Annotated in this window: 57 protein-coding genes, 2 tRNA genes and 1 pseudogene (2 of these 60 running past the window's edge); 44 read left to right on the forward strand and 16 right to left on the reverse strand. The window is 33.4% G+C overall.

What is annotated here, in order from left to right:
• The 5 genes from rpoC to NIL_RS00985 all read left to right on the forward strand — a co-directional run.
• Positions 1 to 961, forward strand: the end of a protein-coding gene (gene rpoC, locus NIL_RS00965; RefSeq protein ID WP_187647792.1) for a DNA-directed RNA polymerase subunit beta'. It extends 3566 nt beyond the left edge of the window; 961 of the gene's 4527 nt are visible here — the last part of the coding sequence; the start codon falls outside the window, past its left edge; it ends in the stop codon at positions 959 to 961.
• A gap of 197 nt (positions 962 to 1158) precedes the next feature.
• Positions 1159 to 1533, forward strand: a complete 375-nt coding sequence (gene rpsL, locus NIL_RS00970) for a 30S ribosomal protein S12 (protein WP_187647793.1) — start codon at positions 1159 to 1161, stop codon at positions 1531 to 1533.
• Between the two features lie 179 nt (positions 1534 to 1712).
• Complete coding sequence (gene rpsG / locus NIL_RS00975) at positions 1713 to 2180, forward strand: 30S ribosomal protein S7 (RefSeq protein ID WP_187647794.1); 468 nt, start codon at positions 1713 to 1715, stop codon at positions 2178 to 2180.
• Between the two features lie 119 nt (positions 2181 to 2299).
• On the forward strand, positions 2300 to 4378 hold the full coding sequence (gene fusA / locus NIL_RS00980; protein ID WP_187647795.1) for an elongation factor G: 2079 nt from the start codon (positions 2300 to 2302) through the stop codon (positions 4376 to 4378).
• Positions 4379 to 4506: 128 nt separating this feature from the next.
• Positions 4507 to 4583: transfer RNA gene (locus tag NIL_RS00985), tRNA-Arg, on the forward strand.
• A gap of 1 nt (position 4584) precedes the next feature.
• Here the strand turns inward: NIL_RS00985 and NIL_RS00990 are convergent.
• The 4 genes from NIL_RS00990 to gspG are packed head-to-tail and all read right to left on the reverse strand — an operon-like array spanning position 4585 to position 6442.
• Positions 4585 to 5091 carry a type II secretion system protein gene (locus tag NIL_RS00990; RefSeq protein WP_187647796.1) on the reverse strand — a complete coding sequence of 169 codons (507 nt, stop codon included), beginning with the start codon at positions 5089 to 5091 and terminating at the stop codon, positions 4585 to 4587.
• Entirely contained in the window at positions 5088 to 5492 is a 405-nt protein-coding gene (locus tag NIL_RS00995; protein WP_187647797.1) for a prepilin-type N-terminal cleavage/methylation domain-containing protein, read from the reverse strand. The genes NIL_RS00990 and NIL_RS00995 overlap by 4 nt, the downstream gene beginning before the upstream one ends.
• A complete protein-coding gene (locus NIL_RS01000) occupies positions 5479 to 6018 on the reverse strand; it encodes a type II secretion system protein (protein ID WP_187647798.1) in 540 nt (179 codons plus the stop codon). The genes NIL_RS00995 and NIL_RS01000 overlap by 14 nt, the downstream gene beginning before the upstream one ends.
• Positions 6019 to 6022: 4 nt before the next feature.
• Positions 6023 to 6442: a type II secretion system major pseudopilin GspG gene (gene gspG / locus NIL_RS01005; protein ID WP_187647799.1), complete on the reverse strand. Its 420-nt coding sequence runs from the start codon at positions 6440 to 6442 to the stop codon at positions 6023 to 6025.
• Between the two features lie 66 nt (positions 6443 to 6508).
• Here gspG and NIL_RS01010 point away from each other — a divergent pair, with 66 nt between their 5' ends.
• The 13 genes and pseudogenes from NIL_RS01010 to rbp all read left to right on the forward strand — a co-directional run bounded on the left by NIL_RS01010 (position 6509) and on the right by rbp (position 19163).
• Positions 6509 to 7384: a hypothetical protein gene (locus tag NIL_RS01010; protein WP_187647800.1), complete on the forward strand. Its 876-nt coding sequence runs from the start codon at positions 6509 to 6511 to the stop codon at positions 7382 to 7384.
• Positions 7320 to 8297, forward strand: a complete 978-nt coding sequence (locus tag NIL_RS01015) for a hypothetical protein (RefSeq protein ID WP_187647801.1) — start codon at positions 7320 to 7322, stop codon at positions 8295 to 8297. The genes NIL_RS01010 and NIL_RS01015 overlap by 65 nt, the downstream gene beginning before the upstream one ends.
• Positions 8290 to 8682 (forward strand): hypothetical protein, encoded by a 393-nt coding sequence (locus tag NIL_RS01020; RefSeq protein WP_187647802.1) that lies wholly within the window; start codon positions 8290 to 8292, stop codon positions 8680 to 8682. The genes NIL_RS01015 and NIL_RS01020 overlap by 8 nt, the downstream gene beginning before the upstream one ends.
• Positions 8679 to 9182, forward strand: coding sequence for a hypothetical protein (locus NIL_RS01025; protein WP_187647803.1), 504 nt, complete (start codon positions 8679 to 8681; stop codon positions 9180 to 9182). The genes NIL_RS01020 and NIL_RS01025 overlap by 4 nt, the downstream gene beginning before the upstream one ends.
• Positions 9166 to 9957, forward strand: coding sequence for a site-2 protease family protein (locus tag NIL_RS01030; protein WP_187647804.1), 792 nt, complete (start codon positions 9166 to 9168; stop codon positions 9955 to 9957). Before NIL_RS01025 ends, NIL_RS01030 begins: the two co-directional genes overlap by 17 nt.
• Positions 9944 to 11743 (forward strand): type II secretion system secretin GspD, encoded by a 1800-nt coding sequence (gspD, locus tag NIL_RS01035; protein ID WP_187647805.1) that lies wholly within the window; start codon positions 9944 to 9946, stop codon positions 11741 to 11743. The genes NIL_RS01030 and gspD overlap by 14 nt, the downstream gene beginning before the upstream one ends.
• Positions 11727 to 13265, forward strand: coding sequence for a GspE/PulE family protein (locus tag NIL_RS01040; protein ID WP_187647806.1), 1539 nt, complete (start codon positions 11727 to 11729; stop codon positions 13263 to 13265). The genes gspD and NIL_RS01040 overlap by 17 nt, the downstream gene beginning before the upstream one ends.
• The gene (locus NIL_RS01045; RefSeq protein WP_187647807.1) at positions 13255 to 14463 is read left to right on the forward strand and encodes a type II secretion system F family protein; all 1209 of its coding nucleotides are present in this window, start codon (positions 13255 to 13257) and stop codon (positions 14461 to 14463) included. The genes NIL_RS01040 and NIL_RS01045 overlap by 11 nt, the downstream gene beginning before the upstream one ends.
• Before the next feature lie 70 nt (positions 14464 to 14533).
• Positions 14534 to 16120, forward strand: coding sequence for a methyl-accepting chemotaxis protein (locus tag NIL_RS01050; RefSeq protein WP_187647808.1), 1587 nt, complete (start codon positions 14534 to 14536; stop codon positions 16118 to 16120).
• Positions 16121 to 16178: 58 nt separating this feature from the next.
• On the forward strand, positions 16179 to 16610 hold the full coding sequence (locus tag NIL_RS01055; protein ID WP_187647809.1) for a glycine zipper 2TM domain-containing protein: 432 nt from the start codon (positions 16179 to 16181) through the stop codon (positions 16608 to 16610).
• 152 nt (positions 16611 to 16762) lie between these two features.
• A pseudogene (locus tag NIL_RS01060) lies at positions 16763 to 17978 on the forward strand (IS256 family transposase).
• A 358-nt stretch (positions 17979 to 18336) separates the two neighbouring features.
• Positions 18337 to 18759 carry a helix-turn-helix domain-containing protein gene (locus NIL_RS01065; RefSeq protein ID WP_187647810.1) on the forward strand — a complete coding sequence of 141 codons (423 nt, stop codon included), beginning with the start codon at positions 18337 to 18339 and terminating at the stop codon, positions 18757 to 18759.
• A 134-nt stretch (positions 18760 to 18893) separates the two neighbouring features.
• On the forward strand, positions 18894 to 19163 hold the full coding sequence (gene rbp / locus NIL_RS01070; protein WP_187647811.1) for an RNA-binding regulator: 270 nt from the start codon (positions 18894 to 18896) through the stop codon (positions 19161 to 19163).
• A 98-nt stretch (positions 19164 to 19261) separates the two neighbouring features.
• Here the strand turns inward: rbp and NIL_RS01075 are convergent, their stop codons facing one another.
• Complete coding sequence (locus tag NIL_RS01075) at positions 19262 to 21526, reverse strand: multiheme c-type cytochrome (protein ID WP_197972097.1); 2265 nt, start codon at positions 21524 to 21526, stop codon at positions 19262 to 19264.
• Positions 21527 to 21605: 79 nt separating this feature from the next.
• Here NIL_RS01075 and NIL_RS01080 point away from each other — a divergent pair, with 79 nt between their 5' ends.
• Positions 21606 to 22268: a response regulator transcription factor gene (locus tag NIL_RS01080; RefSeq protein WP_187647812.1), complete on the forward strand. Its 663-nt coding sequence runs from the start codon at positions 21606 to 21608 to the stop codon at positions 22266 to 22268.
• Here the strand turns inward: NIL_RS01080 and NIL_RS01085 are convergent.
• The 5 genes from NIL_RS01085 to NIL_RS01105 all read right to left on the reverse strand — a co-directional run bounded on the left by NIL_RS01085 (position 22255) and on the right by NIL_RS01105 (position 26970).
• Complete coding sequence (locus NIL_RS01085) at positions 22255 to 23475, reverse strand: HAMP domain-containing sensor histidine kinase (protein ID WP_187647813.1); 1221 nt, start codon at positions 23473 to 23475, stop codon at positions 22255 to 22257. The genes NIL_RS01080 and NIL_RS01085 overlap by 14 nt on opposite strands.
• A 62-nt stretch (positions 23476 to 23537) precedes the next feature.
• Positions 23538 to 24218, reverse strand: coding sequence for a hypothetical protein (locus NIL_RS01090; protein ID WP_187647814.1), 681 nt, complete (start codon positions 24216 to 24218; stop codon positions 23538 to 23540).
• The gene (locus NIL_RS01095; RefSeq protein WP_187647815.1) at positions 24196 to 24633 is read right to left on the reverse strand and encodes a type 2 periplasmic-binding domain-containing protein; all 438 of its coding nucleotides are present in this window, start codon (positions 24631 to 24633) and stop codon (positions 24196 to 24198) included. Before NIL_RS01095 ends, NIL_RS01090 begins: the two co-directional genes overlap by 23 nt.
• A gap of 8 nt (positions 24634 to 24641) precedes the next feature.
• Complete coding sequence (locus tag NIL_RS01100; RefSeq protein ID WP_187647816.1) at positions 24642 to 25652, reverse strand: hypothetical protein; 1011 nt, start codon at positions 25650 to 25652, stop codon at positions 24642 to 24644.
• 55 nt (positions 25653 to 25707) lie between these two features.
• A complete protein-coding gene (locus NIL_RS01105; protein WP_187647817.1) occupies positions 25708 to 26970 on the reverse strand; it encodes a DNA polymerase Y family protein in 1263 nt (420 codons plus the stop codon).
• A 123-nt stretch (positions 26971 to 27093) separates the two neighbouring features.
• Here NIL_RS01105 and NIL_RS01110 point away from each other — a divergent pair, with 123 nt between their 5' ends.
• The 4 genes from NIL_RS01110 to NIL_RS01125 all read left to right on the forward strand — a co-directional run bounded on the left by NIL_RS01110 (position 27094) and on the right by NIL_RS01125 (position 29763).
• Positions 27094 to 27747: a LexA family transcriptional regulator gene (locus tag NIL_RS01110; protein ID WP_187647818.1), complete on the forward strand. Its 654-nt coding sequence runs from the start codon at positions 27094 to 27096 to the stop codon at positions 27745 to 27747.
• 86 nt (positions 27748 to 27833) lie between these two features.
• Entirely contained in the window at positions 27834 to 28580 is a 747-nt protein-coding gene (locus tag NIL_RS01115; RefSeq protein ID WP_187647819.1) for a GGDEF domain-containing protein, read from the forward strand.
• A gap of 8 nt (positions 28581 to 28588) precedes the next feature.
• Positions 28589 to 29317: a metallophosphoesterase gene (locus NIL_RS01120; RefSeq protein WP_281389211.1), complete on the forward strand. Its 729-nt coding sequence runs from the start codon at positions 28589 to 28591 to the stop codon at positions 29315 to 29317.
• Positions 29314 to 29763 (forward strand): DUF5615 family PIN-like protein, encoded by a 450-nt coding sequence (locus NIL_RS01125; protein ID WP_187647820.1) that lies wholly within the window; start codon positions 29314 to 29316, stop codon positions 29761 to 29763. Before NIL_RS01120 ends, NIL_RS01125 begins: the two co-directional genes overlap by 4 nt.
• Here NIL_RS01125 and NIL_RS01130 read toward each other — a convergent pair.
• Entirely contained in the window at positions 29756 to 30049 is a 294-nt protein-coding gene (locus tag NIL_RS01130) for a hypothetical protein (RefSeq protein WP_187647821.1), read from the reverse strand. The two genes, NIL_RS01125 and NIL_RS01130, sit on opposite strands and share 8 nt — an antisense overlap.
• A gap of 46 nt (positions 30050 to 30095) precedes the next feature.
• On the opposite strand from NIL_RS01130, the gene NIL_RS01135 reads away from it, so the two are divergent.
• The 18 genes from NIL_RS01135 to nuoN all read left to right on the forward strand — a co-directional run bounded on the left by NIL_RS01135 (position 30096) and on the right by nuoN (position 50959).
• Positions 30096 to 30569, forward strand: coding sequence for a hypothetical protein (locus tag NIL_RS01135; RefSeq protein WP_187647822.1), 474 nt, complete (start codon positions 30096 to 30098; stop codon positions 30567 to 30569).
• 45 nt (positions 30570 to 30614) lie between these two features.
• Positions 30615 to 31478, forward strand: a complete 864-nt coding sequence (gene nfo / locus NIL_RS01140; protein WP_187647823.1) for a deoxyribonuclease IV — start codon at positions 30615 to 30617, stop codon at positions 31476 to 31478.
• Positions 31475 to 33208 (forward strand): ATP-binding protein, encoded by a 1734-nt coding sequence (locus NIL_RS01145; protein ID WP_187647824.1) that lies wholly within the window; start codon positions 31475 to 31477, stop codon positions 33206 to 33208. Before nfo ends, NIL_RS01145 begins: the two co-directional genes overlap by 4 nt.
• Positions 33209 to 33490: 282 nt before the next feature.
• Positions 33491 to 33880 carry an NAD(P)H-quinone oxidoreductase subunit 3 gene (locus NIL_RS01150; protein ID WP_187648534.1) on the forward strand — a complete coding sequence of 130 codons (390 nt, stop codon included), beginning with the start codon at positions 33491 to 33493 and terminating at the stop codon, positions 33878 to 33880.
• Entirely contained in the window at positions 33862 to 34371 is a 510-nt protein-coding gene (locus NIL_RS01155; protein ID WP_187647825.1) for a NuoB/complex I 20 kDa subunit family protein, read from the forward strand. Before NIL_RS01150 ends, NIL_RS01155 begins: the two co-directional genes overlap by 19 nt.
• Positions 34371 to 35165 (forward strand): NADH-quinone oxidoreductase subunit C, encoded by a 795-nt coding sequence (locus tag NIL_RS01160; RefSeq protein WP_187647826.1) that lies wholly within the window; start codon positions 34371 to 34373, stop codon positions 35163 to 35165. The genes NIL_RS01155 and NIL_RS01160 overlap by 1 nt, the downstream gene beginning before the upstream one ends.
• Positions 35166 to 35175: 10 nt before the next feature.
• Positions 35176 to 36408 carry an NADH dehydrogenase (quinone) subunit D gene (gene nuoD / locus NIL_RS01165; protein WP_187647827.1) on the forward strand — a complete coding sequence of 411 codons (1233 nt, stop codon included), beginning with the start codon at positions 35176 to 35178 and terminating at the stop codon, positions 36406 to 36408.
• A gap of 95 nt (positions 36409 to 36503) precedes the next feature.
• Positions 36504 to 36734, forward strand: a complete 231-nt coding sequence (locus NIL_RS01170) for an NADH-ubiquinone oxidoreductase subunit E family protein (protein ID WP_187647828.1) — start codon at positions 36504 to 36506, stop codon at positions 36732 to 36734.
• 13 nt (positions 36735 to 36747) lie between these two features.
• Complete coding sequence (locus NIL_RS01175; protein ID WP_187647829.1) at positions 36748 to 38787, forward strand: FAD-dependent oxidoreductase; 2040 nt, start codon at positions 36748 to 36750, stop codon at positions 38785 to 38787.
• A gap of 10 nt (positions 38788 to 38797) precedes the next feature.
• Entirely contained in the window at positions 38798 to 41071 is a 2274-nt protein-coding gene (locus NIL_RS01180) for an NADH-quinone oxidoreductase subunit G (protein ID WP_187647830.1), read from the forward strand.
• Positions 41068 to 43554 carry an NADH-quinone oxidoreductase subunit G gene (locus NIL_RS01185; protein ID WP_187647831.1) on the forward strand — a complete coding sequence of 829 codons (2487 nt, stop codon included), beginning with the start codon at positions 41068 to 41070 and terminating at the stop codon, positions 43552 to 43554. The genes NIL_RS01180 and NIL_RS01185 overlap by 4 nt, the downstream gene beginning before the upstream one ends.
• 3 nt (positions 43555 to 43557) lie before the next feature.
• Positions 43558 to 44550: an NADH-quinone oxidoreductase subunit NuoH gene (gene nuoH, locus NIL_RS01190; RefSeq protein WP_187647832.1), complete on the forward strand. Its 993-nt coding sequence runs from the start codon at positions 43558 to 43560 to the stop codon at positions 44548 to 44550.
• A gap of 10 nt (positions 44551 to 44560) precedes the next feature.
• The gene (gene nuoI, locus NIL_RS01195; protein WP_187647833.1) at positions 44561 to 45172 is read left to right on the forward strand and encodes an NADH-quinone oxidoreductase subunit NuoI; all 612 of its coding nucleotides are present in this window, start codon (positions 44561 to 44563) and stop codon (positions 45170 to 45172) included.
• Between the two features lie 11 nt (positions 45173 to 45183).
• Positions 45184 to 45738, forward strand: coding sequence for an NADH-quinone oxidoreductase subunit J (locus NIL_RS01200; RefSeq protein ID WP_187647834.1), 555 nt, complete (start codon positions 45184 to 45186; stop codon positions 45736 to 45738).
• A complete protein-coding gene (nuoK, locus tag NIL_RS01205) occupies positions 45735 to 46037 on the forward strand; it encodes an NADH-quinone oxidoreductase subunit NuoK (protein WP_187647835.1) in 303 nt (100 codons plus the stop codon). Before NIL_RS01200 ends, nuoK begins: the two co-directional genes overlap by 4 nt.
• A 10-nt stretch (positions 46038 to 46047) precedes the next feature.
• Positions 46048 to 47937 carry an NADH-quinone oxidoreductase subunit L gene (gene nuoL / locus NIL_RS01210; protein WP_187647836.1) on the forward strand — a complete coding sequence of 630 codons (1890 nt, stop codon included), beginning with the start codon at positions 46048 to 46050 and terminating at the stop codon, positions 47935 to 47937.
• An 11-nt stretch (positions 47938 to 47948) separates the two neighbouring features.
• A complete protein-coding gene (locus tag NIL_RS01215; protein ID WP_187647837.1) occupies positions 47949 to 49475 on the forward strand; it encodes an NADH-quinone oxidoreductase subunit M in 1527 nt (508 codons plus the stop codon).
• Complete coding sequence (nuoN, locus tag NIL_RS01220; protein WP_187648535.1) at positions 49472 to 50959, forward strand: NADH-quinone oxidoreductase subunit NuoN; 1488 nt, start codon at positions 49472 to 49474, stop codon at positions 50957 to 50959. Before NIL_RS01215 ends, nuoN begins: the two co-directional genes overlap by 4 nt.
• Positions 50960 to 50968: 9 nt before the next feature.
• On the opposite strand, the gene miaA is transcribed toward nuoN, so the two are convergent.
• Positions 50969 to 51862 carry a tRNA (adenosine(37)-N6)-dimethylallyltransferase MiaA gene (gene miaA / locus NIL_RS01225; protein ID WP_187647838.1) on the reverse strand — a complete coding sequence of 298 codons (894 nt, stop codon included), beginning with the start codon at positions 51860 to 51862 and terminating at the stop codon, positions 50969 to 50971.
• 152 nt (positions 51863 to 52014) lie between these two features.
• Here miaA and mqnP point away from each other — a divergent pair, with 152 nt between their 5' ends.
• From mqnP to NIL_RS01240, 3 genes are all read left to right on the forward strand, one after another.
• Positions 52015 to 52881: a menaquinone biosynthesis prenyltransferase MqnP gene (gene mqnP / locus NIL_RS01230; RefSeq protein ID WP_187647839.1), complete on the forward strand. Its 867-nt coding sequence runs from the start codon at positions 52015 to 52017 to the stop codon at positions 52879 to 52881.
• Positions 52882 to 53434: 553 nt separating this feature from the next.
• Positions 53435 to 54148: a uracil-DNA glycosylase family protein gene (locus NIL_RS01235; RefSeq protein WP_187647840.1), complete on the forward strand. Its 714-nt coding sequence runs from the start codon at positions 53435 to 53437 to the stop codon at positions 54146 to 54148.
• 17 nt (positions 54149 to 54165) lie between these two features.
• Positions 54166 to 54242, forward strand: a tRNA-Arg gene (locus tag NIL_RS01240).
• An 18-nt stretch (positions 54243 to 54260) separates the two neighbouring features.
• Here NIL_RS01240 and NIL_RS01245 read toward each other — a convergent pair.
• The 4 genes from NIL_RS01245 to prfB all read right to left on the reverse strand — a co-directional run.
• Positions 54261 to 55532, reverse strand: coding sequence for a hypothetical protein (locus NIL_RS01245; RefSeq protein WP_187647841.1), 1272 nt, complete (start codon positions 55530 to 55532; stop codon positions 54261 to 54263).
• Positions 55532 to 55783 (reverse strand): hypothetical protein, encoded by a 252-nt coding sequence (locus NIL_RS01250; protein ID WP_187647842.1) that lies wholly within the window; start codon positions 55781 to 55783, stop codon positions 55532 to 55534. The genes NIL_RS01245 and NIL_RS01250 overlap by 1 nt, the downstream gene beginning before the upstream one ends.
• On the reverse strand, positions 55780 to 56214 hold the full coding sequence (locus tag NIL_RS01255) for a hemerythrin domain-containing protein (protein ID WP_187647843.1): 435 nt from the start codon (positions 56212 to 56214) through the stop codon (positions 55780 to 55782). Before NIL_RS01255 ends, NIL_RS01250 begins: the two co-directional genes overlap by 4 nt.
• Before the next feature lie 480 nt (positions 56215 to 56694).
• A protein-coding gene (gene prfB, locus NIL_RS01260; protein WP_187647844.1) for a peptide chain release factor 2 crosses the window boundary here: on the reverse strand, positions 56695 to 57671 show its 3' portion. The gene runs 133 nt beyond the window's last position; only the last 977 of its 1110 coding nucleotides appear in the window; the start codon falls outside the window, past its right edge — the gene reads right to left on this strand; it ends in the stop codon at positions 56695 to 56697.

Below are 57671 nucleotides of genomic sequence, written 5' to 3' on the forward strand. Positions count from 1 at the left end.
GGCAGTAGAGCTTGTAGATGAGATTACAGGTGAGAGTAGGCTTACCATCAATGAGTATATTCCACCTGAATATAAACCAAAAATTATTCTTGCGCCAAAAGATAGTGATACTGTTATTACATATCCGCTTGAGCCGAAAACTGCTATTTATGTACAAAATCAAGAAGAGGTAGAGTTGGCTGAAGTGTTGGCTAAAACACCTAAAGCGGTAGCAAAATCGAGAGACATTACAGGGGGTCTTCCGAGAGTTAGTGAACTTTTTGAAGCTAGACGTCCAAAAAACCCTGCAGTTATTGCGGAGATTGATGGATTTGTAAGTTTTGGAAAGCCTAGCCGCGGTAAACAGAGAATCGTAATATCTTCTGAAACAGGTCAAAAGGCTGAATATCTGATAGATAAAAACAGAACCATCTTAGTTCATGACGGCGAGTATGTACATGCCGGAGAAGTTTTAACAGATGGAACTGTTTCAAGTCACGATATCCTAAGAATTCTTGGAGAAAAAGCATTACAATATTATATGGTTAGCGAAATTCAGCAGGTATATAGAAGACAGGGCGTTAACATAAGTGATAAGCATATTGAGATAATTATATCTCAAATGCTAAGACAAGTTAAAATTGTTGAGAGTGGGGATACGAAATTTATTGCCGGTGATTTAGTTAGTAAAAGACAATTTAGAGAAGAGAATGAGAAAATTATAAGATTGGGCGGGGAGCCTGCGATAGCCGAACCTGTTCTTGTTGGTATTACAAGGGCTGCAGTTAGTTCGGACTCTGTTATAAGTGCTGCCTCTTTCCAAGATACCACAAAAGTATTAACAGAAGCCAGTATTTCGGCTAAGATTGATAGATTAGAAGATCTAAAAGAAAACGTAATTATAGGTAGATTGATCCCTGTTGGTACAGGAATGTATAGAGAGAAAAAAGTAGAGTTAATAAAAAAAGAGGAAGAGGATTAATTAAGATTATTTAGTTATTGGTCATTAGTCATTGATGACAAATATAGTGTCAAATATGACATAATGACCAGTTCGCTTAAAAAAGAACAACTTTAAAATAACTTTAAATTAAGTTATTTTAAAGATTTATTTTAGTATTATTAGCCACTAAAAAATGCAATCGCATTAAAAATATGTATTAAAGGAAAGGAAAAGAAGTGCCTACAATCAATCAGTTGATAAGAAAAGAGAGAAAAAAGGTAATCAAAAAATCGAAGTCACCAGCTTTGGTTAAATGTCCTCAAAGAAGGGGTGTTTGTACAAGAGTTTACACAACAACTCCTAAAAAGCCTAACTCTGCACTTAGAAAAGTTGCAAAAGTTAGACTAACTTCAGGTTACGAAGTGATAAGCTATATTCCTGGTGAAGGACACAACTTGCAAGAGCACTCTATCGTATTAGTAAGAGGCGGTAGGGTTAAAGACTTACCAGGTGTTAAGTATCACATAGTTAGGGGTGCATTAGATACTGCAGGCGTAGCAAATAGAAAAAATTCAAGATCTAAATACGGAACTAAAAAACCTAAATCTTAATAGCTAATAGAAAAATAGAGAGTTAGAAAGTTAAATTAGTAGATGGTTGATGGTAGATAGTTGATAGACAATCTATCGACTATAAACTATCCGCTATCAACTAAATATACTTTCTCACTTTCAAGCCGCAGGCGGGGCGTAAACCGTTTGAGTAAATTAAAAATTGAAGGGAGCTAAAAGTGAGAAGAAGAAGAGCGCCGGTCAGAGAAGTTTTGCCTGATCCAATTTATAACAGTAAAGTGGTTACTAAATTTATCAACAAATTGATGTGGGACGGAAAGAAAAGTGTTGCCGAAAAGATAATGTATGAGGCTTTAGAGATTATAGAAAAAAAAGTAGATAAAAAAGGGATAGAAGTTTTCAATGAAGCGATTGAGAACGTAAAACCTTTACTTGAAGTAAAAAGTAGACGTGTAGGTGGGGCTACATATCAGGTTCCTGTTGAAGTTAGACCAGTTAGACAACAATCACTGGCTATTAGATGGTTAGTAGATGCCGCTAGAAAAAGAAACGAAAGAACTATGGCTCAAAGACTTGCAAATGAGCTTATAGATGCTGCGAATAAAAGAGGTGCAGCATTTAAGAAGAAAGAAGATACATACAAAATGGCAGAAGCCAATAAAGCTTTCGCACACTACAGATGGTAAAACCAAAAAAAATTTCCGAAACTGGACTAGCAGAGTCCGGAGACTTCTTGAAAGCAGGATTCTTCCTGCCTTCTTACAATCTTTCAAAATCAAAACTTATAAAATCTAAAGGATAGAGCATGGCTAAAAAGACTCCGATCGAAAAAATTAGAAATATCGGTATTGCCGCACACATAGATGCTGGTAAAACAACTACTACAGAAAGAATACTTTTCTATACCGGGATTTCTCATAAAATAGGTGAGGTTCATGAAGGCGCTGCTACCATGGACTGGATGGAACAAGAAAAAGAGAGAGGTATTACGATCACTTCTGCTGCAACTACATGTTTTTGGAAGGATCACCAAATAAACATTATCGATACTCCAGGTCACGTTGATTTTACGATTGAGGTTGAAAGATCAATGAGGGTTCTTGACGGTGCTGTAGCAGTTTTCTGTGCAGTTGGTGGTGTTCAACCTCAAAGCGAGACTGTTTGGAGACAAGCTAACAAATATCATGTTCCAAGAATAGTTTTTGTGAATAAAATGGATAGAATAGGTGCAGATTTTTACAATGTTGAAAATCAGATCAGAGATAGACTAAAAGCAAATCCAGTTCCTATTCAGATTCCTATAGGTGCTGAAGATAATTTTAGAGGTGTTGTTGATTTGGTAGAGATGAGAGGAATCGTTTGGGATGACGAAACAATGGGCGCAAAATATGAGGTTATTGAGATCCCAGAAGATTTAAAAGATAAAGCTGAGGAGTATAGAGAAAAACTTATAGAAGCAGTTGCAGAAACTGATGATGAGTTGATGGAAAAATATCTAAGCGGTGAAGAGCTGAGTGTTGATGAGATCAAAAAAGGTATCAAAACTGGTACACTAGATATGAGTATTACGCCTATGCTTTGCGGTAGCGCCTTTAAAAACAAAGGTGTTCAAACGCTTTTAGACGCAGTTGTTGATTATCTGCCGGCTCCTACTGAAGTTGACTGGATAAAAGGAGTAGATCCAAAAACAGGTGAAGAGGTATCAGTTGAATCAACAGTTGATGGTCCTTTTGCCGCCCTTGCATTTAAGATTATGACAGACCCGTTTGTAGGACAACTATCTTTCATAAGAGTTTATAGGGGTAAAATTGAGAGCGGAAGTTATGTTCTAAACTCTACTAAAGAGAAGAAAGAGAGAGTTGGTAGGCTACTTAAAATGCATGCAAACAAAAGAGAGGAGATTAAAGAGCTTCCAGCCGGTGAGATAGGTGCTGTTGTGGGACTTAAATATACACTGACAGGTGATACATTGTGCGATGAAAAATCTCCTGTGATTTTGGAAAAGATGGAGTTTCCAGAACCTGTTATCTCGGTTGCAGTTGAGCCAAAAACTAAGGCCGACCAAGAGAAGATGAGTGTAGCTTTGGCTAAACTTGCTGAAGAGGATCCTAGCTTTAGAGTTCACACCGATGAAGAGACTGGACAGACAATTATCTCTGGTATGGGTGAATTGCACCTTGAAATTATCGTAGATAGAATGAAAAGAGAGTTTAAAGTTGAAGCAGAAGTTGGAGCACCTCAAGTTGCATATAGAGAGACTATAAGAACAGCTGTAGATCAAGAGTACAAATATGCTAAACAGTCGGGTGGTAGAGGGCAGTACGGACATGTATTTATCAAACTAGAGCCACAAGAGCCAGGTCAAGGTTATGAGTTTGTTAACCAAATTACCGGTGGGGTTATCCCGAAAGAGTATATTCCAGCGGTTGACAAAGGTATCCAAGAAGCAATGCAAAACGGTGTAGTTGCCGGATATCCTGTAGTTGACGTTAAAGCAACGTTATATGATGGAAGTTATCACGATGTTGACTCTAGTGAGATGGCATTTAAGATAGCTGGTTCTATGGCGTTCAAAGAGGCTGCCAAAAAAGCAAATCCTGTACTTCTTGAGCCTATTATGAAAGTGGAAGTAGAAGTTCCTGAAGAGTACATGGGCGATGTTATAGGCGATATCAATAGAAGAAGAGGACAAGTATCTTCAATGGAAGATAGAGCTGGAAACAAGATAGTTACTGCTATGGTGCCGTTGGCAGAGATGTTTGGATACTCAACTGACTTAAGATCTTTCACTCAAGGAAGAGGAACTTATTCTATGGAATTTGATCATTATGAAGAGGTTCCAAGAAACGTTGCTGAAGAGATTATCAAAAAAAGACACGGATAATTTAGTCAATTGTATATGGTGGATGGTTGATAGTTTATTTCTATCAACCACTCAACCATACCACAATTTTAATCAATAATCTTCTTAAAACTTGCAGCTTTAAACTTTAAACATCAAACTTACCGTATGTCCCGGTAGCTCAGCTGGATAGAGCATCGGATTCCTAATCCGAAGGTCGGAGGTTCGAATCCTCTCCGGGACACCACCTATTTTTGAGGTATATATAGTTCAAAAGTTAAAGGAGTTGACTCTTTTGTTTTCATATAAACTAAAAATTTATCTTTTTTGTTTGACCTGTAGATTTTGAAGATTTCACAGTTTTGTACTACTTTGCTAACAAATACTTTGCCAAAATTTTCAGGATAAAGTGGAAGAACTATTTTAATAGGAGATTCTAATCTGCAAAGAGTATTGCTATCTTTTAATACATACCATACCACATAAGGGTTATCTATATCAAAAAGTGTATTTTTAGTTTGAAGATAAATAATCGAATATTTTTTACCTCCCTTAATCTCTATATTTTTTGAAAGAAGCAGATCATAATAGAGTATTTTAGCAATTTTGTTTTGAAGATACTCTTTTTCTACTGTACCTTTTATAACCGAATGAGATATATTTAGATTAGATATTGATTGCGAAATAAAAAGTATTATTAGTGATAAAATAGTTATAGAAACAATCAGCTCTATTAGAGTAAATGACTTTTTCATAACTGTTCTATTTTGAAAGCAGAGTTTTTGAATCCATCTATATCCGTTTCAATCTTAAAAAATAAAACTCCAACATTTGAGTTTTCATCTATTGTAAATTTATTATCTTCTTTAGAGTTAATTTGAACTTTTTTATTTTTCAAAAACTTTTTAATATCTTCATTTTCAACAATATAATCATTTTTAATTAAAGAATAGAGTTGAGCATTTTTGTTTTTTAGTTTTGAATCGTATCTAGTATATACGTAAGTGGAGAGCATAGTTGAATTTTTTTTCTCTTTTGAATACTCTATCAGCCTTTTGTCGGAGCTGCTCAAGTTTAAAAGTGCGGTTCCTACGATAGATAAAATTGTTACTGAAATCAAAATTTCGATAAACGTAAAGGAGTTACTCATTTTCATAATATGTTCCTGGCCCAGGCAACAGATCTTTTTCTAAAAATGTTTCTATGGCTTTATCTAACGTTTTTACTATTTTTAACTCTTCAAAATATGGTTTAAAAACGTAATATTTGCTGTCATTTTTTACAATATAGCTATCATTTGAGCCGTTTGGATAGATTGTAAATTTAAAGCAGACATCGTAAGATTTTCCTTTTAGTAAAATATTTGGGTAATCTTTTATTTTGGGGTTCAAATAGGTATCTAAATCGTAAATTACCAACTCATCAAAAATATCAAAATCGATATTTTCATAAGTTAGCGCATCGTTAATCAAAACTGCGTTTTTATTACAGTTGTCGTAAAGCACAAAAGTTATTTTATCGTCCTCTTTCTCTTTAAAAAGGAGAAGTGACTCTTTCAGATTTGCTATATTGTCAATTTTTAGATTCTCTTTTGAATAAAAGCGCCCAATGGCAAGAGAGTATATTAAACCCATTATTAAAACTACTAAAATAAGTTCAATAAGTGTAAAAGAGTGTTTCATTAAACTATTTTTGGCAGCTCTCTAAGCTGATATCGGCATTTTCGCCGCTTCCTCCCTCTTTGCCGTCTGCTCCTAAAGAGATAATGTTTATTTCACCCTCTTCATTAAGATATATATAATCATTGTTCCAAGGATCTTTAGGAGGATTTTTACTGTCTAAAAAACCGTTTTTAGGGTAGTCTTTATATTTTTGAGGATCAGGGTTTTTTACTAAAGCTTTAAGACCTTCTTCCGTTGAAGGGTATTTCCCATATTTAAGTTTGAAACTTTTTAGTGCGTCGCTGATGGTTTTCATCTGTATGCAGACGATTTTCTTTTTGGCTTCTTCGCTTTGGCCTATAAGATTTGGCATAACCAAAGCAGCCAAAAAACCCAAAATGATTATAACGATCATAATTTCAATAAGTGTAAAACCTTTTCTCATCTTATACCTTTATTTAATAATTATTTTATTATGATATTTACAAAATTTTACTGGAATGAAACTTTAATGACAATGAAAAAATCTATTGCACTCTTTATAGTTTTGATATTTATTGCAGTTGCCTCTTCTTTGATAGCTATTGTTTATAAAGAGAGTCAAAAAGCACTTTCATTTTCTAAAATATATGAAAAAATATCACAAAACTCTCTACTTATTAGAGATTTTGAGTATATTTTAAAAAACAGTTTAAAAGATATAAACTCAAGCGAAGATTTAGATATGCTTTTTGTCTCTTCACCTTTACTTTCAAGTAAAGATGGCGAGTTTAACTTCGGTTTTTCGCTTAGACCTCTTAGCGATAAGATAAATTTAAATTTTTTGAAAGATAAAAAAAAGAGAGAATATATTAAAGATTATATCTATAGAGTATGCTCTTTTTACGAGGTGGAAGATACAGAGTTTTTTATCGCACTTTTAGAAGATACGATAGACGTAGATATTGAAGAGAGAGTTGTCGGTAGCGAAATAGTTTTGGAAAATAGAAGATTTAAAAACGGTTTTATTGAGAGTTTCAGCCATTTTTATAAAATTTTAGATTATTATTTTAAGATGTCACAAGATAGCAACATTTTTAAAGTTAACTGGAAAGAGCTCATATATTTTGATAAAGATCTAAAGAGTATTATCGATTGTAAGCGGCTTTCTTCGCAAAATGCAAGATTTTTAGGACTTCCTGTAGAAAATGAAAGTTTTGATTGTGAAGAGCTAAAAAAAGATGTAAAATATAAAGAGATTTTAAAAGTATTAAATATCAAAGATTATACAAAAAAAGAGCCATATTTGATAGAAGCTTCGTTATATTACAAAAAGGATGGTTTTGAAGAGAACTTTAGGCTCAGATACAATCTTTTCAAACAAAAAGTCACACAAGTTGAAGAATAGGTATCGATTACTATTTTTTAGAAAAGAGTCAGATTTTAAAAATGTCAAAGATAAAGTAGTTCTTATACTCTCTCCCGAGTTTTATTGGATAAAGAAGATAGAATTTGACGTTAAAAATATAAAAAGTGCGAAAAAAATAGCTCCTTCTTTGTTTGAAGGTTCTCTTCCTCATAACAATTTTGAATTTAAGATATTAAAACAAAAAAGAGACTTTTTTGCGATAGCATACGATCCAGAGGAAATTAAGGAAGCGATAAAAAAAAGCGGTTTATTAGGTGATAATGTAAAAAGAGTCTATTTTGCACAAAAAGAGTTTGAAAATATCTATGAGTGTATTGAGTTGGACGATTTTTTCTCTTTGGCCAAAGTTGAGGATATCTGGACAAAGATTCCTAAGGTTTGCACGCAAGGGTCTAAAACTTTAGATGAGGTTTTGAATGAGATAAAACTTTCCGATTTTTTTGTAACTTTGAATAAAAGAAGAGAGTTTTTTGTTAACGAAAAGATTTTAAGAGTGGCGGCTGCTTCTTTTTTGCTTTTTTGTTTAGCGCAAGGTATTCGTCTCTATTCATATGATAAAGAGATAAAAAGTTTGAAAAATAAAGAGATAAACCTTTTAAAAAAAGAGTCTTTACCGTCAACATTGATACAGTTAAGAAGTATAGAAAAAAGATTGGATAAAAAGCTTAAAAAAAGTATGGCTCAAAAAAGGGTTATAAAGTATTTGTCTAAACTATCTATGAAAGATGTAAAACCTATAAGAATTTCGATCAAAAAAGATGAAGTGGTACTTGAGTTTTCTAGTAATGATAAAGCCGTTAAATCTATAGTTGAGAAAATAAAAAAAGAGTATCCTTTGTTAAAGAGTAAAAAAGAGAATAAAATTTATAAAATATGGTGGAGATATGAGTAGAAACTTTTTGTTTAGCATTTCAGTTATCCTTTTTTTATTTGCTCTGTTTCTATATTTTAAAAATTATGAATCTAAAGATGAGTTAAAAATGGCTCAGAAAAGATATTTTGAGGTAGAGAAAAAAGTTAAAAAGATTGTTTACCTTAAAAAAAGATTAGAAGATGAAAAATATCTGAAAAGTTTCATAGCAAAACTTCAACGAATAAAAAAAGCAGATCTTATTAAAGATAAAGATGAGTATATAGAGATCTATTTTTCTAACCTAGAGCCTAGGACTTTAGATAGACTTCTACAAAAGACGGTAGACTCTTTTATAGATATAAAAGAGTTGATAATAGACAACACTCAAAAGAAGTGTTCTGTAAAGATTGGGATTGCAAAATGAGAAAAGCGTTACTTTCTATACTATTTTTTTATCTATTTTTTATACTGACTTTTCCAAAAGAGCAGATATGGTTTGCGATGGAAAATTTGGCAAAAGAAAAAGGCCTCTTTTTTAACGGAGAAAAGATTGAAAAAGCACCTCTTACTTTAAAAGTTGAAAATTGTGAAATTTTAAATAAAGGGTTTGATATAGGAAAACTTAAAAACGCCACTTTTTTTATATCTTTTTTTTATAATAGTGTAGATTTGAGTGGTTTTGTTTTTAAAATAGATAAAACTATCTCTTTAAATAGTGCTAAGGCGGCTTACAGTGTGTTAATTCCATTTAAAGTAGTTTTAAAAGCAAAAATGTCTATTTGTGATATTGAGGGAGAGATAGATCTTAAAAAGAGGTATATAACCTTATATCTAAACAATATAAAAGACTTCAATAAAGTAAACAAGATTTTCAAAAACATCAAAAAAAATGAAAAAGGGTATCTTTTTGAAAAAAGATTTTAAAAAAGAGTTTTTTTTAATAGTTTTATTCTCTTTTGTTGTAGCGTATATTGTCAATTCATTAGTTATATATTTGCTGCCTAAGACTACTGTAGAGTATGTGGACTACTCTCCAAAGCAGGAGTTTTTTATCGTAAGACTTTCCGAAAAACTTTGCAATCAAACACAAAAAGTCCAAAAAGATAGAAACGAGGATTTACCACAAGAAGATTTCAGTGAGATAAAAACTCTTAAACTCAAAGCTGTTTTTTTAGAAGAGGATAGCGGCTTTATAGTGGTAGAAAATAATAAAAAAGAGGTTTTTATATCCTTAAAAGATGTCTATAAGGGGTTTAAGCTTGTAAAGATTTTGCCTCAAAGCGCAATATTCAAAAAAGGCTCTAAAAAGTATATTCTAAAACTGCAAGATCTCAAAAAAAGCGATATTTTCCTAAAGACTCCTAAATTTCAAAAGAAAAAAGATGGGGATTATAGGATATCAAAAAGTGAATTACGCAGTTATAGAAAAAAATATGACAAGCTTTATAGAGAGATAGCGTTGATGCCGGTTAAAACAAAAAGTGGTTACGGATATAAGGTTACTTATCTAAAAAAGGGTTCTGTTTTAGAAAAACTTGGACTTAAAAAAGGAGATGTGATATTACAGATCAACTCTAGAAGTGTGGAAGATAGTGGTCTTTTTAACGACTTGCTAGAAAATTTCGAAAATCTAGAGTATATTTTTATAACACTGCTTAGAGATCATAAAGAGAAGGAATTGTATTATGAGATATATTAAGATTTTGATACTGATTTTGTTTGTAAATCTCTCTTTTGCAGCTAAAAGTGAGCAAGAGATTGTGCTCAATTTTCAAAATCTAAGTATAAATAATTTTATAAAAATGGTGGCTAAAATAACCGGTAAAAATATACTATCTCCTGAGTCTATAAGAGGAGATGTGAATTTTATATCCGTTAAGCCTATAAAAAAAGATGAGGTATTTGATCTTTTGTTAAATGTACTCAAAAATAAAGGCTATACTATTGTTGAGAGTCCAAAAGGGTATCTTTTGGTAGTTAAGAGCAAAGATGCTATAAGAGAAGCTCCTCCCTTTTTTGGTAAAACAGATCTTGATCAGATACAAACCGATATCATAGGCATCAAATATGTAAGTGCGACAAAGATTTTTCCCTCTATTACACCACTGCTTAGCCGTAACGGTAAAGCTTCGTTAGTAAAAGATATAAACACTATTATAGTAACAGATTTTCCAAAAAACTTGATTTTGATAAAAAAAATAGTCTCTTTTTTAGATAAAAACGTAAAAAAAGAGGTTGTTTTTATACCTTTAAACTATGCAAACGTCTCAAGTATCTACTCAAAACTTGTGAAAATTGCCTCCACATTATATCCTGTCAACACAAAATCTAAACAACTAGATATTATTTCCAATGAAGCAACCAATACTATTATTATTATAGGGGATGTTACGGAAGTGAAAGCTTTAAGGGAGTATGTAAAGGAGCTTGATAAAAAAGATGATATAGTAAAACCTAAAGTTCATATAGTTAAGCTTAAAAACTCAGATTGCGAGGAGATGCAGAAAGTTTTAAATGATTTGGTTTCTAAAAAAAGGTATGACAAAAAGGAGACAAAACCCTCTATCACAATAGACAAACCTACAAATACTCTAATAATTTTATCTAGTCAAAAAGAGTTTGAAGAGCTAAAAAAAGTTATTGACGTGCTGGATATCGATAGGCAGCAAGTTTATGTAAAAGCAAAAATTGTGGAGATAAGCGGTAAAAAAGCTTCGCAAATAGGAGCCAAATACGGAATATTTGGGGGAGTGGCTAATAGCTCAGGGCTTTATAGCTTCAGTACCAATCTTGGAGGGCCAGCTATACCTTTTGATCTTAATGAATTGGGTATTGAAAAGCCAACATTAACTCAAGGTCTTGCTTTAGGGGCGACTATCTCTCTTCTTGAGACCAATGGGGCTGCAAAAAAGCTCTCAGAGCCATCTTTACTTTGTGTAAACAATACCGAATCTACCATATATGTAGGACAAACCGAATCGGTTATAACTCAAGGAACAGTGGGAGCGAAAACGACGGACTATACAAAAAATGTATATACTAGACAAGATATCGGTTTGACACTTAAAATTAAACCGAGAATCTCTTCTGATAACAAAGTCTCTTTAGATATTAAAACAGTTATCGAAGATATCTTACCCGGAAGTCAGATAGGTCTTCCTATTACCTCAAAAAGAGAGATGGATACAACCACTATAGTAAAAAACGGACAATCTATAATAATAGGAGGATTAGTTAAAGACAATCTAGATATAACAACTTCAAAGGTACCGCTTTTGGGTGATATACCTATTTTAGGGAATATCTTTAAATATGAGGAGAGATCTAACGATAAAACCACTTTAGTAATTCTACTAACTCCTTATATCGTAAAAAAATCGGAAGATCTTAACAAACTAAGAGCTCTTCTTGGAAAACTGGATGCTTTAGAGAAGAAGTTTGCTAAAGAGTTTATAAGGGCCAAAAAAGATGAATCTAATAGATAGATTGCCTAGATTTAGAGAACTTGATCTTTATCCGGAAATTCTTGATGATGTAGATATAGAATTAGCCGTTAAAAATAGACTTCTTTTTACAAATATAGATGGAAAGGTTTATGCTGTAATTGATCCTGAATCGATAGCGGATTCTCTCAACTATTATTCAAAGCTTACTCTTAAAATACCTGTAGCGGTTTTAGACAAAGACTCTTTTGAAAGACTATATCACAGATTTTTGGAGCTTAAAAGCGACAAAGTTTTTAGCTCTGAACTAAATGAAAGTGAGAGTGAAGAGTTTATAGAAGAAGAGCTTGAATTATCCGATTTTTTAAAAATTTCCGAAGATATCTTAACTAGTGAAGAGTCTGCACCTATTATAAAGTTTGTGAATGCACTTTTTTATCAGGCTGTAAAAAAGAGAGCAAGCGATATACATATAGAAAGCCATGAAGATAGGGGAGTAGTAAGATTTAGAATAGACGGCATTTTACTAAAACACTCAGAGCTTGATAAACGCGTAGTCTCTTTGGTCATAAGCCGTATAAAAGTTATCTCGAATTTGGATATATCGGAAAGAAGGATTCCTCAAGATGGAAGGACGCAGGTTAAAATTGCGGGGAAAACTTTAGATGTAAGGGTCTCGATTTTGCCTACTTATCATGGCGAGAGAGCGGTTATGAGAATTTTGATGGAGTCTGAAGAGATTCCATCTTTAGAAGAGCTTGGATTTGAGGAAGAGCTCACAAAAAAATTTAAAGAACTACTTTCACATACATACGGAATGATACTTGTTACTGGTCCTACGGGAAGTGGAAAATCCACCACATTGCACGCTTTTTTGCAAAATGTGGCAACTGAGGAGAAAAATATAATAACCATTGAAGATCCGGTAGAGTATAAAAGCGAAAATATAAATCAGATTCAGGTTAACCCAAAAGTAGGGCTCACTTTTGCTTCGGGACTAAGATCTATCTTAAGACAAGATCCTGATGTGATATTAGTAGGTGAGATAAGAGACAAAGAGACGGCTCAGATAGCTGTTCAAGCGGCACTTACTGGGCACCTTCTGCTTTCAACACTTCATACCAACAATGCTGCTTCTGCAATCACTAGACTTATGGATATGGGTATTGAGCAGTTTTTGATAACCTCTTCCCTGCTTGGGGTTCTTTCCCAAAGACTGGTTAGAAAACTCTGTTCGCATTGTAAAGAGGTGGATGAGAGTGATTTGAAGGAAAGGTTTTCAATCCCAAAAGAGAGCGTTATATACAAAGCAAAAGGGTGTGCAAAATGCAACTATACCGGTTATATAGGAAGAAGTGCGGTGGGTGAACTCTTTTTGCTTGATGAGGAGACGAAAAATCTTATAAAAAACGGAGCAAACGAAAACAAGTTGAGAGAGTATATGAAAAAAAGAGGCTATAAGACGTTGCCCGAGTATCTAAAAGAGAAAGTTATAAACCAAGAGACCTCTTTGGCGGAAGCCATAAGAGTAGGATTAACTGAAGAGATAAAAGATGCGATATAGATATATAGGCTTTTCTAAAAAAGGGGAGAAAGTTTCGGGATATATTGAAGCATCCTCCATAGAAGAAGCTAAAAGAAAGTTAAAAGATGCATCTATAGTTTATGAAGAGTTAAAAGAGATAAAGCCGCTTTTGCCATCTTTTAATTTTAAAAAAGAGGTACCTAAAAATATACTTATAGATTTTTCCAAAACTTTGTCTATATACCTAAAGTCGGGCATATCTATCGCTAAAGCGATAAGACTTGCAAAAAATCAGTTTAGTGACGGTAAAACTTTAGATTTTCTATTTCAGATCCAAAAAAATATAGATGAAGGAAAAAGTTTTTATCAAGCCCTTGATAAACAAAAGATTTATGATATACCGAAATTTTATAAAGAGTCGGTTAAAATCGCAGAAGAGACTGGAACTTTACAAGAGGTTATTTCTGAGATGGCCGATTTTTTAAAAAATCTAAAATCTATGGAAGATAAAACAAAAAGGGCTTTGATATATCCTCTTTTTATTATAATTGTCGCTATTTTTATGATATCTTTTATGTTAAGTTTTGTTATTCCTAAAATCTCGGCAATCTTTTTACAGTTACATCAAGAGCTTCCAAAAATTACTAAATTGGTTATATCTATAGGAGATTTTTTGACACAAAACTGGATTGGCTTGGTATTTATTATTTTTTTACTTATTTTTTCTTTTTCCTTTACAGTGAAAAAAATATACAGATTTAGATACATGTTGCATTTTTTCATTTTAAAAATACCGATAATTAAAGATATAGCCATAGCTTCGAATCTGGGTAAATTTTCATATCTTATGTCGGTTTTGACAAACTCGGGAGTAAACTTTGTTCATTCGGCAAAACTATCTTCAGAGACTTTACAAAATGAAGTGATAAAAAGAATTTTTCAAGATGCTTCTAAAGAGTTAGTGGAGGGAAAAAGGTTTTCAAACGCATTGGTAAAAAATGGATTTAATTTTGATAAATCTTTTATTCAATCTATAGCACTTGCGGAAGAAACAAGTGAGGTAACTGAGATATTTAAGAATCTATCTGAGCTTTTTAAGGAAAAGAACAGTGCTAAAATAGAGCTTTTTTTATCTTTATTGGAACCTACTCTTTTATTGGTAGTGGGGATTATCATAGGATTTATAGTAACTGCTATGTTATTGCCTATTTTTAGTATGAATTTAACTGTAGGATAAATGTTAATTTATGATTTCTTAAAAATGTTTTATTATAATTGATTATAAATTTTTTGCTTGAAGGATTTACATGCCTAAATCGATACGAGCCAAGTTTATAGTTATGTTACTCTCTACGCTTTTAACTATTTTTATTTTGCTTTCGATCCATCTTTTTAATAGTTTTAATCAAATAATCGAAAAGAGTGCAAAAGAGAATCTTAAAACGTTAAGCGATTCTATATTTGTTGCAATTAGATCTAGTATGAATTTTGGAAGTAGTGAAGAAGTACAAAAAACATTAAACAATATTAAAAAAATAGAGGGAATTAAAGATATAGATATTGCAAAATCTAAAAAGGTAATCCAGCTTTTTGGTTTAAATGAAAATTTTGAAGACTATAATAAGGAAATCAAAAAAGTTTTTAAAACAAAGAAAATCAAATATATAGAGGATGAGGTTAGAGATAGTATAAAACTTTTAAAACCTATCGCGGCAACTAAAGAGTGCCTTAGCTGCCATACAAATGCAAAAGAGGGAGATGTTTTAGGAGTAATTGATCTTGATATCTCTTTGGAGAGTACAACTAAACAGATAAACTCTCTAAAATTTTATCTTTTTAGCAGTATTTTAGTTTCAATTATAATTTTAATAGCTCTTTTTACACATTTTTTTAATAAAAACATATTTAAACCTATTGATGTATTGACACAAAGAGCTAAAGATATAGCAAGTGGTGAAGGAGATTTAACAAAGAGACTTAGATTTGTAAAAAAGGATGAGATAGCGGAAGCAGGAAACTGGATAGATGCTTTTATAGATAAAATACAAAATGTTATTTCGAACGCCAAAAAAGCTAGTAAGAAAAATCTCGATATTGCAAATCAGCTTAGTAATGAATCTGAAAAAGTTACAAAACGCTTACATGAAGGAATAGAACTTGTCGAAGAGAGTGTATCAATAGGTAAAAATGTACATATAGCACTTGAAAATAGTCTTTTAACTATCAAAAAATCACAAGAAAATGTTTTAAACGCTAAAGATAAGATTAATATTATTCAAAATGATATTTCCAAGCTTACTACAAAAATAGAGAAACAATCAAGTGATGGTGTAAAGCTTGCGCAAAGATTAAATAATCTTTCAAAAAGTGCAGATTCTGTAAAAGAAGTTTTAAATGTTATTGCAGAAATAGCTAATAAAACAAATCTTTTAGCTTTAAATGCTGCTATAGAAGCAGCAAGAAGTGGTGAACATGGAAAAGGATTTGCTGTTGTAGCAGAAGAGGTGAGAAGACTTGCAGAACAGTCTCAAGCTAGTCTCCAAGATATTGATGAGACTATTAACGAAATAATAGATGAGATAATAAAAAGTGCCAAAAATATGGATAAAAATGCAAAAGAACTCCAAGAACTGATGATTTCAGCTAAAGAGAGTGAGAAAAATATGATAGAGACTGCTGATTTTATGGATAATGTCAATAAAGTAAGCATAGATTCTCTAAATATATCACACTCTTTGGCTAAAGAGGTAGAGAAAATACTTAATGAAATAGAAAGAATAAAAGAAGTTTCACAAGAAAATATAAATAGTGTATCACAAATGAAAGGATTGATTGAAGAAATAAATAAGATAGCCATTAATTTAAATAAAATCTTAGAGAGGTTTAAAACATAATTCCACAATTTTTCCTCAATTTTTTTATATCATCTCCTAAAGTTATAGGAGGTGGGTTATGAGAAAATTTTTTCTAGCAGTAATACTTCTTCTTTTAGGAACAAATATTTTAGCAGCCTCTTTTAGTTATACTGAGTATGTAGAGGTAACAAGAAGCGAGCCTATTTACAGGACGATTACTAAAAGAATTCCATATCAAGAGTGTTGGTATGAAGAGGTACCTGTAGAATACAGTTATGATGAAGGTATAGATGATAATGTTGGAGCACTTATAGGAGGAGTAGCAGGGGGAATTATAGGTCACCAGATAGGTGAAGGTAGCGGTAAAACTGCTGCGACGGTAGGTGGAGCAATTATCGGAACTTTGGTTGGAAAAAATCTATCTAAAAAGAGTGATACTTATGTGGAAAGAGGCTACAAAAGAGTAAAAAGATGCCGAACTAAGTATGAAGAGCATGAAGAGCGTATCCAAAGAGGGTATAGAAACTAAACTTTTTATAACGGAAAAGAGATTGTGAAATTTAGTAAAAGACCTCTTAAAAGAGTAAAGATAAACGTCACCGTCTCTGGGAGTGTAAAAATAACTGTGTAAATCCTTATAAAAAGATTAGATAAAATTAAAGAATAAAAAGGATTTACACAATGAGGTATATCAATACAGAAGAGGTAAAAAAAGCTATCAAAGAGGGAAAGGGGATAGATATTGATGAGATCTTGGAAGAATTCAAAGGTCTTTTAAAAGAGGTTTATCAGACTGCTACAGAAGTAGAGTTAACTGAGCATTTAGGATATGAGAAGCATCAAGTTTCAGATAATCCAAATTATCGTAATGGATACAGTGAAAAAACTTTAAAGTCCAAATATGGGGATATAGAGGTTAAGATACCAAGAGACAGAAACGCTACCTTCGAACCAAAGCTTATCAAGAAACGACAGACTCTCATAAAGGGGACAGAAGATTTAATTTTGTCTTTATATGCAAAAGGGATGAGTGAACAGATTTCAACACCATCTTGATGATTTATATGGATATGAACTTTCTATTCAGACAATTTCCAATATAACAGAAGCAATAATAGATAAGGCAAAAGAGTGGCATAGTCGTCCGCTAGAGGCAATATATCCGATAATATTTATGGATGCTACAGTTTTAAAAATAAGAGTGGATAGAGTAGTTAAAAATATTGCTGCATATATAATGCTAGGCATAACTCTTGAAGGGAAAAAAGATATTCTTGGTATATGGATAGGTGAAAATGAAAGTTCTAAACAGTGGTTAACACTTTTAAATGAGATAAAAAACAGAGGTGTTGAAGATGTATTGATATTTGCAATAGACGGACTAAATGGATTTAAAGAGGCTATAGAGGCAGTTTATCCAAAGGCAGAAATTCAAAGATGTATTGTACACCAGATCAGAAATAGCCTAAAATTTGTATCTTGGAAAGATAGAAAAGAGGTAGCTAAAGATTTAAAGAGTATCTACACTTCATCAACCGAAGAAGAAGCAGAGCTTGCTCTTACAAATTTTAATGACAAATGGGGTCAAAAATATCCCCATATTACCCAGTCTTGGCAATCTAACTGGAATGAGCTATCTACATTTTTTAAATATCCCCAAGCTATAAGAAAACTGATTTATACGACAAATCCCATAGAATCGATAAATTCAAATATTAAAAAAAGAACAAAGTCTGTGGGTTCTTTTCCAACCATCGATTCAGCTTTTAAGCTTCTTTATCTTGCCACACAGGAGGTACAGCACAAATGGAGTAATACAAAAATCAGAAGCTGGAGTGAAATCTATCCTCAGCTTTGTATATTTTTCAGTGAAATTATGCAAAAATATACACGCTAAGGTTTTAAGGGCTTTAGGTGGTTTACACAGTTTATTTTACAGTCCCCCGTCTCTTATTGATATACATTGTATTTATTTTGTTTCCTAAGCCTTACGGCTTGCCTTTAAAATATTTTAACCGAAAATCTTGCATTATTTTACAATGGAGATTTTCTTCAAGGTAAATTAGCTTTTCGTATGTTCGTTACTAAACTCTGATGAGTTTAGAACTCACATAGACTCAAAGCTTTCGCAAAGGCACGGAAGCAAAGCAGTTTGCTTCCTAAGCCTTACGGCTTGCCTTTGCTAATTTAAGCGTTTTCTTTATTAACCTATTATAATATTAATTAATCAATTTTTTAAAATTTTAAGGAAGATAATGAAAAAGATATCTATAAAAGAGGCTGCACAGATTTTAGGTATCTCTGAACAGGCTGTTAGAAAAAGAATCAGCAGAGGAACTTTAGATTCGGTAAAAGAGAACGGGCATGTATATGTTATTTTAGAAGATGACAGTGCACAGAAGATGGAAAGAGAGGATTATGAGCAATTTTTCAATCTCTTTTTGGAAGAGATTGAAAAAAAAGAGATAGAGATAAAAGAGCTAAAAGAGATCATTAAACAGAAAGAGGAGAAGATAGATTTACTGCAAAATGAGGTCAAAGAGGCTTTAAAGGAGAATGCCAAATTATCACAAGGCGTACATATAGAGGCTAGAAAACTTATAGAGACTTTTTTGCCTATGCTTGAAGATATGAGACATGAACCTGTGAAAAAGAGAAACAAAAAGAAGAAAAAGTGATAACTTATAGGGTTTTTAAAAAAAAGTTTGGATAAAAAGATAAAAAGTGGTATAATGTTTTTCTCTTTTGATTTAAAAGTCTTCAGCGGCTTTTCTATCTCAAGAGGTGCATTTTATTTCAAAGGGACAACGCAATGAAGCAAATTTATGTAGGTAATCTACCTTACAGATCGGGTGAAGAAGAAGTTAGAGAGCTATTCTCTCAGTATGGTGAAGTAAATTCGGTAAAATTGATAACTGATAGAGAGACTGGAAGACCAAGAGGTTTCGGTTTTGTTGAAATGGAAGATGATGGTGCTTTGAAAGCTATTGATGCTCTTGATGGAAAAGAGTTTGAAGGCAGAACTTTAAGAGTTAATGAAGCTAGACCAAGAGAGGCTAGACCTAGAAGAGAATTTAACTAACAAAATCTAACAGAAGTGCGAAAGCACTTCTGCTTCTTTGAACTTCTACAAAAATTTTTACATTTTCATTTATAAGTCAGCCTAAAGGCCGACCTGTTTTAATCATCATCCACTTCATTTTCTCCATAAGGTCCGTTATGGCAATCATAACAGCTTATCTTATGTCCAGCAGCAAATGTTTTTGTTTGTCCATCTTCTATATGAAATGTTCTAGCACTAAAAGTTTTTGAAAGCTCGCTGCCTCTATAGTCGCTTCCATGGCACGTACTACAACTTAAAAGATTATTTTTAGCTGCATCTTCATGATTTTCTATCCAAGCTTGTCCTACTGTATGAAGCCCGTGAGGACCTCCGTTAACAGTATCCGGTACGGTTAAGTGACATGCCGTACATTCAGCTATTGTTCCTGCATGTCCTTGAGCGGCAATGCTTTGTGCATTATCTTCAGGTCTGCTTGAAGGATAAATTGCATGGGTTGAACCGTGACAAGCAGAACATTGAAGTCCACCATGTCCTTTACTAAACCTATATAGGCTCTTTCCTTGAATTGGTGTATCGGGGTTTGTAGCAAAACGGCTATCTAATGTAGTTCTAAGAGTTCCTGTTAGCATATCGGTAACAGCTTCGGTATAGCGTTTGCCGTTTTGATGGCAGCTTTGGCAGTCTGGTTCATCAAGCCAGCCTTCTCTAGTGCTACTGCCTACCGCACTCATTACGCCATGACAACTTTGGCATTCTATTAGATTTGTACCATCAGGATTTTTTGCTTTACCCATAGCTCCTCTTAAACATTGCGTAGTTGAGCCGGGATGGCAAGTGTAACAAGCATTTCTATTAAGAGAGTCGTTAAGAGATAAGTTGGTATCTGGATCAATAACTTTTGAATGTTTTGCGTGAATAGCTTGCGTTAACGGTGATATGTTGTCTATTCCGGTACCAGGTAGTGCATTGCTTTTATGACAAGAGGCACATAAAACAGGTGTTCCCTCTTTGACGGTTTCTTCTAAACCATTAATATTATAGTTCCAACCTTTTGCAGATAGTGAAATATTGTGTTCTAAAACAGCATTAGGAAACTTTTCATCATGAAGTCTTAGTATATTAAATTTATAGTCTTTTTCAGGCTCTGTTAATTCTACCCAACCATTTTTAGGTTTAGCCGCGTCATAACCTGATGTAGAGCTATGGCATTTTTTACAATCCATTTCATCGCTGACAGGTAAAACCGTAGTTGTTTCAGCAAGTATATTACCAGCTAAATCTTTTGCGACAACTTTTACCATCGGATAATGGTTTACAGAACCGTCATCATTTTTAGGAGCGGTTGGAATTCCTTCTGCGATCCACCATTTATATGTGCTGTTAAAATCCATATTGACAGGTGACAAACTTTGTACAGGCTTGCCTTTTAAACCTGTATCGGGTTGTAGATTGATACCGAAAAGTTTTGAGACATAATCCCAGAAGTTTGTTTTATCGCTGCTTGTAGTGTTATACTTTCCGTCAAAAGAGACAGCAGCTTCATAAGTAACGATAACTCCTGAAGTTACAAGTTCAGCCGTTTTGTCACCTTTTTTGATAAGTTGCGCAACTAACGTATTATATGGAGGTAAAATAGAAAATACCGAATAGTCGTTACCGTCCATACAGTGCATTCCAAGATCGTTCCACGCTAAAAGCTGATACTCTGTTGAAGAGGTTGTAGTTGTGGTATATTTTTCCTCATCATAATCTTCTTCAAACTCTTCAACCTCTCTTTCTAATTCATCTTTTTCCTTTTCTATTTCGATTAATGACTCTTCATAGTGAGATAGAGCTTCATCTTCTGTCGCAATAGTATCTTTTTCCAGGTAAGTTTTGATAACAGACTCATTTATATCATCCTCTTCGTCAAATCTTATTGGTAGTTTTTGCTTAAGAAGTTGTTTTGTCTCATCTGAAATTGTTATTCCGTTTGCAGGATCTCCGTCAATATCTGCAGATATTAAAAACTGAACCATTCTAATCACTTTTGTATCATTGGCATCTACAGGCTGTTTTAGTTTGTATTCCAATATTTTTTGTGGAGTTACGATAAAATCGTTTGGCTCTGGCTGAGCTTCACCTAAAATCACATTTTCTATTTTAAAGGTAATTATTTCTCCATCTTTAAAATAGAATCTTCCTAAAGAGTCTGTCTCACCTGTTGTACCTAAATTACCAACATATTCCAATCCTGAAACTTTACTGTCGATAAATACTCCAGCATTTGCTGTTGTAGTTGTTGATGAAGTCGTCGTGTCTTCTCCACCTCCACCACCTCCGCATCCAGAGAGCAAGATAGTTATACTCAAACCTATAGAGTACAGAAAACCCTTGTTCATGGCTTCTCCTTTAATGTTTCTTTCAAAAAATAATAATAAACTATTATTATGAAAATTTGATGAAAAAGAGGAGACTCTTTTGTATATATTGCTAGTGGATGATAATGAGGAGCTTTTGTACTCTTTGGAAAAGATTTTAAGAAATGAAAAATATAGTGTAGATAGCGTTTCAAATATCGAAGATGCTTACCAAAAAATAGATTATAAAAATTACAATCTAATAATCTTGGATTGGATTTTAGAAGATGGAAATGGTGTAGAGTTTTTAAAAAAGATAAGAGAAGATGGATTTACCACTCCTGTTATGATGTTATCTTCAAAAAATGAGGCATTGGATAAAGCTAAAGCCTTAAATTTAGGGGCAGATGACTATCTTGAAAAACCCTTTTCCAATATAGAGCTATTAGCTAGGGTTAAAGCTATATTAAGAAGAGAGTTTAATCAAAAAAAACCTGTTATAGCGATAAAGGGAGTTAAGCTTGATTCTGTTAAAAGAGAGGTAGAAGTAGATGGCAAAAAGATTACTCTTTCTTTGAAAGAGTTTGAATTGTTAGAATTATTAATGCTCAATGCGGATATGGTTTTGACAAAATATCAGATTTTGCAACATATAAGTAGAGATTTTGATACTTTAAAAGGGAGTAATATTGTAGAAGCTCATATCAAAAATCTAAGAAAAAAAATCAAAAAAGATATAATAGAGACGGTAAGAGGAGTAGGGTATATCATCAAAAAGAACTGAAAACGAAAACGGAAGTTGTTCCTTTTCCGATCCCCTCACTGTGGATATTTATATCTCCTTTGAGTAAAGTTGCAAACTTTTTGCTAATTGATAATCCAAGTCCTGTGCCGCTTTTGTAAATTTTGCCTTGGTAAAATTCGTCAAAAATGTATTTGAGATCCTCTTTATCTATTCCTATGCCGCAATCTTTAATATAAATTTTATAATCATTTCCCTCTTTTTTTAAGCTTAAATAAATATTGCCTTTTGGAGTAAATTTTATAGCGTTAGAGATAAGATTTATGATTACTATTTTAAATAATTTAGGATCAGTATTTATTTTTAGTTCCTCTTTTATATTGTTTATGATTTTAATACCTTTTGATTCGGCTAAAGGATTTAAAATATCTAGCACTTCTTTAACAGTATTGGAGATATCTGTTTTAGAGATCTCCATATCGATTTTTCCGGAATCCACTTTTGCTATAGTTAAAATATCGTTTATTATCTGAAGTAGATGGTTTGCCGAATGTTCTATTTTTGAGATTGATTCTAAGTTGTTTTGGTCAAGTTTAGAAGATGTAAGTAGATATTGAGAAAGACTCAAAATAGAACCTATAGGAGTTTTGAGTTCATGAGACATGGCTGAAAGAAAAGAGGATTTTGCTCTTAAAGCCTCTTTTAGTTCTTCCATTAAAGATATTCTCTCTATCTGTAAAGAGATCATCTGTTTAATAGAGTTATAAAATCTATTAAGATTTGTTATCTGGTTTGTAGGGTTGAAGATAACTATTTTCCCAAGATTTTCGATCCTGTTTTTTTTGAAATTTTTAACATCAATACCAAGCACAAAAGCGTTTTTAAACTCTCTTTTGTCATTTGTAAAAAAGATATCTTGAGTATTCATCAATCTTTTTAGTTCTCTTACGGCGACTGTGATAGTATCATATTTCGATTCGGTTTTTGTTATTGTATTGAAAAACTCTATCAAGTCTATCAAGCTCTCTTCATACTTTTTACTTTGTGCTTTTATAGAATCTAGCGACTCTTTTGTTTTTTTTATCAGTATATTGAAAATTTTAGTGAGATTTCCTATTTCGTCTTGTCTATTGGAGTAGATCTCTTTATTGTAATCACCTGTTTTGACAATGTAATGGGCAGTTTCATATAATGATTTTATAGGAAGTACCAGATTTTTAGAAATAAAAAATATAAAGACTGAGGTCAAAAGTATCATGATAAGAAAGACGATATTCAAAAGCGTTTGTACATGATATACAGTCTCAAAAGCTATTTTTTTGTCAACTGCATAATGGAGAGTGAGATTTTGCAAAGGTGTAAAAAACTTTTTTTTACCTCAAGAGTTTCTCCAGGTATCTCTGGCTTTTCAAAATCGATAATATCAGAAGTTATCCATGAGTATATTCCTTCGCTGTTTTTTAAATGTTTTTCAAGATTTTTTAAAAGATAGAGCAAGATAAGATTGCCTATATATCTATTTTTATCAAATGAGGCTGAAACTGGAGTGTTTATTATAAAAAAGTTGTGGATTATCTGTTCTTGTTTCTTGAGTTTTGAAAACCTAAGTTCAATATCTTTTTGAGAAGTTGCGACTATTTTGCCATTACTGCTTATAACGGCGAAGATAATATTTTCACCAAGGTCTTGTGCCTTTTTCTTTAAAAGATTACTTACTCTTTTATCTATATCTTTTGCGATAATATCATCCATAATCTCAAGTTTTGATAAAAAAGTTGCCTCTTTTTTCAAAAAAATTAGATAATTTTTTAGTTCAGAGAGTGTATAGTCGGCTTTATTTTCTAGTTTTTTTATCTCTTTATTTATTAAAATCTCATTTTCGTATTTCATAATATAAAAAAAAGTAAGACCATATCCAATAAATATAATAACTAAAAACGTGAAAACAATTTTTGTTTGAATAGAGATACTATTTTTTTGGTTTAGATTCACCGTTTTGTACCTCGTACAATATTTTCAGCTTATGTTTTGTTGCTACATCTTTTTCTAGATATCCTATGGCATTGTCAACGTTTTTCAAAAAAGAGGCAATTGCTTCTTGAGACTTTAAAACTTTTGGAGGTCTGTGTCCCATATAGTGGGTTTGAAGCCAGTATCTTTCAAGCTCAAATCTTTTCATTTTCAAAATTATGTTTTCAAACTTTTTTCTTAATAAATGATCATAAGGAAGGTTTATAGGAATAATCTTTTTTTCTCCTAAAAATCTTATTTTGTCAAGGTAGATTTTTTGTACCGTTTTTCGATTTAGGGTATCTGCCGGGAAATTTCTATTTGCGGCGATAACAAGAGAGTCGGCATATATAAATGAGGCAGAAAGTATGAAAATCAACTTTATAGACCACTTCATTTTTTGCCTTAGAACATAAAAGAGAATGAAAAAAGCCATTTATCGCTCTTTTGTATAGAGTATCGATTGTACTCACCTTTTATGGCCACATTAGGATACGGTCTGTATGTAAGGCCAAAAGTCCATATATTCTCTTCGATATTTTCACTATCGGTTAAAATATCCTCTTCATGAGTTTTATATTTTTCAAATCTTGTTATTAGGTAGTAATGTTCACTTAGATTCCAAACATTTTGTAAATAAACATCATAAGGAATTAGATTTGATGAGTCTATTTTTTTTATAGATGATTCTATCGTTAACGTATAGTTTTGTTCTATTTTTTTAAAAGCAAAAACGCTATAAATAGACTCTTTATTATCTCTTTGCCGAAAATATCCCCCGCTTACTTTAAAGATACCGTTCTTTTTTTCAAACTCTAGTGTTATACCATAATGTTTTTTGATTTTGAAGTTGTTGTAACTACTATCTATATCTTCGTTGTTTTGCAATGTTATATATAAAAAATCGAAATTTTCATTAAGAGCGAATCTGTAGCATATTCCCGAAGTAAGTTTTGGAAAGCTGTTTTCTACAATATATGGACTAGAGGTCGTATCTCTTAAAACATTTATTGGCATTATGTTCCAAAAGCCTATGGGCGAATTGAATTTGCCAATTTTAATGGTTTGATAATTATCTATATAGTAAGTTAGATTTATTCGTTCTATTTTAAAGTTAAGATTGCTATCTTCTACCTTCATAGGAGTGTTTTGGTTAATATATATATCTTTTGCTTCAAACTCTGAAACAAAATCCCATCTATCATCTTCGCCGTATAACAAAAAAGCAAGATCATCGACTAAAAAAGCCTCTTTTTCATCGCTTTTTTCATATTCTGTAGATAAATATCCTCCAAGATAGAAAGTATCGCTTATTTTGTATCCTTTGGTAAAATCATCGCTTATAGATTTTAATGGGGAAAATAGCAAAAAGGATAAAAAAAGAAGATTTGATATGAGTTTTGTATAAAATCTCATTAATTTGGCCTTAAAAACTCTTTTTGAAGAAATAATATCATAAAATATTATATTTTTATATAAACTCAACTCCCCACTTTAGAGTGTCAACTCCATATTTTTTTCTTGCTTTGCTAGTTTGGAAGGAGAGCCTTTTTGCTTTTTCGTCATCTTTATAGGTGAAAATATCGAAGATTTTTTTTTCGTAAAATTTCCCGCAAACCATACTTAAGCGAATAACTTTTGAATATCTGTATATATCTGCTTTCAAAAAGAGTCTAAGCATGGTGTCTTTTAAAAGTTTTTCGCTAAAAGGTCTGTTTAAAAGTTCGTGAGCTTTTGATCTGCCTTTGAAGTCGTAAACTATCTTAAAAGAGAAGTATCTGGGATTAAGATTTAGTTTCATTACGGAAAAAGCTAGATATCTGCTCATAATCACGATTCTTCTTTTAATCTCCTCTCTATCTTCTATAGGATCTATAGTCCTAGATATCCCTATAGATTTTTTAGGATGGGAGATTAAAATAGGTTCATTGTCTATTCCCAAAACTCTTTTATAAAGAGTAATGCCCGGTTTTTTCCAATTGTAAAAAAGCTCTTTTGCCTCTTTTATATCTCCTAGCTTTTTTATCTTCACTCTGTGTAATCTTTTTGCATATCCTCTTCCTATACCTGGAAAATCTTCAATTGGGATATCTTTGATAAAATCCTCTATCTCATCATCTTTTATTACTTTGATACCGTTTGGTTTTGCAAAAGATGTGGCAAGTTTAGCAGTCCACTTGCTTCTTGCAACTCCTATGGAGATAGGCAGAGAGAATTTCTCTTTTATCTCTTTTTTTAAATATATCAAAAACTCTTTGACCTCATCTTCTTTTATCCACCCCTTCAGATCTCCGAAAAATTCATCTATACTGAACTGCTCTACCAACGGGATTCTGGTTTGCAAAAACTCTTTTAATTTATGAGAAAGAGAGTGGTAGTAAAGATGATTAGGCGGTACTACTATAAGTTTTGGATAGATACTTAAAGCCTCTCTTATGCTCATTCCCGTTTTTATACCGTATTTTCTTGCTTCATAGCTAGCGGTTATGATAATGCCTCTTATCTTTTCTCCCTCTATAAAATATTCTTTGAAAGTGGAATCTGAATTGTAAAAGATGTTTGGAACAAATGCTCCGCTATTTTTTTGGACTATATCTATTTTGCTTTTTTGTTCTTTGTCAAATATGAAAGGATCTCCTCTTCCTCCAACTGCTGCTGGAATATCTCTCAATGATGGATTTTTAATTCTCTCTGCTGAGATAAAAAAGGAGTCTAAATCCATATGTATCTTCATAATCAACCTCTTTTAATTTAGTTAACAAAATATTAATACAGTTAAAAATACACTTTTAAATAATTAAATATTTGTTAATTTAAATAGTGCTAAAATTGTGATAAAGGGTAAAAAGGAGTTTGAATGCTATCTTTTGTTGAAGTGATGGAGAGAGTAAAAGATATTTTATCGCGCGAGCTTGGAGAAAAAAAAGTTTATGATAAAGATGTGGCTGCTGCTCTTGGGATCTCTAAAGAGCACTTTTCTATGATGAAAAAAAGAGGAAGACTTCCTCTAGAGGAGCTTATAACCTTTTGTGCTAAAAGAAATATAAGTATAAACTGGCTTTTGTTTGATCAAAGTCCCGAATCTTTGTGTGAACCTACTCAGAAATTTGCCTATATAAGATATTTTAAAGATATAAACGCAAGTGCTGGTGGCGGTGCTATTAACTATGAAGAGGAGGCTCAAAAGCTCTATCTTGATAGGGAATTAGAAGAGTTTTTAGGAAAAGAGAATATTAAAAATATAGAGGCTCTAAATCTCATAGGAGACTCTATGGAGCCTCTTTTGAAAGATGGAAGCATAGTTTTTATAGATAAAAGTAAAAGAGATATTAAAAAAGGGGGTATTTTCGTTTTGGCGACAAATGCCGGAGTTTTTATAAAAAGAGTGATCTTAAAAACTGATGGTAGTATTGAATTGATATCCGAAAATAGTCTTTATCCAAAAGAGACTTTGGCTTTTGATGAGGTTAAAATAATTGGAAAAGTTATAGGGAGTTTAGAAAAGATATAAGAAACTATTAAGATTTTAATAAAGTGTGAAAAGAAGTTTTCATCGAAGTTGTTGATTTATAAAAAATTCGATAAAATGAAAATATTATGAAAACATATATAAAATATCTATCTTTTAATATTTTGATAGTGTTTGGCTTAGGCTTTATTCAGCATTATATTATTTTTCCTCCTTTTTATTTGCACTATTATTATTACATAATTCCCGTTTTAATTGCTGCTATTTTAGCTATTTTCCCGACACTGTTGGAAGAGAGAGCTAAATTTTGCGAAGAGCGACTAAAAAGGCTGAAAAAGAAAAGCTCTAAAACCGATTTAAAAAAAATAGAAAAAAATTTAGAGCTTATTAACAAAGCAAAATACGATTCTTTAACAAAAGCTATGAACAAAGGCTCATTCAATGAGATAATAGGCTATAAGATTATAGAGTCAAAACATTTTAAAACTCCACTTTCTATAATTATATTTGATATCGATTTTTTCAAAAAGATAAACGATACCTACGGACATCCTGTAGGAGATAAAGTTTTGTCTGAACTTGCTGATGTTATCAGAGAAAATATAAGAAAATCAGAAAACTTTGTAAGATGGGGAGGGGAAGAGTTTATAATACTTTTGCAAAATACCTCTTTATATAACGCCAAAATGGTTGCAGAAAAGTTAAGGCAAGTTTTGGAAAATCACAGATTTAATAAGGTTGGGAAAGTAACTTGCAGTTTTGGGGTTACTCAACTAAAAAATGATGATACTATTGAGACGTTTATTAGCAGGGTCGATAGAGCTCTTTACAATGCAAAAGAGAGAGGAAGAAACAGAGTCGAGGTGTTAAAATAAAAAGAGTTATAGTTTATGGAGATATTCACGGTTGTTTAGAGGAGTTTTTGGCACTTAGGAAAAAGATAGATATAAAAAAAGATGATATAGAAATAAGTGTGGGCGATTTTATAGCAAAAGGTCCTTATTCGCTTGATACACTAAGATTTTTGGAAAAGAGAAAAATTTTATGTGTACGAGGAAACCATGAAGATAAGTTTATCAGGTATAAACTTCATTATGATGAGGAGAAACGAAGCGGGAAGAAAAATCCTATGAAACTAGAAGAAGAGGAAAAGAAGTTTTTTTTCTCTTTGAAAGAAGAGGATTTTAGATTTTTAAGCTCTACAAAATTTTATTTAAAAATAGGCTCCTTAACGGTTGTTCATGCCGGTATTACCAATAAAATCTTTTTAAGTAGAGCAACAAAAAAAGCTTACACACAGGTAATGAGAGTGAGGTTTGTAGATGAAAAGGGAGACTTTGTCACTTTAGATGAAACAGATAAAAAAGGGTGTTGTTACTGGAGCGAGGTTTATGATAACCACGAAGGATTCATAGTATATGGACATCAGCCATTTTTAAAACCAAAAATAGATAGATTTAGTATAGGGATAGATACCGGTGCTGTTTACGGTAACTTCTTGAGTGCAGTGGTTTTTGATATGGATGAGGATGTAAACATATCTTCATATAGATTCTATTTTCAAAAATCCAAAAAAGCTTACGTAAAAAGAAAAAAGTCTTGGTTGCAATGAAGTTTTTAGCTGATGTTCATCTAGGCGGTATGACAAAATACTTAAGAGCCTTGGGTTTTGATACTCTCTATTTTAGCAACATAGAAGATAATAAGATTATTGAAATTGCAAAAAGTGAAGATAGAATCGTATTGACAAAAGATAGAGCGCTTTGTGAAAGATTGAAAGGTAGATGCTATCTTGTAAAATCTAAAAAAACTATAGAGCAGATAAAAGAGATAGCAAAAAGATTTAAACTGAAAAATGATGCAAGCCCTTTTACAAGATGTTTAAAAGATAACACTATATTAGAAAATGTGGATAAAAGTGAGATTTTAGACAGACTGCCTCTTAAAGTAAAAAAGTTTTATACAAGTTTTAAAATATGTCCAGTGTGTAAACGTATCTATTGGCTAGGAAGTCATTATGAGAGAATGAAAAGGGTGTTGGACTCTATACTTATTTGAGATAGATATTTTTATAGATCTGTTCTAGATCGAAATTTTTAAGTTCTTCTTCCATACCCATTAAAAAAGGTATGAGTTCGAAAAAGATATAGCCTAGATGAAGCATAGGCAAAAAGATGATAAGTAGATATTTAAATGTTTTGGGTTTGTGGTGTTCTTTTATCCACTTAATGGCACTTTTTGTTCCGTTTAGTGCAAGGATGGATTCAAAACTGATTATAAATCCCCACACTATATATGTTAAAATTGTGCCAAATATAAAAAGGTAGTAGATATACTCTAACATTTCCAATCCTTTTTTTTATTGTAACATTTTTTCTTGAAAGGAATAGATGCGCTACTTTTTTTTAATTTTTTTTCTTATGTTTTTCGGATGCTCCTTTAAAAAACCGGTTGGATACTCTACATATCTTATCACAATTAAAAGTAAAAATATGAGATTTAGCGATATAGGTTATATCAAAAGATATGATAATGGCTCGTTGGAAATGGAGGTTTACAGTGCGGGTACTGCTTTGATAAAACTAAAAGTTGATGGGAAAGTGTGTAGTGAAGAGGGTTGCCTTTCTAAAGAGAGCTTTAACAAAAAATATTTTAGTAGAGAGTATCCTCCAGAACTATTTAAGAGAGTTCTTTTGGGTAAACCTATATTTGATTCTAAAAATTTGATTAAAAAAGGAGATGGATTTGAGCAAACAATTTACAAAAAAAATAGTTTCGATATAATCTATAAAGTAAATAATGAGCTAATCTATTTTAAAGACAGATTTAATAAAATTTTGATAAAAGTGAAAAAAATTGAGTAGTTTAAAGAGACTATTTGTCAATTTTAACTAAAAACAAGGATACGAATGATAAATAAAAAATTTGTAGGAGCACATGTGAGTGCAAGTGGCGGTGTGTTTAATGCACCAAAAAATGCGAAGGAGATAGGAGCTAAAGCTTTTGCACTCTTTACAAAAAATCAGAGACAGTGGAAGGCAAAGCCCTTAGATTCTAAAACTATAGATCTTTTTCATAAAAATTTAGAAGATTCAAGTATCGAGCCAAAACATATCCTGCCACATGATAGCTATCTTATAAACTTGGGACATCCAGAACCCCAAAAGAGAGATAAGAGTTTAGAAGCCTTCATCGATGAGGTTAACAGATGTTCACTTTTGGGTTTGGATAAACTAAATTTTCATCCTGGAAGCCATTTGAAAAAAATAAGCGAGGAGGAGTGTTTAGACCTTATAGCTGACTCCATAAACAAAACTTTGGATGTTACCAAAGGGGTAACTTTGGTTATTGAAAATACGGCAGGACAAGGAAGCAATCTTGGCTATAAGTTTGAGCATCTAGCATATCTTATAGATAAATGCGAAGATAAAAGCAGGATAGGTGTTTGTCTGGATACGGCACACCTTTTTGGTGCCGGATACGATATTAGAGATGAAGAGTCATATAAAAAGACAATGGATGAATTTGACAAAATAGTAGGATTTGAGTATTTAAAAGGTATGCATATAAACGATTCAAAAGCTAAACTAGGTAGCAGGGTGGATAGACACCACTCTTTAGGTAAAGGCGAAATAGGACTTGAGGCTTTCAGACTTATTATGAATGATGAGAGACTTGAGGATATTCCTTTGATTTTAGAGACTATTGACGATACTATATGGGATAAAGAGATAGAGCTTCTATATAGCATGTGTGGGGAGTGTGTTCAGTGAAGTTTCTAGTAGATTTTATCGAATCTAAAGATATAACTAAAAGCAAAATTTTTCCACAGTTAAAATGCAGTGAAGAGGAAGCGGAAATTTTGCGATATATTACGAAAAAATATATATCGGGAACTGAAGAGATAAACGTACTCGATATTTTATTGGATCTCTATGAAGAGGAGGATTATGAGTATCTTAAAAAACTTCCTCTTATCAAAAATCTTTTGGATTTTGGATGGGTAGTTTTTGGTAGCTTTTCCAATCTTAAAACAAATGAGAACACAAACCTAGAACTTTTGCACTCAAATATAGTTTTAAGTGTTCCTTTTCTAAAACTTCTAGAAGAAGGAAGTTTAGATCTTGTTCTTCCGGAAATAAAACCTTATACCGATCATCTTGAGTATCTTCAAGATCAATTTTTTAGGATAGATTTATATCAAAAGTTGGCATCTTCAAAACAGAATTTCAATATTAACTCTCCAAATATCAACAGGCTAAAAAACAAACTCAAGCTTTTGGAAAAAAGAATTGAAGAGAGACTTAAAGTAACAGAACAAGAGATAGAGATAGAAAAGTTTTTTAAAGAGTATGAACTAAATGAAAAAGAGAGAATCATCTTTTTGGCACTTTTGAAAGAGGAGTATGCTGCTAGTGAAGGTGCGCTTAGAGATATGAATATGCTTATAGATCTTGTAAGTTTTGATGAGTATGAAAGAATCGAAAACAGAGTTTTGCTTGAAGAGGGCTCAAAACTTATAGAGGAGAGAATCATCGATTATGATGAGATGCTTACTCCTTTTGGAGGAATCAGCAGATCTTTTTTCATACTTGAAGATATTTTGCAAAGAATCATACATCCAGGAAAGAAGAAAAAGAGCAAAAAACTAAAACTAAATATGCTTATAAAAGAGCAAGATATTTTCGAACTTATAGAGCCAAAAACTACTTTAGAGGATGTGGTGTTGCATCCAGAAACAAGAAAGACTCTTAACTCTTTATTGAAACAGATGGATAAAAAAGTTGCAAGCAGACTAAAAGAGTGGGGTATCAAGCCTAAAAAGAAAGGAATAGATGCTAGAATCATCTTTTATGGCCCTCCGGGAACAGGTAAAACGATGACGGCTCTTTCTTTAGCAAAATCTTTGAAAAAATCTGTTTTGAGTTTTGATTGCTCTAAAATTTTATCTATGTATGTTGGTGAGAGCGAAAAAAATGTTAGAAAGATTTTTGATACATATACAGAACTAAGCGAAAAGGCAAAAACCGAGCCTGTTTTGTTACTAAATGAAGCAGACCAGTTTCTTAGTGCAAGAAGTTCTAGTCCGGGTAGTAGTGCTGATAAGATGCACAATCAGATGCAAAATATTTTTTTAGAACAGATAGAAAAGTTTGAAGGCGTGCTTATAGCCACTACAAATCTTTTAGAGACGATAGATCAAGCTTTTTCGAGAAGATTCAACTACAAAATTGAGTTTAAAAAACCAACATATGAAGAGCGAATCCAACTTTGGAATAAGATGCTTCCAAAAAATGCTAAGTTTGAAGAGGGGTTTTATGTAAAGAGACTTGCTGAGTTTGAACTTACCGGTGGCCAGATTAACCTAATCGTAAAAAATACCGCTTATAAGGTAGCGGTAAAAGATGAACCTGTTTTCACAATGGAAGATTTTATAGAGGAGATTAAAAAAGAGAGAGCCTCTACGTTTGATAATGAAAAATCAATGGGATTTTTAAAATAGATCCGTTATTTGAAAACCCGATTTATATTAGATTTACTGATATCTTTAATAATATAAATTGATTATAATCATATTGACAATAAGTTATACTATCTGTTTCTATTGGAAACAAATAAAATCTTATGTTTGTCAATTTGAAAATATCAAATTGCTTTTAAAAATTTTCTGATATAGTTGCAATTAGAATGAATATAAGTGTGGAGTGGAAAGTTAACGGCGGCGAGAATCACTCTTGTTGTTGGTTAAATTCGTTGCTTACGCATATAAAAAGGAGTAGTTATGATGAGTCATATGGATGTGGCACATCCCTATTTTGGTGCATTTTTACTGTTTGTAATTACTGCGGTAGCTTTTATCGCCACTACCACGGCTGCAAGATTTGTCAGTAGAAGTCTTGCTAGACTAGATACTGAAAAACTCAAAGCTGCAATTTATGAATGCGGCCCTGAAGTTACCAAACAGCCAAATAGAATATCTGCACAGTTTTATCTAATCGCTCTTTTGTTTATTCTTTTTGATGTGGAAATAATATTTATGTTTCCTTGGGCGATTGACTTTAAGATTCTAGGATGGTTTGGTTTTGCTGAAATGATTTTATTTATACTCTTATTGGCTATAGGTTTTATATATGCATGGAGGAAAGGAGCTCTTGAATGGCACAGCATCAAGTAAATTACGCTGCAAGCGGCGGTTTGCCGGTTGCTTTGACTACTGTAGACAAAATTGTAAACTGGGGAAGATCGAACTCTTTGTGGGCTTTAACTTATGGTTTGGCTTGCTGCGCTATTGAGATGATGGCATCAGGTGCGAGTAGATACGATTTTGATAGATTTGGAGTTATATTTAGAGCAAGTCCAAGACAAGCAGATGTGATGATTGTTGCGGGAACACTTACCAAAAAGCATGCTGAATTTATTAGAAGACTTTATGATCAGATGGCGGAGCCCAAGTGGGTTATCTCTATGGGAAGTTGTGCCAATACAGGTGGAATGTTTAACACTTATGCGACAGTTCAAGGTGTAGATAGGGTTATTCCTGTAGATCTATATTTGCCAGGATGTGCTCCAAGACCGGAGACGTTGCAGTATGCTGTAATGCTTTTGCAAAAAAAGATTAGAAAACAGTCTATTTTCCAAAAACAAAAACCAAAAAGGTTGGTATGATGAGACCTTATAGACCCAAAGATAATGTTCAGAAAAAGGCCTACTATACTGATAGATTTTGGATAGCGCCAAGAATTCCTGAAGAAGATGTTTCTCAAGATAAAGTATATGCTGTGGATCTTGAAAAGATAAAAGCAAAATTCGATATTAAAAAGGCTTATATCCAAAGAGGGCAGCTTGTTATCATAATAGATCCTTCTATTAACAAAGAACTGCTTTTCTTTTTAAGAGATGAGCTTGGATATGATATGCTCATAGAGCTTAGTGCTATCGACTATCTTGCTCAAGATGGTGAGTTTGAAGTCTTTTATCAGCTGCTCTCTTTAAGCAAAAGAAAGAGACTAAGAGTAAAATGTAGAATCAAAGAGGATGAAGCGATAGAGAGTGTAAATCCGGTCTTTAGAAGTGCAGACTGGAGTGAGAGAGAGATGTATGATATGTTTGGTATTAAAGTCAACAATCACCCATACTTTAAAAGAATACTTATGCCTGATGACTGGGTTGGATATCCTCTTAGAAAAACATATCCTCTACATGGTGACGAAGCAGCACAATGGTATGAGATAGATAAGATTTTTGGAAAAGAGTATAGAGAGATAGTAGGACCAGAAATTAGAGATGCGGCGTGGATAGATAAAACCGATACTGAACAGTTTGCAAGATACGGCCATGAAGTACCAAAAGGTGCGCCATACGATAGCGAGCCTGTGAAGATAGATTCTTTTAACGAAGATGCACCGCTTGTGGAGACATTTGATCTTAAAAAATCGAAAATTGTTGATAGAGATAGATAGGAGCCTATAAATGCAGCAAAGAAATAGATTAGAACCTTTTTTTGAGAACCTGGTTTTTGATAGAGATGATAACACTATGGTTGTCAACTTTGGTCCTCAGCACCCTTCAGCACACGGTCAGTTAAGGCTAATACTAGAGCTTGACGGAGAGCAAGTAGTAAAAGCTGTGCCTGATATCGGCTATCTTCACAGAGGTATGGAGAAGATGGCTGAAAATATGATATATAACGAATTTTTACCGACAACTGACAGGATGGACTATATAGCCGCAACATCTAATAACTACGCATTTGCCTTTGCTGTTGAAAGGTTGTTGGGTATAGAGAATGAGATTCCAAGAAGAGCAAAGGTTATAAGAACAATACTGCTTGAGTTAAACAGAATCATATCGCACCTTTTCTGGCTCGCTACACATGCACTTGATGTTGGTGCTATGAGTGTCTTTTTGTACTGTTTCAGAGAGCGTGAATATGCGATGGATTTGATGGAAGATTATTGTGGTGCTAGACTTACGCACAGTGCAGTAAGAATAGGTGGGGTGCCGTTAGATCTTCCAAAAGGTTGGCTAGAGAAACTATCTGTGTTTTTAAACAACCTTCCAAGTCAAATAGAACTGTATGAAGGTTTGCTTGATAAAAACAGAATCTGGAGAATGAGACTCGAAAATGTAGGCGTAATCCCACCTGAGATGGCAAAAAGCTGGGGATGTAGTGGCATTATGCTAAGAGGTAGCGGAATTGAGTGGGATATAAGAAAAGAGGAACCTTATGAACTTTATGATGAGCTTGATTTTGATATTCCGGTAAGTGACAGATGTGATAGTTATGGAAGGTATAAGCTTTATATGGAAGAGATGAGACAAAGTATCAAAATTATAAGACAACTTATACCGATGTATAAAGAGACGGGGCCAGAGTTGATGGCGAAGGTTCCTCAATACATTTCTGCATCCAAAGAAGATATTATGACTCAAAACTACTCTTTGATGCAGCATTTTGTTCTAGTTACCCAAGGAATGAGACCGCCTGTTGGAGAAGTTTATGTTCCAACTGAGTCTCCTAAAGGAGAGTTGGGATTTTTTATAAGAAGCGAAGGAGAGCCATATCCATACAGGCTTAAAATTAGAGCACCAAGTTTTTGGCATACCGGAATATTGCAAGATTTACTTCCGGGACACTATTTGGCTGACGTAGTAACTATTATAGGTTCTACAAACATTGTTTTCGGAGAAATTGACAGATAAGCAGGGAAGGTGAAAAGGTGGGAAGGTGAGAAGGTAAAAATAAGTCCTTCACTCCTTCACTCCTTTACTCCTTTACCCTTTAAAAAAGGATGAAAATGGTTAGATATGATTTGAGACATTTAAAAGACAACTTTTATGATCGAATGATGGAACTTTTGGAAAATGAAGTTAAGCCTGGAGAGGTAGCGATATTTTTATTTGAAATTGGTGATTTTTCTCCGATCCAAAAAAGTGCTGATTTAGTAAAAGAGGCTGGTCACGAACTTCTAAATTCACTTAAGTTCAATCAGGTAGATTGGACTATAGTGGTTAGAAGAAAAGCGTAAAGAGGGTGAGAAAGTGAGCAAAGTCTATTTTTCATGTTGGCGAGATGAATTTATCGACAACAGAGGCAAGCCTATAGAAGAGTGGGCAGAATCATCATACAATTTTCCCGTTAATTACAATATAGATATAAACTCTAAAGCATTTATAGGATGGGATGGATTTGCACTCTTTGATGAGAATGTAGATGTAGTTAGGCTTGCTACGGAGTATGCTAAGCAGTATCAGATCTATTCCGAAGCATGTGGAAGATGTGCGCCTGGAAGATGGGGAGGCAGAATTCTTTATGATCTATTTGATAAGATAGCCAGAGGCGAAGGTGAAAAGAGTGATGTTGAACACTTAAAAGAGGTTTCTAGAACAATGATGGAAACCAGTAAATGTGAAATAGGTAGAACTGTCCCAAGACCACTTTTGTCTATTTTAGAATATTTTGAAGATGATATAAATAGTTTGATAGAAAATAAAAAACCTTCCCCTCATTACAATGAAGATATAAACTATATTGCTAAAGTTACAGCACCATGTATGGATGCTTGTCCTGCACATGTGGATATTCCTGCATACATTGAAGGTGTAAGAGATTTAAGATTTGACGATAGCTTGCAGGCAACAAGAAAGACTATGCCTCTTGCTCATACTTGTGGACGTGTTTGTCCTCATCCATGTGAAGATGCGTGCAGAAGGGCCAACCTTGATGAACCAATCTCTATTATGGAGCTTAAAAGGATCGGTGCAGATTTTGAAGATAATCATGGACTTTTCTGGCTCCATCCTAAAGAACAAAAACCTTTGAATGGCAAAAAAGTAGCGATTATAGGGGCAGGCCCTGCAGGTTTAACAGGTGCTTATTATTTGGCACTAGAAGGTGTGGCCTGTGATATATATGAAGAACTCCCTGTCCTTGGTGGTGAAGTTGCCGTTGGAGTTCCAGAATACAGAATGCCCGTTGGAAAATATAACAAAGATATAGAAGCGGTTGCATCTTTGAATGGCGTAAAGTTTATAACCGGTAAAAGAGTAACTGCCGATGATATGAGAAGATTTGAAAAAGAGTATGATGCAATACTAGTAGCAACGGGTACAAGAATATCTAAAAAAGTTAGAGCAAAAAATGAAAGAGAAGAGATTAAAGGCTATTGGGGAGCTATTAACTTTTTGGACTGCGTAAATTTGTACGTTAAATATGGGATTCCGGTACCAAAAGAGATACAAGAACAGCAGATGCTCGATAAAGATTATGTGGATTTGACCGGAAAAACAGTTGTTTGTGTAGGCGGTGGTTTTACATCTATGGATGTTGTTAGATGTGCAGTTAGAGCTAATGCAAAAAAGGTCATTATGCTCTATCGCCGGGATGAAGCAACGATTATTAGAAATACTACTTACGAAGAGTATCATGAAGCGGTAGAAGAGGGTGTAGAGTTTATTTTCTACTCAGCTGTTGAAGAGATTATAACAGACGAAAATGATAGACTCAAAAAGCTTAAAGTAAATAGATTTGAGTTGGTTCCAGATCCTAACGGAGGAAGACCGCAGCTTGTTAAGATTGAAGGTGCGGATTTTGAGATAGAGTGCGATTATCTTATACCTGCAGTTAGTCAAAGTGCCGATCTTTCGCATCTTCCTGAAGAGTGGGAGATCGAACTTACTAGTTGGGGAACTATAAAAACGGATGGGAAAACATATATGAGTTCAAGAAAAGGCGTATTTGCAGCAGGAGACTGCGAATATGGACCAATGACCATAGTTAATGCTGTAGGTCAGGCTAAAAGAGCTGCTTCCGTTATGAGTAGATATGTACAAACTGGAGAAGTAACTTTGACAGATGAAGAGATTATGGAAGATCATCTAAGAAATCTAAAAGTTTATGATAAAAAAGAGAAAATTACTGGTTGGCTTCCTGGGCTTCCAAGAGTAGTTAGTGAAAAACTAACTGTTCAAGAGAGAAAAGATAACAATAAAGAGGTCAATTTAGGTTTTACCCAGGAAGAAGCTATTGCGGAAGCTGAAAGATGTATGAGATGTTATTATATTGCTATGGTAGCTATTTAGGGGCGCGTACATGATAAAGTTTTATATTGACGGACGTGAAGTGACAGCTAAAAAAGGCGAAACTATACTTCAAGTTGCTAGAAGAGAGGGGATATATATCCCAACAATGTGTTATTTGCCTAAAGTTAAGCCGATCGAATCTTGCCGTCTCTGCGTTGTGGAAGTAGAAGGTGTAGAGGGATTTGTTCTTAGCTGTCAAACACCTCCAACACCAGATATTAAAGTAAAAACAAATTCTGCAGAGCTTTTTACTCATAGACAAAATATCATGAAACTATATGATGTAAATCATCCGCTTGAGTGTGGGGTTTGTGATAAAAGCGGTGAGTGTGACCTTCAAAATAAAACTCTTGAGTTTATGGTGAACTCTCAAGAATTCACTGCAAAAGATCAAAATAGAAAGATAAAAGATTGGAACTATATTCAATATGATCCTTATTTATGTATTTTGTGTGAAAAGTGTGTTCATGTTTGTAATGAAGTAATAGGTGATGATGCAATTGAGATAGAATACGGCGGATACAAATCTCAGATAATTCCAAAAGATGCACCTACACTTGATTGTACTTTTTGCGGTGAGTGCATCGCTGTCTGCCCTGTTGGTGCATTGATAAGTAAAGATTTTCAATATACTTCTAATGCCTGGGAGTTAAACAGAGTTCCGGCAGCTTGTGCCCACTGTAGCGCTGCTTGTCATCTCTATTATGAAATTAAACACACATCTACTGACAATCCAGAACCTAAGATCTACAGAGTAAAAAATGAGTTTGAATTTGCAAATCTTTGTGGTGCCGGTAGGTTTGGATTTGATTTTGAAAACAGGGCAAAAAAAGATGAAAATGCCTTTAAAAATGCGCTTACAGCTTTCAAAAAAGCTGATACAATAAAATTTAACTCTATTATTACAAATGAAGAGGCTTTGATACTTCAAAAATTGAAAAACAGATTTGGATTAAAACTTATAAATAACGAAGCAAAAGCGTATCAAAAGTTTTTGAAAAAATATAGCGAGTTTAGTGGTAGAACTCTTTACTCTGCAGATTTGGAAGATATAAGAAATAGTGATTTTATAATAATTTTTGGGTCTATGGTGGCAACCGATAATCCAGCCGTTAGATATGCTATGACATTTTCAAATAGAAAAAGAAACAGTGAAATAATAAATTTTCATCCTATGGAAGATGAGCTATTAAAAAATGTTGTTACTAAGTTTGTAAGATATGAAGTTGGAACAGAAGAAGGCGTTATGGCAATGTTGGCTAACGCTCTTCTTTCTAAAGAAGATAAAGAAAATATTGATAAAGAGTGGTTTGAAGATTTAGATATAGGATATCTTAGTGCTGAGAGTAATGTAGGGGAAGAAGAGATAGAGGATGTTCTAAAGAGGCTTACAAGAAAGAGAAGAGTAAGAGCAAAGAAGTCGACTCTTATATTAGGCGAGGATTTATACACACATCCTAGGGCTGAGAATATAGCTAGATTAGCTGGGTTGATAGATAGGTTTACAGATTTTGATGTGATGATTATACCTTCTAAGACAAATACACTTGGAGTTTCGTTGATATGTGATTTGGATGAGGAAGAGGGAGATTTTGTTATAGGTTATAACACAGACGGTGATTTTGTATTGAGTGCGTTGGGTGATGGCGATTTGGATATGCCGGCACTCAATCAACAGGAGGGTACATTTACAAATATTGACAAGAGGGTTGTACCTACAAATGTTGCGTTACCGTACGAAGGGTACGTGCTTAATGATATAGCTAGGGCTTTGGGGGTTAGCGATAAGGATTATACGATAGAGTTTACAAAAGAGCTACCTAAAGAGAAGGGTTTTAAAGCTATAGATTTTGATGAGTTGCCGAATCATTTTACAAATGCCGGTCAAGAGGAGAGAGGTTATATATTAGAGTCAAATAAGGTGGCAATTAGTAGGGAGAAAGTTGAGGAGATAGAGGAGTTGCCTGAGTTTAACGGTGTTGTGATATATAGATGTGAACCAGTATTACAATTTAGCCCATTCACCGCCAAAACACACCAGCTAAACTTCTCTTCCGAGCTAGTAGGTTCCAAACAGTTTTCTATTGCTGCTAAACTGAAAGATGGCGATGAAGTAGTTGTAAAAACTTCTTTTGGAGACCTAAAAAGGGTGTTTAGAATTGACACAAGCCTTAAAGGAACTATAGGTCTTTTAGAAACTTTTGATATGGGATTAAGCTACTTTGATATACTATCGGATTATCGATACCAAGTGATAAAAATTGAAAAAGCGAGCGGACAATGAGTGAGAAAATAAAGATAATTATAGACGGCAAAGAGTGTGAAACTCGTGATGGTGAGTTTATACTAAATGTTGCGAGAGCTAACGATATTTTTATTCCAGCTATATGCTATTTGACAGGTTGTTCGCCTACACTTGCTTGTAGATTGTGTCTTGTCGAGGCTGACGGCAAACAGGTATATGCTTGTAACGCTAAAGCCAAAGATGGGATGAATGTGGTTACCGTAACTGAAAATATTATAAAAGAGCGACGAGCGATTATGGAGGTTTATGACGTAAACCATCCATTGGAGTGCGGTGTTTGTGATCAAAGCGGTGAATGTGAGCTACAAAACTACACTTTAGAAATGGGTGTAGATGAACAACACTATGCCATCAGAGATACCAACAGACCTATTAAAGATTGGAATTTTATACATTATGACGCTTCGCTTTGTATTGTTTGTGAAAGGTGTGTAACTGTATGTAAAGACCTAATAGGTGATTCTGCGCTAAAAACCGTACCAAGAGGCGGAGACAAGCTTCCTAAAGAGCTCAAAAATGAGATGCCAAAAGATGCCTATGCAATGTGGAACAAGCTTCAAAAATCGATAATAGGTGCTGTTGCTGGAGAAGAGCTCGATTGTACATGGTGCGGTGAGTGTATTGCTGTTTGTCCGGTTGGTGCTTTAGTTAGTAAAGATTATATGTACACTACAAATTCTTGGGAACTTAACAAAATTCCAGCTTCTTGTGCACACTGTAGTGCTACATGCCATCTGTTTTATGAAACAAAACATACGTCAATTAACAATCCAGAGCCTAAACTCTACAGAGTAACAAATGAATTTCATTATCAGCCTTTATGTGGTGCAGGTAGATTTGGATTTGATTTTGAAAATAGAGCAAAAAAAGATGAAAAAGCATTTGAAAATGCGATAAACGCTTTCAAAAAAGCTGATACTATAAAATTTGACTCATATATAACAAATGAAGAGGCTTTGATACTACAAAAATTAAAAGAGAAGCATGGTTATAAACTTATAAATCAAGATGCGTTAAACTATAAAAAATTTTTAAACACATATTCAAAATTTAGCGGTTCGTCTTTATATAGCGCAGATGTTAAAAATGTACACGAATCCAATTTTGTAGTATCTATTGGAAGTCAACTTAAAAGCGACAATCCAAGAGTAAGATTTGCCTACAACAATGCTGTTAAAATGAACAAAGGAGGGGGTATATATTTTCACCCACTAAAAGATTCTGTGATAGAGTCTCTTGGTAAGAGTGTAGTTCCAGTATATCATAAACCTTTAAAGGAGGAAGCGGCTCTATATCTTATTTTGGAAATGTTCGCAGATAAAGAGAAACTTCCTAAAAAGATCTCCTCATATCTTGAATCTTTTCACACCCAAATAGATAAAGAGATTGAAGAGACAATCAAAGAGAAAGTAACGCAAAAAGTCAAAAAGAAAGTGAAAGATGAAGAGACTGGAGAAGAGAAAGAGATAGAAGTTGAAGAGACAAAAATAGTTCCAAAAAAAGTTAAGAAAACTATCAAAGTTGATCATACAAAACTTTTGGATATGCTTGATGCACCGTCAAATTTTATGGATAAGTTGGAAAAAGTTTTATCAAAAAGAGAGAAGTCGACTCTTATATTAGGCGAGGATTTATACACACATCCTAGGGCTGAGAATATAGCTAGATTAGCTGGGTTGATAGATAGGTTTACAGATTTTGATGTGATGATTATACCTTCTAAGACAAATACACTTGGAGTTTCGTTGATATGTGATTTGGATGAGGAAGAGGGAGATTTTGTTATAGGTTATAACACAGACGGTGATTTTGTATTGAGTGCGTTGGGTGATGGCGATTTGGATATGCCGGCACTCAATCAACAGGAGGGTACATTTACAAATATTGACAAGAGGGTTGTACCTACAAATGTTGCGTTACCGTACGAAGGGTACGTGCTTAATGATATAGCTAGGGCTTTGGGGGTTAGCGATAAGGATTATACGATAGAGTTTACAAAAGAGCTACCTAAAGAGAAGGGTTTTAAAGCTATAGATTTTGATGAGTTGCCGAATCATTTTACAAATGCCGGTCAAGAGGAGAGAGGTTATATATTAGAGTCAAATAAGGTGGCAATTAGTAGGGAGAAAGTTGAGGAGATAGAGGAGTTGCCTGAGTTTAACGGTGTTGTGATATATAGATGTGAACCAGTATTACAATTTAGCCCATTCACCGCCAAAACACACCAGCTAAAAGAGTGTGGAGGATTGTATGCAAGCGAAACATTTATGAAAGAATTTGAGCTAAATGAGGGCGATAAAGTTAAAATTCAAAAAGAAAACAATACCATTACATTAGAAGTTAAACTTGATGATAAAATAGGTAGTGGAGCATATATACCTACCTTTGATAAAAAGATAGATGCCGGAAAAATCTTCGGCAATGGATATAGATTTACTGAAGTAAACATTGAAAAGGTGTAAGCTATGAGTGGTGCATTTATCATAGAGACAATTATCAAGATTTTAATAGTTTTGGGTCTATTTTCGGCTCTTGCAGGTTTTGCTACATACATTGAGCGTAAAGTCCTTGCTTTTATGCAAAGAAGGCTTGGACCAATGCATGTTGGACCTTATGGTATTTTACAGGTATTGGCAGATGGTATAAAACTCTTTACTAAAGAGGATTTTGTTCCACAAAATGCAGTAAAATCGATTTTTAAAATAGCACCTGTTATCACTGCTGCCACTGCATTTATGGCTATGGCCGCAATACCGATGTTCCCTGAGTTTACGATTGGTGGGTATACTGTTAGACCGATTATTTCAGATATAAATGTTGGACTTTTATATGTTTTAGGTGTTATGGCCGTAGGTATGTATGGGCCACTTTTAGCAGGTATGGCTTCTGGAAATAAATGGTCGTTGATAGGTGCGGCAAGGACAACAATCCAGCTGCTTAGCTTTGAAGTTGTTACGGGACTTTCAGTTCTCGCCCCACTAATGATGGTAGGATCGCTTTCATTGATCGATATAAACAACTATCAGTCAGGAGGAATGGAAAACTGGTTAATTTGGAGCCAGCCGGTAGCATTTGTGCTTTTCTTGATTGCTGGGTTTGCTGAGACAAACAGAACTCCTTTTGACCTTCTAGAACATGAAGCGGAAGTAGTTTCTGGTTATGCAACAGAGTATTCTGGAATGAGATGGGGTATGTTCTTTATTGGAGAATATGCAAACCTTTTTACAGTATCATTCTTAGTTAGTATAATCTTTTTAGGCGGTTTTAACGATTGGGGATTTATACCTGGAGCGATTGCGATACTTTTAAAAGTATTTTTCTTTATATTTTTGTTCTTATGGACAAGAGCGGCTTGGCCTCATATCAGACCAGATCAATTAATGTGGTTATGTTGGAAAGTTTTGATGCCAGTTGCGGTTATCAATATAGTAATTACCGGTATCGTTTTGATGATATGAGGGGGATGTAATGAGTTTAGAACAGTTTAAAAACAGATATGTTGGATCACAAAATTACAAGCTTATAGAGATAGAAGAATATCCAGCAACACCATGGGAAAAGTTTAAAAGAGTAGTAAAAAGAACATTTAAAACCGAGTTGTTTGTAGGTCTAAAAATTGTATTCATGGAGATGGTTAGGTTTAATATCCATACAATACAATATCCAAAAGAGAAAATTCCTATTGGACCAAGATATAGAGCTATTCATAAACTATTAAGACTTCTTGAAAGCGGTAATGAAAGATGTATCGGTTGTGGATTGTGTGAAAAAATTTGTATAGCAAAATGTATAAGAATAGATACTAAAATAGATGAAAATGGAAGGAAAGTTCCGACCGAATATACTATTAATTTCGGAAGATGTATATTTTGCGGATATTGTGCTGAAGTATGTCCCGAATTAGCAATAGTACATGGTCCAGATTATGAAAATGCCAGTGATCAAAGAGCTCATTTTGCTTTGAAAGAGGATATGCTTACTCCAATAGATAAATTAAAAGAGCAGAAAGAGTATCAAGGTTTTGGAGCACCGACCCCGGAAGCAGATAAGCTTATCAAAAAAACACCATTAGCCTATTAAAAGGGATAGACATGATAGAAGCTATTGCATTTTATACATTTGCAGCTTTGACTATAGCAATGTTTACAATCACTGTGATGAGTAAGAACGCATTATATGCAATGAGTGCGTTGGTGGCTGGAATGATTTTTATTTCAGGATTCTTTTTTCTTCTTGATGCAGATTTCTTAGGTGTTGTTCAGATCATCGTTTACACTGGTGCAGTAATGGCTTTATATGCATTTGGAATGATGTTTTTTGATAGTGCTAAAGATGTAAAAGAGAATAATACAAGTAATAAAGTAGTATTTCTGTTAAGTGGAATGGCAGCGCTTTTACTTGTCGTAATATTTGTTGCACCGATCATTTCAGACAAGGTTCATGCACTATATCCTATGAAAGATGGAATTGGAAATGCCGAAGCTGTTGGTATTGTTTTATTTACTAAATATCTAGTTCCATTTGAAGTTGCAGCAGTTATGCTTTTGGTTGCAATGATTTCTGGAATTATTATGGCAAGTAAAAGAATGGATGAAAGCTTAACGCTTAAAGATGATGACGAAATTCAAGAAAAGGCAGTGCAATGATAACACTAAGTCACTATTTGGTATTATCGGCTATACTTTTTTGTATAGGCTTAGTTGGAATCTTAAGAAGAAAGAACTTATTAATGTTATTTTTTGCGACTGAGATGCTATTAAATGCCGTAAATATTGGCTTTGCTGCAATTTCTAAATTTTATATGGATTTGACTGGTCAGCTTTTTGCTTTTTTTATTATCGCTATTGCGGCTAGTGAGGTGGCCGTAGGGCTTGGTTTACTGATAATTTGGTATAAAAGAGTTGGAAGCATCGATCTTGATACGATGCAATCAATGCACGGTTAAGGGAAGGCACATGGAAAAATATCTATATCTTGCACTGTTTTCACCATTAGTAGGATCACTTTTTGCAGCTATGTTCGGTGCTCAGCCTAAAAAGCTGTTTACCGGAATTGTAGCTTCAGCACTACTATTTGTTTCACTATTTAGTTCACTCTATTTGCTTAGCTATGTTACATCAACAGGAAATATTATCCATGTCAAACTTTTTGACTGGATTAATGTCGGCGGGCTTGATATACCATTTGGCTTTATAGTAGATCAAGTATCAGTTATTATGATGGTTACTGTTACTACCGTTTCGGCTCTTGTACATGTCTATTCTATAGGTTATATGAAATATGACGAAGGTTTTAATAGATTTTTCTCTTATCTTTCAGCCTTTGTTTTCTCTATGATGATTCTTGTTATGAGTGACAATTTTGCAGGTCTATTTATAGGTTGGGAGGGCGTTGGTCTCTGTTCTTGGTTACTAGTTGGTTTTTGGTACAAAAAGCCAGATGTTACAAGAGATATTAACCCTTCTATAAGTCCTTCATGGGCAGCTAATGAAGCTTTTATAATGAACAGAATAGCAGATCTTGGAATGCTTATCGGTATCTTCTTAATCTATTGGAATACAGGTTCGTTACAGTATGATGTAGTATTTAAAGATGTTTCAGCGTTAAATATCGGTTTAGTTAGTTTAATAGGGATTTTCCTATTCATTGGTGCTATGGGAAAATCAGCGCAGTTCCCTCTTCATACTTGGCTTGCTGACGCTATGGAAGGACCTACGCCTGTATCGGCACTTATACATGCTGCTACAATGGTTACGGCCGGGGTATATTTGGTTATAAGAGCAAATCCAATTTATAGTACTATCCCAGACGTTGGTCTTCTTATAGCAACTATTGGTGCATTTGTTGCTGTTTTTGCTGCTTCAATGGCATTAGTTAACCAAGACCTAAAAAGAATAATTGCATATTCAACATTAAGCCAACTTGGTTATATGTTTGTAGCCGCAGGTTTAGGCGCATACTGGATTGCTCTATTTCACCTTATGACTCATGCATTTTTTAAAGCACTTCTTTTCTTGGGTGCTGGTAACGTAATGCATGCAATGGATGATGAACTTAACATATTTAAAATGGGCGGCCTTGCAAAAACAATGAAATGGACTGCTATTATGATGATCATAGCATCGCTTGCTCTAGCCGGAATATATCCATTTGCAGGATTTTTCTCTAAAGATAAAATATTAGAAGTTGCATTTGATTCAGAGCACTATTTACTATGGTTTATGTTGTGGCTTGGAGCCGGTATGACAGCATTTTACAGTTTTAGACTTGTAATGCTAGTGTTCTTTGGTGAAGAGAGATATAAAAAATATGGATTTCATCCTCATGAAGCTTATTGGTATATGTTAGTAGCTATGTTGCCTCTTGCAATTTTGGCAATTATATCTGGATTCTTTGAAGAGAGCTTTGAACATTTTGTTACTATGTTATTGCCTGAATACCACTTTAATGTTCACGGTATAACTGTTGTTGCTTTGATAGGTATAACTACTATGATTGCGCTATCGGGTATAGGCTTTGCTGTATATAAATATAGTAGAGGCGGCTTTAGCGAAAAATGGAAAGAGACTTTTATTTATAAATTATTGATAAATCAGTATTATATTCCTATTATCTATGAGAAAGTTTTCTCAAAGCCGTATGCTGAATTATCACGAATTGCGTGGAAAGAGTTGGATTTAAGAGTGGTTGATGCTACTGTTGATTTTATTGCAAACGTAATTTACAAATCTGGGTTTAAAGGTAGAGTTGTTCAAAGCGGTAACCTTTCAAGTATGCTTAAATGGATGGTTATTGGTCTTATTGCTCTACTAGTATTAGCTATAGTTTATAGTCCGGTAAGGTAAGGAGAAACTAAATGAGTTATATTTTATCAGTATTGGTCTTTTTCCCGGCCCTTGCGGGGTTGTTAGGATTTATCGTTAAAAAAGATAGTATAAGAGCTTATGGTATTACCGTAGCGGCTATAGAGTTTGTGTTATCACTATGGCTATGGCTGAGTTTTGATAGCTCAAACGGCGGTTTTCAGTTTGTAGAGTTGATTCCATTGATTCCGCAGTTTGGCATAAATTATTATTTAGGTGTAGATGGTATATCGCTATTTATCGTTATATTGTCTACTTTTATAACATTAATAGGTTTGATTTCATTAACTATTGAAAATAATTTAAAAAATCTTATAGTCTCTCTTCTATTTTTAGAGATGACTATGGTTGGTGTTTTTGTTTCACTAGATGCGGTATTGTTTTATATCTTTTGGGAATTATCATTAGTTCCGATGTTGTATATTATCGGTTACTGGGGTAGTGAGCTTAGAATTTATGCATCAATTAAGTTTTTTCTATATACCTTTACCGGATCGTTAATAATGCTTGTAGGTATGTTATATCTTGCCTATTCATACTATTTAGCAACAGGAACCATAAGTTTTGCAATAACAGATTGGCATAAACTAATACTGCCTTACGATACTCAAATTTGGCTTTTTGTAGCATTTTTTATTGGATTGGCTATCAAAGTGCCAATGTTTCCGTTTCATACTTGGTTACCTTATGCACATGGTCAGGCACCGACTATAGGTTCAGTGATATTGGCAGCTGTACTTCTAAAAATGGGTACTTACGGATTTGTTAGATTGTCATTACCAATATTTCCTGATGCTTCAGTAGCGGCTATAATACCTGTGGCTATTCTTTCACTTATTATGATTATCTATACAGCTATGGTCGCTTATGCTCAAGAGGATATAAAGCAAGTAATCGCTTATAGCTCAATTTCCCACATGGGTGTTATTGTTTTAGGTACTTTTGCTATGAACGTAGAGGGTATTGCTGGTTCTATATTTTTAATGCTAAGCCATGGTATCGTAAGTGGTGCTCTGTTTATGCTGGTTGGAAATATATATGATAGAAGACATACTAAACTTATAAAAGAGTTTGGGGGGCTTGCTTCAGTTATGCCTAAATACGCCACTATATTTGGAATTATGCTAATGGCCTCTGTTGGACTTCCACTGACAATAGGATTTGTTGGAGAGTTCTTGAGTCTACTTGGATTTTATAAAGTCTCTCCTGCATTAACGTTATTAGCTGGAACTTCAATAATTTTAGGCGCTGTTTATATGCTTAGAGTCTATAAAGAGAGCTTTTTTGGTCCATTAACAAATGAAAAAAATAAAAACCTCACCGATTTAAACGCTAAAGAATTGACATCATTGGTTCCTTTAGTACTAGTAGTTGTTTGGTTAGGAGTATATCCTAAGCCTGTACTTGGTCCTATTGATACTAGTGTTAAAAGTCTTGTAGAATTGATGGAGAAAAAGGCAATAACAAAAGAAGCGAAAGAGTTGTTTAGCACAAATAGAGTAGAATTGGAGGCGAAATAATGGAGCCGATTAAAGTAAGCTTAGAATCGTTAAATCTAATAACCTTAGCTCCTATGCTTATTGCAGTTGCTGGAGGATTGGTTATTTTATGTATAGATTTGATAAAAGAGAATTTGCATAAGTCGTTGTACGTAATGCTTTCTATTTTGTTCTTATTTATAGATTTGGGGGCCATTATCGGACTGGATGTAAATGAAAGAGGTTTTTTTGATGTTATGTTAATAGATGGTATTGCAATACTTTCACAAATAATTATAGTTGTTGCCTCAATGCTATTTATACCTTTAGCATTAACATCTAAAAGATTTCATGAATTCAGTCTTCCAGAGTTTTTTGCGCTTTTTTTATTTATGATAGCCGGTTTTCAGTTTATGGTTGCAACAGACAACTTGATTTTGATATTTGTTGGTTTAGAAACAGCAAGTTTAGCGCTATACACATTAATAGCTATGCATAATAGAGAGAAGAGCTTTGAAGCCGCTATTAAATATTTTACGATGGGAGCTTTGGCCGCCGGTTTTTATGCTATGGGATCAATGATTATATATGCTTTGACCGGAAGTGTAGAACTATATAAGATTGCTGAAGTATTGGCTGATAGAGGATATGAACCGATTTGGGCTGTTCTTGCAGCAGTAGCATTTATGATTGCTGCTATTGGTTTTAAACTTTCTATGGTCCCTTTTCATACCTGGACTCCGGATGTTTATGAAGGTGCAAGCGCCGCTTTGGCTGGTTATATGTCTGTAGTACCAAAAATAGCAGGATTTATAGTAGCCATAAGATTTTTCGAATTTTTAATACATAGTGATGTTACTTGGGTAAGAGATATATTGTATATAGCTGTTGTTGTAACTATGACTTTTGCCAATATCGTTGCTTTGGTTCAGGACGATGTAAAAAGAATGTTAGCTTATAGTTCCATCAGCCATGCAGGTTTTGTTATGGCGGCAATAATGATAGGAACTACACAATCTAACAGTGCTCTATTTTTATATTGGGTCCTTTTCTTGTTCACAAATCTAGGCGCTTTTACAATGCTTTGGATTTCAAGACATAAAAGTACAATTTGGCATAAGAGATTTGACCATCCATACGAAAAATTCTCAGGACTTGTTCATATAATGCCGGTAGCTGCAACCATAATGGCAATTTTTATGCTTAGTCTTGCAGGTGTCCCCCCATTTAGCCTTTTTTGGGGAAAATTATATGTAATGAGTTCTGCAGTTAATGCTGGATATATAGTATTAGCTTTGATTATGGCTATAAATAGTGCAATAAGTGCATACTACTATCTAAAATTGATTGTTTATATGTTTATGAGAGAGCCTATAGTAGATAGCAATACCGTATATTTTAAAAATGCCTCACTTTCACTTAAGACTATAGTAGGCTTGTCAGCTGTGGCTACTATACTATCTGTTGTTTTTATTTCGCCTTTGATGGAGTATATAACTCATTATGTTAGTATAAGCGGTTTTTAATCCGCTTATCTAACAAAAATCTTTTTTGATTAGCTCGTAAAGTTTATCTATTGTATTACATGTTTTCTTATCAAATTGAGTTTTATTAAATATTTGCTGTCTTTTGGCAAGTCTAGCTGTATTTGTAGTGATTTTTTCTATTAATTTCTCTTTGTTGTATTTTCCATCTAAATATTCTAGCGTCTCTTTTATACCTATAGCCTTCATCGGATTTGGTTCTCTTGTGTATTTTTTTTCAAGATAGGCGACTTCGTCTATTAAGCCCATTTTGATCATCTTTTTTGTTCTAGTTTCAATTTTCTTTCGTAAAGTTTCTCTATCAATATCTATTTCATATATTGTTAAATCATTTATAAACGGTATTTTGGGATTTTTCATAAAGTAAATGGATGGAGGTAAGTTTGAAGAAAAGTATATTAACAGAGCTTTTTCTATTCTGTATCTGTCGCATGAAGAGATTGTTTGTACATATAAGGGATCAACTTTTTTTAATAGATTATATGCATCTATAATGTTTTTCATTATATTTTTTGTTTTTATAATTGTCTCTTGTTCTATTTTTGGAATAGGAGAAATTCCTTCAATAAGAGTTTTTAGATAAAAACTTGTACCTCCGACCATTATAAGATTTTTTTTCTCTTTTGAAGCAGTCTCTTTTGCTTTTTTGTAGATATTGATAAAAATGTCTACGCTAAAGTGTTCATTTGGATATAATTCATCAATACCGAAGTGTAAAATCTTTTTTAATTCCGATTTTGAAGGTTTTGCAGAGACTATATCAATCTCTTTATAAACAGATAGACTATCAATTGACAAAATATATGCATTACACTCTTGTGCTAATTCTAAAGCAAGATTACTTTTACCGCTCGCAGTCGGTCCAATGATGGCTAATTGTTTCATCTTAAAATTATACAATGAATAATTAATTTTGAAAAATGTATAATTTCAATTTAGTTGAGTAGTTAAGCGGTTGAGTAGTTAAAAAAGCTTAATAATTAAACCATTCAACAAATCAACTTATTTGACCAATTTAACAATCTAAAAGAGGTAATATGCAAAAGATATATAAACTTTTAAAAGATTTTAACGAATTTGTGATGTTTAAACATACTATCTTTAGTCTCCCATTTATTTTTATTGCAATGATTGTTGCGGCAAATGGATGGTTTGGATGGAAACTCTTTTTTTTAGGATTGGTAGCAGCTGCAAGCGCAAGAAATTTTGCTATGGGTGTAAATAGATACTTAGATAGAGATATAGATAAGTTAAACCCAAGAACTTCAAATAGACCAAGTGTTGATGGTAGAATAAGTGAGCAAGCACAACTTTTATTTATAATAGCCAATGCTTTTATTTTTATAATTACTGCATATTTTATTAACAATCTAGCTTTTTGGCTCTCTTTTCCTATACTATTTATTTTAGGAATATATTCATATTTTAAAAGATTTAGCGAGTATGCTCATATAATCCTAGGAGTCAGTCTTGGTTTGGCGCCAATTGCAGGAGTTATTGCTGTAGAGGCAAAGATAACATTATGGTCTGTTTTTTTAGCTATTGGTGTAATGTTTTGGGTAGCGGGATTTGATCTTCTTTATAGTTTACAGGATATGGAGTTTGATAAAAAGATGGGTCTATACTCAATTCCATCTAAGTTTGGAGCTAAATGTACTCTTTTTTTATCTAAGATTTTTCATAGTCTGACTGTGCTTTTTTGGTTATTTTTTGTAATTGAGTCGAAGCTAGGTTTTTTTGGATATTTAGCTGTTATAGTAAGTGCTGTTATGCTTTATTATGAACACTTAATAGTAAATAGGGATTTTAAAAAAATTGATAGAGCCTTTTTTACTGTAAATGGATATTTGGGAATAATTTTTTTATTTTTAACTGTTTTAGAAGTATTATTTGACAAAATTTAAGTTTCATTTTTATAAGAAATAACTATTTTTAATATATTTTTGCTCTTATCTTTTTTATATTGATATCTCCATTATGTATTAGTACAATTTTTTTGCCAAAGCAAGTTCTATATTAAATCCGGATTATGCAATAGAATTTATTTCAGTAGTGCTTTTGCTTGAGCTTTAGAGGCTTTTTAAAAATTTTGAAGGCCTGTTTACAAGGTGATAAGTCAAAAAATTTTTGATCGCCAAAACCTGATGTTTAGTAATAATGTGATAAAGTCTATTGCAAAATCCGGGTTTAATAAAAATTTATACTTTTTAAAGCCAAAGCTATCGGATTTTTTAAGACATTACTCATAGCAATTTTGATAATATTGTTAATACCTATAAAAAGCACTTTTAATGATATGTTTTTTTGCAGTTGTACCATGTCTAAAAGTGGCCTTTATAGGCTTTTTTAGTACCTTAAAAATAAAAACTAATATAACTTATGTGCAAAAGTTGAGTTATATAACATAAAATTTATAGTTTGATAAAAATAGGCTAGATTTAAATATAGTGAGCTTTTATGGTTGAAAATAGTTGGGGAGAGATAATTTTAGAATCTTTTAATGTTCTTGACAAAGATTATAAAGATTTTATAAAAAACAGCAACTCATATTTCCCAGATTTTAACAATATGTTCAATGCATTTAAAACTTTGCCATTAGAAAAAACAAGATATATTCTTTTTGGACAAGACCCGTATCCAAGAAAAGAGAGCGCTATAGGTTATGCTTTTATAGACGCAAAAGTTAAAAAAATATTTGATGAAAAAAATGGACTCTCCAAAGAGGTAAATAGAGCCGTTAGTCTTAGAAACTTTATTAAGATGGCTTTGATAGCAGATGGAAGACTTACTCAAGAGGATACTTCCAAAGAGGCGGTAAAAAGAGTTAAAAAAGATGATCTTATCAATGACATCATGGAGCTAAAAAGCAATTTTGAAAGAAACGAAGTTTTACTTTTAAACAGAGCACTTATTTTTACGAAAAAAGAAGATAGCAAAAAACATCTAAAACTTTGGTATCCATTTATTGAAAAGATTTTAGAATCTATAAAAGATAAAGATATTGAGTTGATTTTGTTTGGAAATGCCGCAAAAGAGATAGATAGTATGAAAGTATCACAATATTTTAAAATCCATAGGTTCGAACACCCTTATAATGTTAGTTTTGTCTGTAATAAAAACGCAATAAACTTTTTTAAGCCGATGAAACTTTTATCTAAAAATCTTTTATGATATAATTTCACCGCAATGCGCCCGTAGCTCAGCTGGATAGAGCAACAGGTTGCGGTCCTGTAGGCCGGGAGTTCGAATCTCTCCGGGCGCGCCATAGCTTAACCTTCATTAATTACTTTTTTTTAAAGCCGAAGTTTTCTACAGGACTAGGTTTGTCTCTATATTCAAAATATATTTTTGCTGCTTTTAGAAGATTTCTTAAAAGAAGTATGTTTGATATGGCTATCAAAAGAGCCGATAACTTCTCAAGTGGCAAAAAAGGTAAAATTAAAAGAGAAATAAGTGCTAATGTATGAAAAATAAGCTGTAATTTTGCATCTTTATCTTTAATCATCTCTTTCATAGTGGGTATATCGAAAAAACCTCTACTACTTAAATGAAACCAAGCCAAAAAAGGAATGATCTTATATAGCATTCCGTTTATCAAAGATATGGCAAACCCATATATCAGTAAAACCCCTCCTATCCATAAAAGTTGGTCTATAGAAGTGAATAGATAGATAGTGAGTAAAATAGCTCCAAAAATGAGTGAAACACTAGAAAGCATCCAGTAGTTGATAGTGATATCTTTTAGTTTTCTTTTTCTTTTTCCATAAAGCTTCAAAGTAGCTACTGCAAAGATTATATAAAGAGCCGATAAAACAGTTAGTATATATTTAAACTCTATAAAAAGTGCCGCTGTACTTAAAATCAGAAGTGTAAATATACAAACATCAAGATATTTTTTGATCTTTTCTTCAAAATCTGGAGTAACGTAAAACATAGGTATTACCTGATAGCTTACACCAATGATAAGAAGTCCTACCCAGCCAAAAACTGCAAACATAGCATGTAAAGATAAAAATGTATCAAAACTCTCAGAAACCTTTGAAATTCCCAAAGAAACTAGAAGATGTGCACCTAAAAGAAGTGTGATAAAAAGTGATATCAAAGAGAGTTTCATAGCATTTACAGTGGCACCCGAATATGAGGCACTAAAGAGTTTATAAAGTGTTATCAAAGCAAAAATTCCCATACCCACTAACAAAAAGAAGAGGGCTCCCATTATGAGTGGAGTTTTGAAAAAGTAGAGTCCCGCTGCAAACAAAACGGTTCCCAAAATCAAAGAGATATGTATGATTTTAGAGAAAAATATGGGTTTTGGAAAGGTAACGCCTACCAAAACAGGCAGCATCTGCTGCATAGCTCCTATCATTATCATACTCATAAAACCGATAGTAAACAGATGTAAAATGGCAACAGTCTCGGGAGAGTGTATGCTTGATAAATCTTGAGAGAAAAATATAAGAACAGCTGCTGCTATTGCAAAAATAGGAGCTGTTAGGAAAAATCTAAGGGGCGCTTCAAAAGGTGGTGCTTGATCCAGTGAGAGCCCGGTAAACATTATCCGAGAATTTCCTCTATTTTATTTCTGTCATTTTTGAAGAATATATAAATATGATAATCTTCTCCATCCTTTTTTACGATATAGTCGTACTCCATACCTTTTATCTTGTTTAGAAGCATTTGGGGAACCATTCTGTGGATTTGGTGTATGTAGCTCTCCCCTTCTAGAACTGATTGCAAAGCCGAAAGCACCATCTGCATCGGTGCTGGAGCTTCGAACTCTCTTGTATCTACTAATATTTCAGTCATACATCGACCTTTTTCATCTCTTCTAATGTTTGTTCTTTGTCGATAGGAAGCTGTTCGGCCATATTGTAAAGTATCTGTTCTTCTTTCATGTTATGCTGTTGAGTCATAATCATAAACGTTTCTCCTAGACCAAGAGCTTTTTCTTGATTTTTAGCTTCTATTGCTTCTCCAAGTTGATCTATTATACTTCTTATCTGTGCATGCTCCATCTTCATAATATAAATCGGACCTTCACCGCTTCCCATAAATTCTTCCATCTTTGGAAACAGAACCTCTTCTTCCATAGCAAAATGTTTTAGCATTGCTTTTTTAAAAGGTATGAAAAGTTCTAGCGCTTTTTCGAAATCTCCTTCATTTAGGGCCTCTTCTAATGGAGCATAAAGATTGTCGCATTCTCTGTGATCTGTTGTCATATACTCTTTTATACTCATTTTTACTCCTAAAATTTTTTTGTTATTTTATCTAAAATATAAGAAAATATTTTGATTAAGATCAAAAAAAGTAGAGGCTATATTGGAAGATTTAAAGAGGAAGGCAACTGAAAGTTGCCTTGCGAGATTAGGCTTTTTTTAGGTTAAAACCTAGCCACATTGCTACAGAAACTACGCCGACTACTGAGTAAACAATACCTAAAATTTCAGATGGCATCATAATATCTCCTTATTATTGATATTAAAAATAATAATAATAAGAAAAACTCTTATAAAAAGTTTTTCTTATGGTTTTATATTAATGATATATAAATAAATTTTATCTTAAATCTGTTGTAATTGTAAAGAAAAAAGTAGAAAATGAGAAGAAAAAACAAAAATTGATAAAAATATTTTATCTATCCATAAATTTTTTTGAATAGATGATAAATACCTTCTTTAAAATAGATTATTTTTCATTTTGCGTTTTTAAATATAATGTTACTCTTTACTTCCCTTTTCAGCTTCTGCGATCAAAACATCTTCTATAATTTTGTCAATATCTCCGTCAAGAATGGCTTCAACATTAGAATAGGCAATGCCACTTCTATTGTCTTTGACCTGTTGGTAAGGAGCCAAAACATAGCTTCTTATCTGATGACCCCATCCTATTTCGCTCTTTTCGATACCTTCTTCTTCGGCTTTTCTCTTTTCTAGCTCAAGTTCATAGAGTCTCGATTTTAACATTTTCATAGCCGTAGCTCTGTTTTTATGTTGGCTTCTGTCGTTTTGGCACTGTACTACTATTCCCGTTGGGATATGCGTTATACGAATCGCCGAATCGGTTTTGTTGACGTGTTGTCCTCCGGCACCTGAAGCTCTGTAAGTATCGACTCTAATATCTTTATCTTCGATAACGATATCTATATCATCATCTACTTCGGGACTGACCATAACCGAAGCAAAAGATGTGTGTCTTCTTGCGTTAGAATCAAAAGGGCTTATTCTAACTAGTCTATGTATCCCATTTTCCGCTTTTAGGTAGCCGTATGCGTTTTCTCCCTTTATTATAAAACTAACATCTTTTATTCCTGCTTCATCTCCCTCTTGATAGTCAAGAACTTCTACTTTAAAACCGTGCCTTTCTGCCCATCTAAGATACATCCTATAAAGTATGCTTGCCCAATCTTGAGACTCTGTGCCTCCGGCTCCTGGATGTATAGAAACGATAGCGTTTTTATCGTCGTTTTCACCGCTAAGCATAGTTTCTATTTCTATTTTAGTAACTTTTTCTTCCAAAGAGGTTGCCTCTTCAAAAAGCATACCTAAAGTCTCTTCGTCCCCTTCTTCGCTAGCCATCTCAAAAAGCTCTTTAGCATCTTCTACAGCGCTTTTTGCTTCATTATATTTTTCCAAAATTCTAGATATTTTGTTTTTTTCTTTTTGAATTTCGCCTGCTTTTTTTGCATCGTTCCAAA

Source organism: Nitrosophilus labii, assembly GCF_014466985.1.
GTDB lineage: Bacteria > Campylobacterota > Campylobacteria > Campylobacterales > Nitratiruptoraceae > Nitrosophilus_A > Nitrosophilus_A labii.

Excerpts from the sequence above, each read along its gene's own strand:
- rbp (WP_187647811.1), top strand. The coding sequence starts at position 18,894 with ATGAAGCAAATTTATGTAGGTAATCTACCTTACAGATCGGGTGAAGAA.
- nuoL (WP_187647836.1), top strand. The coding sequence starts at position 46,048 with ATGGAAAAATATCTATATCTTGCACTGTTTTCACCATTAGTAGGATCA.
- NIL_RS00990 (WP_187647796.1), bottom strand. The coding sequence starts at position 5,091 with ATGAAAAAGTCATTTACTCTAATAGAGCTGATTGTTTCTATAACTATT.
- NIL_RS01150 (WP_187648534.1), top strand. The coding sequence starts at position 33,491 with ATGAGTCATATGGATGTGGCACATCCCTATTTTGGTGCATTTTTACTG.
- NIL_RS01250 (WP_187647842.1), bottom strand. The coding sequence starts at position 55,783 with ATGACTGAAATATTAGTAGATACAAGAGAGTTCGAAGCTCCAGCACCG.
- NIL_RS01185 (WP_187647831.1), top strand. The coding sequence starts at position 41,068 with ATGAGTGAGAAAATAAAGATAATTATAGACGGCAAAGAGTGTGAAACT.
- NIL_RS01115 (WP_187647819.1), top strand. The coding sequence starts at position 27,834 with ATGAAAACATATATAAAATATCTATCTTTTAATATTTTGATAGTGTTT.
- NIL_RS01045 (WP_187647807.1), top strand. The coding sequence starts at position 13,255 with ATGCGATATAGATATATAGGCTTTTCTAAAAAAGGGGAGAAAGTTTCG.
- NIL_RS01235 (WP_187647840.1), top strand. The coding sequence starts at position 53,435 with ATGGTTGAAAATAGTTGGGGAGAGATAATTTTAGAATCTTTTAATGTT.
- NIL_RS01025 (WP_187647803.1), top strand. The coding sequence starts at position 8,679 with ATGAGAAAAGCGTTACTTTCTATACTATTTTTTTATCTATTTTTTATA.
- NIL_RS01155 (WP_187647825.1), top strand. The coding sequence starts at position 33,862 with ATGGCACAGCATCAAGTAAATTACGCTGCAAGCGGCGGTTTGCCGGTT.
- NIL_RS01000 (WP_187647798.1), bottom strand. The coding sequence starts at position 6,018 with ATGAAACACTCTTTTACACTTATTGAACTTATTTTAGTAGTTTTAATA.
- mqnP (WP_187647839.1), top strand. The coding sequence starts at position 52,015 with ATGCAAAAGATATATAAACTTTTAAAAGATTTTAACGAATTTGTGATG.
- NIL_RS01010 (WP_187647800.1), top strand. The coding sequence starts at position 6,509 with ATGACAATGAAAAAATCTATTGCACTCTTTATAGTTTTGATATTTATT.
- NIL_RS01125 (WP_187647820.1), top strand. The coding sequence starts at position 29,314 with ATGAAGTTTTTAGCTGATGTTCATCTAGGCGGTATGACAAAATACTTA.
- NIL_RS00995 (WP_187647797.1), bottom strand. The coding sequence starts at position 5,492 with ATGAAAATGAGTAACTCCTTTACGTTTATCGAAATTTTGATTTCAGTA.
- nfo (WP_187647823.1), top strand. The coding sequence starts at position 30,615 with ATGATAAATAAAAAATTTGTAGGAGCACATGTGAGTGCAAGTGGCGGT.
- NIL_RS01065 (WP_187647810.1), top strand. The coding sequence starts at position 18,337 with ATGAAAAAGATATCTATAAAAGAGGCTGCACAGATTTTAGGTATCTCT.
- NIL_RS01200 (WP_187647834.1), top strand. The coding sequence starts at position 45,184 with ATGATAGAAGCTATTGCATTTTATACATTTGCAGCTTTGACTATAGCA.
- NIL_RS01055 (WP_187647809.1), top strand. The coding sequence starts at position 16,179 with ATGAGAAAATTTTTTCTAGCAGTAATACTTCTTCTTTTAGGAACAAAT.
- NIL_RS01255 (WP_187647843.1), bottom strand. The coding sequence starts at position 56,214 with ATGAGTATAAAAGAGTATATGACAACAGATCACAGAGAATGCGACAAT.
- NIL_RS01040 (WP_187647806.1), top strand. The coding sequence starts at position 11,727 with ATGAATCTAATAGATAGATTGCCTAGATTTAGAGAACTTGATCTTTAT.
- NIL_RS01135 (WP_187647822.1), top strand. The coding sequence starts at position 30,096 with ATGCGCTACTTTTTTTTAATTTTTTTTCTTATGTTTTTCGGATGCTCC.
- gspG (WP_187647799.1), bottom strand. The coding sequence starts at position 6,442 with ATGAGAAAAGGTTTTACACTTATTGAAATTATGATCGTTATAATCATT.
- NIL_RS01095 (WP_187647815.1), bottom strand. The coding sequence starts at position 24,633 with ATGAAGTGGTCTATAAAGTTGATTTTCATACTTTCTGCCTCATTTATA.
- NIL_RS01075 (WP_197972097.1), bottom strand. The coding sequence starts at position 21,526 with ATGAACAAGGGTTTTCTGTACTCTATAGGTTTGAGTATAACTATCTTG.
- NIL_RS01110 (WP_187647818.1), top strand. The coding sequence starts at position 27,094 with ATGCTATCTTTTGTTGAAGTGATGGAGAGAGTAAAAGATATTTTATCG.
- NIL_RS01160 (WP_187647826.1), top strand. The coding sequence starts at position 34,371 with ATGAGACCTTATAGACCCAAAGATAATGTTCAGAAAAAGGCCTACTAT.
- nuoK (WP_187647835.1), top strand. The coding sequence starts at position 45,735 with ATGATAACACTAAGTCACTATTTGGTATTATCGGCTATACTTTTTTGT.
- nuoI (WP_187647833.1), top strand. The coding sequence starts at position 44,561 with ATGAGTTTAGAACAGTTTAAAAACAGATATGTTGGATCACAAAATTAC.
- NIL_RS01215 (WP_187647837.1), top strand. The coding sequence starts at position 47,949 with ATGAGTTATATTTTATCAGTATTGGTCTTTTTCCCGGCCCTTGCGGGG.
- nuoD (WP_187647827.1), top strand. The coding sequence starts at position 35,176 with ATGCAGCAAAGAAATAGATTAGAACCTTTTTTTGAGAACCTGGTTTTT.
- NIL_RS01180 (WP_187647830.1), top strand. The coding sequence starts at position 38,798 with ATGATAAAGTTTTATATTGACGGACGTGAAGTGACAGCTAAAAAAGGC.
- NIL_RS01105 (WP_187647817.1), bottom strand. The coding sequence starts at position 26,970 with ATGAAGATACATATGGATTTAGACTCCTTTTTTATCTCAGCAGAGAGA.
- miaA (WP_187647838.1), bottom strand. The coding sequence starts at position 51,862 with ATGAAACAATTAGCCATCATTGGACCGACTGCGAGCGGTAAAAGTAAT.
- fusA (WP_187647795.1), top strand. The coding sequence starts at position 2,300 with ATGGCTAAAAAGACTCCGATCGAAAAAATTAGAAATATCGGTATTGCC.
- NIL_RS01050 (WP_187647808.1), top strand. The coding sequence starts at position 14,534 with ATGCCTAAATCGATACGAGCCAAGTTTATAGTTATGTTACTCTCTACG.
- NIL_RS01020 (WP_187647802.1), top strand. The coding sequence starts at position 8,290 with ATGAGTAGAAACTTTTTGTTTAGCATTTCAGTTATCCTTTTTTTATTT.
- nuoH (WP_187647832.1), top strand. The coding sequence starts at position 43,558 with ATGAGTGGTGCATTTATCATAGAGACAATTATCAAGATTTTAATAGTT.
- gspD (WP_187647805.1), top strand. The coding sequence starts at position 9,944 with ATGAGATATATTAAGATTTTGATACTGATTTTGTTTGTAAATCTCTCT.
- NIL_RS01130 (WP_187647821.1), bottom strand. The coding sequence starts at position 30,049 with ATGTTAGAGTATATCTACTACCTTTTTATATTTGGCACAATTTTAACA.
- NIL_RS01100 (WP_187647816.1), bottom strand. The coding sequence starts at position 25,652 with ATGAGATTTTATACAAAACTCATATCAAATCTTCTTTTTTTATCCTTT.
- NIL_RS01245 (WP_187647841.1), bottom strand. The coding sequence starts at position 55,532 with ATGTTTACCGGGCTCTCACTGGATCAAGCACCACCTTTTGAAGCGCCC.
- NIL_RS01170 (WP_187647828.1), top strand. The coding sequence starts at position 36,504 with ATGGTTAGATATGATTTGAGACATTTAAAAGACAACTTTTATGATCGA.